The 57,671-nt window shown below is 45.4% G+C and carries 47 protein-coding genes, 3 tRNA genes and 1 riboswitch (1 of these 51 running past the window's edge); of the genes, 1 reads left to right on the top strand and 49 read right to left on the bottom strand.

Features of this window, described 5'->3' with window-relative positions; genetic code table 11:
- Positions 1-447: 447 nt before the first annotated feature.
- From I6E26_RS04515 to pth, 45 genes are all read right to left on the bottom strand, one after another.
- A complete protein-coding gene (locus I6E26_RS04515) occupies positions 448-1,863 on the bottom strand; it encodes a GntP family permease (protein WP_235320672.1) in 1,416 nt (471 codons plus the stop codon).
- 430 nt (positions 1,864-2,293) lie between these two features.
- Positions 2,294-2,481: riboswitch (cobalamin riboswitch) on the bottom strand.
- 117 nt (positions 2,482-2,598) lie between these two features.
- Positions 2,599-3,771 carry a cation diffusion facilitator family transporter gene (locus I6E26_RS04520; RefSeq protein WP_235320673.1) on the bottom strand — a complete coding sequence of 391 codons (1,173 nt, stop codon included), beginning with the start codon at positions 3,769-3,771 and terminating at the stop codon, positions 2,599-2,601.
- 2 nt (positions 3,772-3,773) lie between these two features.
- The gene (locus tag I6E26_RS04525) at positions 3,774-5,171 is read right to left on the bottom strand and encodes an aminopeptidase (RefSeq protein WP_235320674.1); all 1,398 of its coding nucleotides are present in this window, start codon (positions 5,169-5,171) and stop codon (positions 3,774-3,776) included.
- 74 nt (positions 5,172-5,245) lie between these two features.
- Positions 5,246-6,202 carry a tRNA dihydrouridine synthase DusB gene (gene dusB, locus I6E26_RS04530; protein WP_235320675.1) on the bottom strand — a complete coding sequence of 319 codons (957 nt, stop codon included), beginning with the start codon at positions 6,200-6,202 and terminating at the stop codon, positions 5,246-5,248.
- A complete protein-coding gene (locus I6E26_RS04535) occupies positions 6,199-6,966 on the bottom strand; it encodes a type III pantothenate kinase (RefSeq protein WP_235320676.1) in 768 nt (255 codons plus the stop codon). The genes dusB and I6E26_RS04535 overlap by 4 nt, the downstream gene beginning before the upstream one ends.
- Before the next feature lie 51 nt (positions 6,967-7,017).
- On the bottom strand, positions 7,018-7,983 hold the full coding sequence (locus I6E26_RS04540; protein WP_235320677.1) for a biotin--[acetyl-CoA-carboxylase] ligase: 966 nt from the start codon (positions 7,981-7,983) through the stop codon (positions 7,018-7,020).
- Positions 7,984-8,000: 17 nt separating this feature from the next.
- Positions 8,001-8,996, bottom strand: coding sequence for an asparaginase (locus I6E26_RS04545; protein WP_235320678.1), 996 nt, complete (start codon positions 8,994-8,996; stop codon positions 8,001-8,003).
- A gap of 81 nt (positions 8,997-9,077) precedes the next feature.
- Positions 9,078-11,069 carry an ATP-dependent zinc metalloprotease FtsH gene (ftsH, locus tag I6E26_RS04550; RefSeq protein WP_328227987.1) on the bottom strand — a complete coding sequence of 664 codons (1,992 nt, stop codon included), beginning with the start codon at positions 11,067-11,069 and terminating at the stop codon, positions 9,078-9,080.
- Positions 11,070-11,149: 80 nt separating this feature from the next.
- Positions 11,150-11,686 carry a hypoxanthine phosphoribosyltransferase gene (gene hpt / locus I6E26_RS04555; RefSeq protein WP_235320679.1) on the bottom strand — a complete coding sequence of 179 codons (537 nt, stop codon included), beginning with the start codon at positions 11,684-11,686 and terminating at the stop codon, positions 11,150-11,152.
- Between the two features lie 20 nt (positions 11,687-11,706).
- Positions 11,707-13,122 carry a tRNA lysidine(34) synthetase TilS gene (gene tilS, locus I6E26_RS04560; protein WP_235320680.1) on the bottom strand — a complete coding sequence of 472 codons (1,416 nt, stop codon included), beginning with the start codon at positions 13,120-13,122 and terminating at the stop codon, positions 11,707-11,709.
- A gap of 74 nt (positions 13,123-13,196) precedes the next feature.
- Positions 13,197-13,700 carry a S1 domain-containing RNA-binding protein gene (locus tag I6E26_RS04565; protein ID WP_235320681.1) on the bottom strand — a complete coding sequence of 168 codons (504 nt, stop codon included), beginning with the start codon at positions 13,698-13,700 and terminating at the stop codon, positions 13,197-13,199.
- A 66-nt stretch (positions 13,701-13,766) separates the two neighbouring features.
- Positions 13,767-14,081 (bottom strand): cell division protein FtsL, encoded by a 315-nt coding sequence (gene ftsL, locus I6E26_RS04570; protein ID WP_235320682.1) that lies wholly within the window; start codon positions 14,079-14,081, stop codon positions 13,767-13,769.
- A gap of 11 nt (positions 14,082-14,092) precedes the next feature.
- The gene (locus I6E26_RS04575) at positions 14,093-14,527 is read right to left on the bottom strand and encodes a hypothetical protein (protein ID WP_235320683.1); all 435 of its coding nucleotides are present in this window, start codon (positions 14,525-14,527) and stop codon (positions 14,093-14,095) included.
- Positions 14,528-14,598: 71 nt separating this feature from the next.
- Positions 14,599-15,750 (bottom strand): MGDG synthase family glycosyltransferase, encoded by a 1,152-nt coding sequence (locus I6E26_RS04580; protein ID WP_235320684.1) that lies wholly within the window; start codon positions 15,748-15,750, stop codon positions 14,599-14,601.
- Positions 15,751-15,827: 77 nt separating this feature from the next.
- Positions 15,828-16,580, bottom strand: coding sequence for an SDR family NAD(P)-dependent oxidoreductase (locus I6E26_RS04585; RefSeq protein WP_235320685.1), 753 nt, complete (start codon positions 16,578-16,580; stop codon positions 15,828-15,830).
- A 71-nt stretch (positions 16,581-16,651) separates the two neighbouring features.
- Positions 16,652-18,124 (bottom strand): excinuclease ABC subunit UvrC, encoded by a 1,473-nt coding sequence (gene uvrC / locus I6E26_RS04590; protein WP_235320686.1) that lies wholly within the window; start codon positions 18,122-18,124, stop codon positions 16,652-16,654.
- A 107-nt stretch (positions 18,125-18,231) separates the two neighbouring features.
- Positions 18,232-18,807, bottom strand: coding sequence for an orotate phosphoribosyltransferase (pyrE, locus tag I6E26_RS04595; protein WP_235320723.1), 576 nt, complete (start codon positions 18,805-18,807; stop codon positions 18,232-18,234).
- A gap of 8 nt (positions 18,808-18,815) precedes the next feature.
- Positions 18,816-19,532 (bottom strand): orotidine-5'-phosphate decarboxylase, encoded by a 717-nt coding sequence (gene pyrF, locus I6E26_RS04600; protein ID WP_235320687.1) that lies wholly within the window; start codon positions 19,530-19,532, stop codon positions 18,816-18,818.
- Positions 19,533-19,604: 72 nt separating this feature from the next.
- Positions 19,605-22,841, bottom strand: a complete 3,237-nt coding sequence (gene carB, locus I6E26_RS04605) for a carbamoyl-phosphate synthase large subunit (protein ID WP_235320688.1) — start codon at positions 22,839-22,841, stop codon at positions 19,605-19,607.
- Between the two features lie 3 nt (positions 22,842-22,844).
- Positions 22,845-23,918 (bottom strand): glutamine-hydrolyzing carbamoyl-phosphate synthase small subunit, encoded by a 1,074-nt coding sequence (gene carA, locus I6E26_RS04610; protein WP_235320689.1) that lies wholly within the window; start codon positions 23,916-23,918, stop codon positions 22,845-22,847.
- Positions 23,919-23,933: 15 nt separating this feature from the next.
- Entirely contained in the window at positions 23,934-25,223 is a 1,290-nt protein-coding gene (locus I6E26_RS04615; protein WP_235320690.1) for a dihydroorotase, read from the bottom strand.
- Positions 25,220-26,167: an aspartate carbamoyltransferase catalytic subunit gene (locus tag I6E26_RS04620; protein ID WP_235320691.1), complete on the bottom strand. Its 948-nt coding sequence runs from the start codon at positions 26,165-26,167 to the stop codon at positions 25,220-25,222. The genes I6E26_RS04615 and I6E26_RS04620 overlap by 4 nt, the downstream gene beginning before the upstream one ends.
- 346 nt (positions 26,168-26,513) lie before the next feature.
- Positions 26,514-26,741 (bottom strand): DUF3791 domain-containing protein, encoded by a 228-nt coding sequence (locus I6E26_RS04625; RefSeq protein ID WP_235320692.1) that lies wholly within the window; start codon positions 26,739-26,741, stop codon positions 26,514-26,516.
- Positions 26,738-27,208 (bottom strand): DUF3990 domain-containing protein, encoded by a 471-nt coding sequence (locus I6E26_RS04630; RefSeq protein ID WP_235320693.1) that lies wholly within the window; start codon positions 27,206-27,208, stop codon positions 26,738-26,740. The genes I6E26_RS04625 and I6E26_RS04630 overlap by 4 nt, the downstream gene beginning before the upstream one ends.
- Positions 27,205-27,438, bottom strand: coding sequence for a DUF3791 domain-containing protein (locus I6E26_RS04635; RefSeq protein WP_235320694.1), 234 nt, complete (start codon positions 27,436-27,438; stop codon positions 27,205-27,207). Before I6E26_RS04635 ends, I6E26_RS04630 begins: the two co-directional genes overlap by 4 nt.
- 117 nt (positions 27,439-27,555) lie before the next feature.
- Complete coding sequence (locus I6E26_RS04640; protein ID WP_235320695.1) at positions 27,556-27,732, bottom strand: hypothetical protein; 177 nt, start codon at positions 27,730-27,732, stop codon at positions 27,556-27,558.
- Positions 27,733-27,739: 7 nt separating this feature from the next.
- Positions 27,740-28,033 (bottom strand): GIY-YIG nuclease family protein, encoded by a 294-nt coding sequence (locus I6E26_RS04645; protein WP_235320696.1) that lies wholly within the window; start codon positions 28,031-28,033, stop codon positions 27,740-27,742.
- Positions 28,033-28,614, bottom strand: coding sequence for a peptidylprolyl isomerase (locus I6E26_RS04650; protein WP_235320697.1), 582 nt, complete (start codon positions 28,612-28,614; stop codon positions 28,033-28,035). Before I6E26_RS04650 ends, I6E26_RS04645 begins: the two co-directional genes overlap by 1 nt.
- A gap of 10 nt (positions 28,615-28,624) precedes the next feature.
- Positions 28,625-29,815 (bottom strand): ATP-grasp domain-containing protein, encoded by a 1,191-nt coding sequence (locus I6E26_RS04655; protein ID WP_235320698.1) that lies wholly within the window; start codon positions 29,813-29,815, stop codon positions 28,625-28,627.
- A gap of 42 nt (positions 29,816-29,857) precedes the next feature.
- Positions 29,858-30,601, bottom strand: a complete 744-nt coding sequence (locus I6E26_RS04660; protein WP_235320699.1) for an esterase family protein — start codon at positions 30,599-30,601, stop codon at positions 29,858-29,860.
- 132 nt (positions 30,602-30,733) lie between these two features.
- Entirely contained in the window at positions 30,734-31,642 is a 909-nt protein-coding gene (locus I6E26_RS04665) for a D-alanyl-D-alanine carboxypeptidase family protein (RefSeq protein ID WP_235320700.1), read from the bottom strand.
- Positions 31,642-33,354 carry an adenine deaminase gene (gene ade / locus I6E26_RS04670; protein ID WP_235320701.1) on the bottom strand — a complete coding sequence of 571 codons (1,713 nt, stop codon included), beginning with the start codon at positions 33,352-33,354 and terminating at the stop codon, positions 31,642-31,644. The genes I6E26_RS04665 and ade overlap by 1 nt, the downstream gene beginning before the upstream one ends.
- A 48-nt stretch (positions 33,355-33,402) precedes the next feature.
- Positions 33,403-34,047 (bottom strand): hypothetical protein, encoded by a 645-nt coding sequence (locus I6E26_RS04675; protein WP_235320702.1) that lies wholly within the window; start codon positions 34,045-34,047, stop codon positions 33,403-33,405.
- 13 nt (positions 34,048-34,060) lie between these two features.
- Complete coding sequence (locus tag I6E26_RS04680; protein WP_235320703.1) at positions 34,061-34,975, bottom strand: hypothetical protein; 915 nt, start codon at positions 34,973-34,975, stop codon at positions 34,061-34,063.
- Positions 34,976-35,077: 102 nt separating this feature from the next.
- Positions 35,078-35,152 (bottom strand) — tRNA-Cys (locus I6E26_RS04685).
- 31 nt (positions 35,153-35,183) lie between these two features.
- Positions 35,184-35,259 (bottom strand) — tRNA-Gly (locus tag I6E26_RS04690).
- Between the two features lie 23 nt (positions 35,260-35,282).
- Positions 35,283-35,359 (bottom strand) — tRNA-Asp (locus I6E26_RS04695).
- A gap of 191 nt (positions 35,360-35,550) precedes the next feature.
- On the bottom strand, positions 35,551-37,224 hold the full coding sequence (ilvB, locus tag I6E26_RS04700; protein WP_235320704.1) for a biosynthetic-type acetolactate synthase large subunit: 1,674 nt from the start codon (positions 37,222-37,224) through the stop codon (positions 35,551-35,553).
- A 17-nt stretch (positions 37,225-37,241) separates the two neighbouring features.
- A complete protein-coding gene (leuB, locus tag I6E26_RS04705; RefSeq protein WP_235320705.1) occupies positions 37,242-38,309 on the bottom strand; it encodes a 3-isopropylmalate dehydrogenase in 1,068 nt (355 codons plus the stop codon).
- Between the two features lie 172 nt (positions 38,310-38,481).
- Entirely contained in the window at positions 38,482-42,432 is a 3,951-nt protein-coding gene (gene addA, locus I6E26_RS04710) for a helicase-exonuclease AddAB subunit AddA (RefSeq protein ID WP_235320706.1), read from the bottom strand.
- Entirely contained in the window at positions 42,432-46,013 is a 3,582-nt protein-coding gene (locus tag I6E26_RS04715; protein ID WP_235320707.1) for a PD-(D/E)XK nuclease family protein, read from the bottom strand. The genes addA and I6E26_RS04715 overlap by 1 nt, the downstream gene beginning before the upstream one ends.
- 65 nt (positions 46,014-46,078) lie before the next feature.
- The gene (locus tag I6E26_RS04720) at positions 46,079-47,074 is read right to left on the bottom strand and encodes a phenylacetate--CoA ligase family protein (RefSeq protein ID WP_235320708.1); all 996 of its coding nucleotides are present in this window, start codon (positions 47,072-47,074) and stop codon (positions 46,079-46,081) included.
- A gap of 18 nt (positions 47,075-47,092) precedes the next feature.
- The gene (locus I6E26_RS04725; protein WP_235320724.1) at positions 47,093-47,875 is read right to left on the bottom strand and encodes a CheR family methyltransferase; all 783 of its coding nucleotides are present in this window, start codon (positions 47,873-47,875) and stop codon (positions 47,093-47,095) included.
- A 141-nt stretch (positions 47,876-48,016) separates the two neighbouring features.
- The gene (locus tag I6E26_RS04730) at positions 48,017-49,249 is read right to left on the bottom strand and encodes a radical SAM protein (RefSeq protein WP_235320725.1); all 1,233 of its coding nucleotides are present in this window, start codon (positions 49,247-49,249) and stop codon (positions 48,017-48,019) included.
- A gap of 52 nt (positions 49,250-49,301) precedes the next feature.
- Positions 49,302-49,910 carry an aminoacyl-tRNA hydrolase gene (gene pth / locus I6E26_RS04735; protein ID WP_235320709.1) on the bottom strand — a complete coding sequence of 203 codons (609 nt, stop codon included), beginning with the start codon at positions 49,908-49,910 and terminating at the stop codon, positions 49,302-49,304.
- A gap of 288 nt (positions 49,911-50,198) precedes the next feature.
- Between pth and lgt the strand changes: the two genes are divergently transcribed.
- Complete coding sequence (lgt, locus tag I6E26_RS04740) at positions 50,199-50,972, top strand: prolipoprotein diacylglyceryl transferase (protein ID WP_235320710.1); 774 nt, start codon at positions 50,199-50,201, stop codon at positions 50,970-50,972.
- Between the two features lie 91 nt (positions 50,973-51,063).
- On the opposite strand, the gene I6E26_RS04745 is transcribed toward lgt, so the two are convergent.
- The 4 genes in view from I6E26_RS04745 to I6E26_RS04760 are tightly spaced (at most 46 nt apart) and all read right to left on the bottom strand, a layout consistent with a single transcriptional unit that may run on beyond the window.
- Positions 51,064-51,870 carry an HNH endonuclease gene (locus tag I6E26_RS04745; protein ID WP_235320711.1) on the bottom strand — a complete coding sequence of 269 codons (807 nt, stop codon included), beginning with the start codon at positions 51,868-51,870 and terminating at the stop codon, positions 51,064-51,066.
- A 46-nt stretch (positions 51,871-51,916) separates the two neighbouring features.
- A complete protein-coding gene (locus tag I6E26_RS04750) occupies positions 51,917-54,028 on the bottom strand; it encodes an AIPR family protein (RefSeq protein ID WP_235320712.1) in 2,112 nt (703 codons plus the stop codon).
- Entirely contained in the window at positions 54,018-54,983 is a 966-nt protein-coding gene (locus I6E26_RS04755; RefSeq protein ID WP_235320713.1) for a PD-(D/E)XK motif protein, read from the bottom strand. Before I6E26_RS04755 ends, I6E26_RS04750 begins: the two co-directional genes overlap by 11 nt.
- 5 nt (positions 54,984-54,988) lie before the next feature.
- Positions 54,989-57,671: the 3' portion of a Z1 domain-containing protein gene (locus I6E26_RS04760; RefSeq protein ID WP_235320714.1), read on the bottom strand. 134 nt of this gene lie beyond the right edge of the window; the window shows 2,683 of its 2,817 coding nt (coding positions 135-2,817); the start codon falls outside the window, past its right edge; its stop codon occupies positions 54,989-54,991.

The raw sequence follows: 57,671 nt of genomic DNA on the forward strand, positions 1-57,671 counted from the left end.
TGCGTCAGGATAAACCATCAGATAGGGCCATTAAGTCGGACAGAGCAAAAGTCGTTATGACCGCAGGCTGTATCAGGAGAACAGAACATCGATAAATCACGATGATTCGACAACAGCCGGAGGGGCATGACACTTTTGCGTCGGGAGACTCCTGCTTTTGAGCAGCAAAAGTGGCCCCGGTGGCACTCTCTACCATTACGGTCTCTGTGAATTGGCTCAGCGACAAGCGGTATTACTGCGTTAGGATAAACCCTCAGTTAGGGCCATTAAGTCGGACAGAGCAAAAGTCGCCATGACCGCAGGCTGTATTTCAAGAACCCACTGACATAACGACTTATATTTATGATACTAGGGAGAGATAGGCATCTCGACAAATCAGAATTTTACAACCTAAAAAAGCTGTACACAAGTCGCAAAACTCGCGTACAGCTTTTATATTACTAATCTTTATGCAATTCCAGTAATCATATAGAAGATTACGCACAGGAATGGTACCAGGAATTTCATACCCATCAGTACGGCAATATCACCGTAGGAATCCTTGTGGCTCAGACCACAGATTGCCAACATGGTTACCAAAGCACCGCAATGTGGTACTGGATCAATACCTACAGAGGAGATAGCCACGATACGATGGAGTACCTCCAAAGGAATACCAGCCTGAGCAGCCATAGCTGCCCACTGATCACCCAGCATGGACAGAGCGATAGTCAAACCGCCGGAAGCGGAACCAGTAAAACCACACATAATATTGGTAGTCAATACAGCAGAGAACAATGGACCGCCGCCAAAATCCAAATTCAGCAGCATATCCTTGATAACAGTAAAACCACCCAAGCTTACAACAACGCAGCCAAAAGCATAACCAGAAGCAACGTTGAGGACAGCACTACAGGAAGAAATAGCAGAACCGTTAATGGTGGACATCATGCCCTCAGTAATCCGCAGGTGACGACGAGCAATAATAGCTGCCACAATACTACTGATAATCAAAGAAATAGTAATGGACCAACCAGCAGAAATCTTGGCTACAGAATGAGCCAGCAAGCTAATATGCATTGGCGCCAAGCTCTCCAAAGAGCTTTCATCCCAGTGGAAAGCCCAATCCCAATGGAATGGATTAGACAGGAAAACATTCAAAACAATAACCAAAATCAAAGGGATTACAGAAACCTTCCAATCTGGATTTGGAATCTTGTGGCGACGCTGGCTATACTCAATATGCTTACCATAGCCTTCACCCTGAGCCTTCAAGCGCTTTGCACGGAAGGAAATCCAAGCCCAACCCATAAACAGGAAAATCAAAGTAGCAAAAATACCAATTCCCATACCAGACCAGGTGGAAGTACCAAAGTAGGAGGATGGGATAATATTCTGAATCTGTGGTGTACCAGGCATAGCAACCATTGCGAAGGAGAAGATACCCATCCAGAGAGCTGCTGGCAGCAATCTCTTTGGAATATCAGCCTTCTTGAATACAACAGCACCAAAAGGGTACATAACGAAAGCAACAACGAACACGCTGAGGCCGCCATAGGTCAAAGCACCACAGCCCAGCAATACTGCCAAAACAGCACGCTTTTCGCCCAAAATCTCAATAATTTTACCTGCTACAGAGGCAGCCATGCCACCCTTTTCCATCAGTCTGGCGAATACAGCACCAAATAGGAAAATTGGATAGTAGTTCTTCAAATACTCAGCAGCCTTGGTCATATAAAGCTCACTGAAGATTGGCAATGAAGCATGCTCACTGCCCAATGCGGCAACTACGGCAAATACCGGTGCAATCAAAATGATGGATGCGCCTCTATAGGCCATAACCATCAAACCAATTAGTGCAACAAAAATTATTGCTGTGTCCATTAAAATTCTTTCCCCCTATAATCCTAAATAATATACATTTGACAGCCGGAAATTCAATCCCTAAAACAACCAGCCTCTATATTAATATCAGTCTGCCATACAATTGTCAAGGCCCTGATTTACACCTGTTAACAATAATAGCAAATGATATTATTTTATTATCACTAACCAAAAATTATAACTTTTAGTTATTATACTATGCGCAATTTATTGTATAATATGTATGATTTATTATACAATGAAAAATAAACGGGCTTTGGAAACGCGCCCCAAAGCCCCCGTGCACAAGTGCGGTGTCAAACTGCACCGGCAACCATGAATGAAATGTATGAGCAATGCAAAAAAAGTCCTGACCTTTCTCCTAGGTCAGGACTTTTTTTAACCATAATTAATAAAGCTAAAATCCCCATCCCCATCACTCGCAGGTCTAACGGTGATTGCTAAACAGGCAGTTCTCCTGACTCCAGATCTACGCTCTACCACGCCTTCCCAGATTACTCCAGTGACATAAATGTGGTTTCGCTCCCTGTTACAGTGGCGGGACCGTGCTGGCTTGTACCAGCTTCTCTTGTTAGGCCTATGCTCTCGCATATAGGCACCTGTTCCAATCAATATTCAGTTAGCAGGTTCATTTAACCTATGGCACTATGTTAACACTTCCAATTAAAGCTGTCAACCTTTTGGCCAAAATATATTGAACAAATTTTGTATACATGTATTCTAAATACCTGCCCCTTACTGGACTGGCTCCGGTGTAGCCCCTCTATCTATCTTGACTACGGCCTTATAGAGCGCCTCCTTGGCCTGCAGCCTTTTGTTTATCCAATTCTCCAGCTCCTCATCGGAAAGAGGAAAGCTATAGGGAACCACTACGTCAAACAAAAGCATATTGCCGTGGAGAATGTGCAAATCATGCATACTCAGCTCTGGCCCAATATCCTGTAAAATCTGATTCAAGGTTTCTGCAATGGCATCAAACCTGGCATCGCCTACCACCTTGGGATCTACATGAACTGTAGCCTGCAAATCCAGCTTCTGTTCCAGCACATATTCCAAATGATTGGCAATAAAATGAGCCTTAATCAAGGTAAGGGTAGATGGCACCTCAATATGCACAGAGGCAAAAACATTGCCTGGTCCATAGCTATGAGCCATAACATCATGGACGCCCAGAATACGTTTGTCCTCCAAGGCCAGCTGAATAATCTTCTGAATCAGCTGACTATCTGCCGGCTTCCCCAGAATAGGCTGCAGTGTTTCACTGGCAGCAGTCCAACCGCTGTACATAATAAACAGGCCCACAATAATACCAGCCACACCATCCAGATTATAGCCCGTCAGTCCATAGATGATAAGACAGATAATAACCGCTGAGGTGGCAATACAGTCACTCATGCTATCTGCTGCTACAGCAGCAAAAACCGGTGAATCCGTTTTCTTTCCTAGCTGACGATTAAAGGCCCCCAGCCACAGCTTGAAGCAGATGGATACCACCATAACAAGAATCGTGGCCAGAGAAAGCTCTACTGGCTCTGGAGCCATGATTTTTTGCACTGAGGTAGCTATCAGCTCAAAGCCTACCAGAAAAATTACCCCGGCAATAATCATAGCCGCAATATATTCTATGCGGCCATGACCATAGGGATGCTCCTCATCCGCAGGCTTGGCGGAAAGCTTCAAGCCAAACATGGTAACAACAGAGCTGCCTGCGTCGGATAGATTATTGATACCATCACCAATAATGCCTACAGAACCGCTGATATAGCCTGTAATCAGCTTCATGGTGCACAGCAGCAGATTGACACATATCCCTACAGCGCCGCTGAGAAGGCCATAGGCCTTCCGGACAGCTGGCTTGTTTACATTGTCACAATCTGCCACAAAGCGTTTGATTAATAGCTGTGTCATTGTTAAATCTCTTCCAGAAATGCCTTGTAGCCCTTGTAGGTTTCATAAACATCCACCTTGCTGACAGCCTCCCAAGGAGCATGCATGCTAAGAACACCTACACCGCTGTCAATAACATTCATACCATAAAGAGCCATAATATAGGCAATGGTACCGCCACCGCCCAGGTCTACCCTGCCCAGCTCTGCAGTCTGGAACTTTACATTATGCTTGTCCAGAATAGCTCTCAAACGGCCCAGATATTCAGCGCTGGCATCATTGGAGCCAGACTTTCCTCTAGCACCGGTATACTTCATCAGCACCATGCCCTTGCCCAGATATGCGCAATTCTTCTTGTCATAAGCACTGGCATATAGACTGTCAAAGGCAGAGCTTACATCAGAGGAAAGCATACAGGAATTAGCCAGACAACGACGGCTGGAAAGTGGATTGTATCCACCTAGAGCATGCAGCAGCTCTGCCACCATATTTTCAAAGAAACGGGACTGCATACCGCTGGCACCTACGCTGCCAATTTCCTCCTTGTCCACCAGCAGACAGCAGGAGGTACGCTCCACCTTATCCACTTCCAGCATAGCAGCCAAAGAGGTATAAGCGCATACTCTATCATCGTGGCCATAAGCCAGAACCATACTGCGGTCAAGGCCTAAATCCCTAGCCTTGCCAGCAGGCACCATAGTCAGCTCCGCAGACAGGAAATCATCCTCTTCAATGCCATATTCGGCCTCCAGCAGCTTCAAAATGGCCGCCTTAACAGCCTCCTTTTCCTCCCCCTCTAATGGGTGGCTGCCTATGAGAATGTCCAAATCCTCACCCTCAACAACTACTGTAGCCTTCTTTTCCATCTGCTTCTGGGAAAGGTGAATCAGCAAATCTGTAACGCAGAAAACAGGATCATCCTCATTTTCACCTACAACGATTTTAACAACAGTACCATCCTTTTTCACCACAACACCATGGAGAGCCAAAGGCAGCGTTACCCACTGATATTTCTTGATACCACCGTAATAATGAGTATCAAAATAAGCCATGCCATCAGCTTCGTAGAGAGGCTTCTGCTTCAAATCCAGACGACAGGTATCAATATGGGCACCAAGAATGGACATACCTTCCTCCAGATTGCGGCTGCCAATATTAAACATGGCTACAGCCTTTTTCATGCAGGTAGCATAAACCTTGTCCCCAGCCTTAAGGCTTTCCCCGTTTTTGATGATATCCTGCAGATTGCGATAGCCCTTCAGCTCAGCCTGACGAACAATTTCCTCAGTGCTTTCCCGCTCTGTCTTGCACTGGCTCAAAAATGCCTTATAGCTCTCATTCAGCTGAAACAGCTCCTGCTTCTCCTCAGCCGTATAATTATTCCATACGGACTTTTCCTTTTTTTCTTTCTTCTCTTCCATGTATCAACCCTCCGGTTTCATAAAACTATGGGCAGCAGCTCCACAGGCCGCTGCCCCTTCTCCATATTGCAGGCTTATTTCATTTTGTCCAGAATACGCAAAAAATCATCCCGACTGACAGCCTGATTAAAAAGACAACGCAGCTCTGCACTGCCCTTAATTCCTCTGGTGTACCAGGTAGCATGCTTCCGCATTTCCCTTGGCCCAATATAATCGCCTTTAAACTTCAACAGCATATCCAAATGGCGGATAATCACCTGCTTCCGCTCCTCAATGGTAGGCCCCGGCAAAATTTTACCTGTTTTCAAGTATTCCGTTAGCTGACGGAATATCCAAGGATTTCCCTGAGCCGCCCGTCCCACCATTACGGCTTCACAGCCTGTTACCTGACGGATTTTGTCCAAATCCTGTACGGTACGCACATCTCCGTTGGCAATAACTGGAATATTCAGCTTTTGTCTTACCTGACCAATAATTTCCCAATCTGCGTGATCCCGGTAAAACTGCTCCCTGGTCCTGCCATGAATGGCAATAGCCTTGACACCTGCCTCCTGAGCCAGTTGAGCCATCTCCATAATATTAATACTCTTGTCATCCCAGCCAAGGCGCATTTTCACCGTTACCGGCATATCCACAGCCCCTACCAAGGCCTTTAGTACCTGATAGGCATTCTCCGGATTCCGCATCATGGCAGAGCCCTCATGGTTTTTTACCACCTTGGGGGCTGGACAGCCCATATTAAAATCAAGAATGTCGGCACAATTCAGAGAAGCTACATATTCTGCTGCTTTGGCTACACTATCTGCCTCAGCACCAAATAGCTGCATGGCCATAGGCCGCTCCTCTGGCTCTGTTTTCAGCATATTCAGAGTATGCTCATTGCGATAGTTAATTCCCTTGTCGCTAACCATCTCTGAATACACCAGCGGACAGCCCATTTCCCTAGCCAAAATTCTATAGGGTGTATCAGTTACTCCGGCCATAGGAGCCAGAAAAACCGGATACGCAAATTCCAAATTGCCTATCCTCATCCATGATTCCTTTCATAAAGCACACGCAAACCAGTTAGAGTGAGAAAATAATCTATTTTATTAATAGTGGTAGATTCCTTGGCAATCATCTTGGCAAATCCCCCGGTGGCCACTACCTGCATCTCACCGCCATATTCCTTCTTGATGCGGTGTACAATGGCATCAATATGGCCTGCAAAACCAAAAATCAAGCCGGCCTGCATACCATTAACTGTATTGCGGCAGATAATAGTCTTTGGAGTTACCAATTCAATCCTTGGCAGCTTGGCCGCCCGTTGGAACAAGGCCTCTGCCTGAGTCCCTAGACCAGGGGAAATCACACCGCCTAAAAAATCTCCATTGGCATCCACCACATCAAAGGTAGTGGCTGTGCCAATATCAATAACAATCAGGGGACCGCCATATTGCTCATAGGCACCTACTACATTTACAATGCGGTCTGCACCAATTTCCCTAGGATTCTCATATTTCAGGCGGATACCGGTTTTGATGCCAGGCCCTACCACCAATGGCCGCAGATGGAAATACCGCTCACACATTTTTTCCATAGGAATAATCAAAGGCGGTACAACTGAGGAGATAATAACATCGTCAATATCCCCCAGTCCAAAATTATGATGCTTGAAAATGCTTTCCAGCAACAGTCCATATTCATCACTGGTTTTCTGTCGGTCTGTCGAAATACGCCAATGATGCTGCAGCTTCTTGCCAATATAAGTACCCATAACAATATTACTATTGCCAATATCTATTACTAAGAGCATAAAATCCCCCAAATCATCTTGCTTTCCATGATTTATTTTTGTAAAAAACTATTATCTCGGCCGAATGGACACATCTCCAGCCAGAACCCGCCGCAAACCTGTATCTGTCCGCACCAGCAGTGCTCCGTCCTCGTCAATATCCTCAGCCACTCCGGCAAACTTTTCCTGTACCCCCACAACATCAATAAGCTGTCCCAGGGTAATGGAGTATTCTCTCCACTGGTCCAGAGCCCAGTCAAAGCCGTTTTTCAATACATCTACATAGAGATTTTCCATGTAGGTCAATATCTTCTGCAGAAAAACTACCCGGTCAATATCATGGCCCAGAATACCTGACATGGAGCCAGCCTTGTCCTTTATATCCTCTGGAAAGGACTCCAGGGGAATATTGGCATTAATACCGATTCCCACTACCAGATAATTGATTCTGTCCATTTCCCCGCTCATCTCTGTCAAAATACCTGTCAGCTTGCGGCCCTGACAGTATATATCATTAGGCCATTTGATGCCAGCATCCAGCCCCATATCCCGCATGGCTCTGGCTACTGCCACTGCCGACATAAGAGTACATTTTGGTGCCTCCTGAGGCAAAAAATCCGGCCTAAGGATAACAGAAAACCACAAGCCTCCAGCTGGACAGAAAAAGCTTCGCTCCAAACGGCCCTTGCCAGTGCTCTGAGCTTCGCTGACAACTACCGTTCCCTCAACAGCTCCCTGAGCAGCCAATACCTTTGCCTCGTTATTAGTAGAGGGAATATCCTCATAGCTAATAACATTCTGCCCCATAAAACTGGTAGACAGATTGTGCTTTACCAGCTCTGGCAGCAGCTTATCAGGGCATTCCAGCAGGCAATAGCCGCTGCGGGCTTTGCTTTCTATATGATACCCTGCAGATTTTAATTCATTGATATGCTTCCATACAGCGGTCCTGGAAACCCCCAGCTGACTGGCTATTTCAGCCCCTGAAATACAGTTTCCATGCTTGGAACGCAGAAGCTCCAAAATTTTGGAACGCATATAATGCCTCCTTTGGCTTACAGCTTATACTCTATGGTACCGATAATGTCACCACGATGATTTTTCAATACTGGCGGATACTTGGCCTGCAGCTGCTCATATTCATCCTTGGTAAGGATATCCATATATTTCAACACAGCCATTACTGCTGGATTAACAGCTCCATAACTGCCATCCTCCACCTTGAAGGCAATACCCATATCCTCATCTCTAACGGCCATGCAGTACACAGCATCGGCACCAATCTTGGCAATTACTCTGCCCTTGGTAATCTGAGAGATAGCAGTATCTATACGGCCTGTACCAGCCAAGGCATCTGGATTTTCTGCCATAGCATTGCGAATGCGCAGGGCTGCTGCCTCATACTCTCCCCAGTCTCCCTTAGCAGGAGAACCAAGACGGGCATAGGCTCTGGCCATATGATCCAAAGGCAGATAGAATACTGGCACGCCACAGCCATCAATACCTATTTCCAGCTTGTCCTCTGGCATACAGGAAGCCATAGCTACATGCTGGAAAATAATCTTCTCTGCTGGGTGGTCTGGCTTAATATAGCCCTCAATAGGCAAGCCCATCATCTGACACAAAGCCAAAATCTGGGAATGCTTGCCGGAGCAGGCATTGTGCACAGCCTGTGGCCTTTCTCCCTGCTTAATCAGCTCCACATTGGCCTTGCCGCTCATAGGACGAGCTGCACCGCAGTTCAAGGCATCAGTGGTCAAGCCCAGCTTGTCTAAAATTCCCTTAACCAGCTCCACATGAAAGCCCTCGCCACTATGGGAGGAAACCAGCAGAGCCAGCTCTCTTTCCGTCAGGCCATATTTCTCCATGCCACCGTTTTTGACAAAGGCCAAGGCCTGAAATGGCTTGGCTGCACTGCGCCAAAACATAGGCAGTTTTCCATTGCCTACCTCTTTGAGAATTTCTCCCTTGGTATTCACAGCCACCACATCGGCACGATGAATGTTTTCCACATGGCCCCCACGGGTATATTCCAGAATAATCTCGCTCACAACAAAATCCCCCTCTTTGTATTTTTACCTTAAAAAAGCAGAAATAGGGGACTGTAATCACAGTCCCCTAAATGTTCCATCTTAATCCTTGATTGATGTATTCAGATTTGGCTCTGGATTAGCCACATCCACTGGTACAGCCTCCTTGGCTGTTTCCTTGGCTGCAGACTCATTCTTTGCTGGCTCCTCTACAGGTATCAGCAAGGGAGTAGTAGTGTCATCATCGTCGTGATGATCATCCTTTTCTGCAGGCTCCTTCTTGGTAACATTACCAAAGCCTACAATCTCCTCCAACTCCTCAGCATCCAAAGTTTCCTTATCCATCAGGGCAGCTGCAATATCATGCAGTTTGTCAATATTGTCAGAAAGTAAAATACGGCACTCCTCATAAGCAGTAGTAATCAGCTTCCGTACCTCCCGGTCAATATCAGAAGCAACCTCCTCGGAATAATTCCGCTGGTTGTTCAAATCCCGACCAAGGAATACCTGATGATCACTGCTATCACCAAAGGCTATAGGCCCCAGATGCTTGCTCATACCATATTCCATAATCATACTGCGAGCCATCTGAGTAGCCCGCTGAATATCATTCTGAGCACCGGTACTGATTTCCTTCAGTACAACCTCCTCAGCCACACGGCCTGCCAGCAAGGTCTTTAGCTTATCCAAAAGCTCCCCTCTGGTAGCATAGGAGCGATCCTCCTTTGGCAGCATCAAGGTATAGCCACCAGCACGACCACGAGGAATAATCGTAACCTTGTGCACAGGATCTGCATTTGGCAGCAGCATACCTACCAAGGTGTGACCACCCTCATGATATGCAGTCAGACGTTTCTCCTTGTCGCTCATAACCTTGGACTTGCGCTCAGGACCAGCCATAACCCGCTCAATGGAATCCTCCAGCTCAGACATAAAGATGGACTTCTTGTTGCGACGAGCTGCCAGCAAAGCAGCCTCGTTAACCAGGTTGCTCAGATCTGCACCAGTAAAGCCCGGTGTTCTCCGTGCCAACACCTCCAAATCCACATTCTTGTCCACTGGCTTACCCTTGATATGTACCTTCAGAATGGCCAATCTACCCTTTACATCAGGACGATCTACCACAATCTGGCGGTCAAAACGACCTGGACGCAGCAAAGCTGGATCAAGAATATCAGGACGGTTGGTAGCAGCAATAATGATAATACCCTCATTGGCTGCAAAGCCATCCATCTCAACCAGCATCTGGTTCAGAGTCTGCTCACGCTCATCATGTCCGCCGCCTAAGCCAGCGCCACGCTGACGGCCAACGGCATCAATCTCGTCGATAAAGACAATACAAGGAGCATGCTTCTTGGCCTGATCAAACAAATCACGAACACGGGAAGCACCTACACCTACAAACATCTCCACAAAGTCAGAACCACTGATGGAGAAGAATGGCACCCCTGCCTCACCGGCTACAGCCTTGGCCAACAGGGTTTTACCTGTACCTGGAGGGCCAAACAGCAATACGCCCTTTGGTATCTTGGCACCAAGCTCATTGTACTTCTTAGGATGCTTCAGGAACTCTACTACCTCTTCCAGTTCCTGCTTGGCCTCATCAGCACCAGCAACATCAGAGAAATGTACCTTTACCTTGTCGCCACCGCTAACCTTGGCACGACTGCGGCCAAAGGACATCATCTTGCCGCCGCCACCCTGAGTCTGATTCATAAAGAAGAACCACAGGGCTGCCAAAAGTACAATCGGCAGCAGAGAAGAAATCAAGCTGGACCACCAAGGTGGTTCTGGCGGATTCTCCGCTTTAATATCAATATTCTTTGCCTGCAGCTTGTCTACCAGATTATCCTCCTGATAAGGGAAACCTGGCATAACAGATTTGAACTCAGTGCCATCAGACAATGTACCCTTAATGACATTCTCTACCAGCACTACCTTGGACACCTGTCCATCCTCAACCTGTTTCATGAAATCCGTATAATGCATTTCCTGAACCTTAGGCTGCTGCTGTTGCGAAAAGAAATCAATGGCAGAAATTGCGACAAAAATTATCAGCAAATACAATGCCACATTTTTCATAAACTTATCCAATGGAAAACCTCCTCCCGCAAAGGTTATTTCGCTAAACCTTCACGAATACTAATTATAGCATTATTTCTATATTTCCACAATTAGGAATAAATTTCTCTTTTCAACACGCCAATAACAGGAAGATTGCGATAGTTCTCAGCATAATCCAATCCATAGCCTACCAGGAACTCATCTGGCACCTCGTAACCGCAATAGTCTATATCCACATCTACCTTACGACGGGAAGGCTTGCTCAGCAATGCACACAGCTTCAAGCTGGCTGGCTCTCTCTTGGCCAGCTCTACCTTTAGCTGGCTCATGGTAATGCCGGAATCAATAATATCCTCCACCAACAACACATGGCGTCCCTTGATATCTACGCTAAGATCCTTTTTGATGTTCACCTTGCCACTGGTTTCAGTACCATTGCCATAGCTGGAAGCCACCATGAAATCTATATGCAAAGGAATGCCTATATTTCTGGTCAAATCAGCAAAAAACATTACAGAGCCTTTGAGAATACCCACAACCAGCAAATCCTTGCCCTCATAGTCCTTGGCTATCTGCTGCCCCAGCCCTCTGCATTTTTCCTTCAATGCTTCCTCATCAAACATTACACTTGCCAAATCCTCTAACATGCCTACATTCTCCTTTAAATTTATTTTACTTCTAGAATAAAATATTTATTTGTTGACTCACTTGCCAGGGCATGAGCAAACCGTCGTTTACCCACCAGCCACAAAATCTCTCCCTGACTGACTGCCAGCCACAGCTCATCCCGCAGTTGACGGGGAACTCTGGCATCAATCAGAAAATCCTTTAGCTTCTTGCTTCCCTGAGACAATCTAACTCTATCCCCCGGCTGGCGATGCCGAAGCTCTATGGGAAATACACATTTATCTGCATCGCCATATATTGCCCCCTCTGGCAATATATCTGGCAACGCATCTGCCAAATAACCTCTAATCAGCCTGCCATCTGGCAGCTTCAGCTCTCCTGGTAAAGACAGATACATGGAGTGTTTATCCTCATAGCTATCCATGTTATCCATTGTAACATTATTTTCTGAAAATGGAATGGTTTTTTTATAAAAATATATAAATTTATAGGAAATTTTCACCTGCAAACCGTAGGGCAAATCCAATTTGCTGCCTGTACGCTCTATCTCCAGCAGATGCTTTATATCCTCCAACTGCCGATAGGAAAGCTGTCTATCCCCAGCCAGCTCACCTGCCATTTTCTGCATAAGACGGCCCAAAATGGCTTCCGGCAGTCTTTTTAGCTCCAGACAGCTGCACCTATAACCATTATCTTCCTGGTGTACCAGCTTTTCCCAGGCATTTTTTACATTAGCCTGTAAAAAATCCTCATCCTGGGCAGCCAGCTCTGCCAAATGACACAGTCCCTCTGTCAAAGCTGGATTGTATTCCCGCTCCAGCAAAGGCAGCAGCTCCAAACGAATCCTATTTCGCAGGAACTCCAATTCATCATTACTGCTGTCATGTCTTGGGGTTAACTCCCTTGTCTGACAATAGGCTGTCAGCTGACTCTTTCTGGCAAAAAGCAAGGGCCTGATAAGGCAGCCCTGACGGCTTCTAATTCCACCTAAACCACGAATACCGCTGCCCCTTAGCAAATGCATCAAAAGGGTTTCTGCCTGATCGTCGCCGTGATGGGCTGTAGCTATATATACTCCCCTAGCCTCCTCTGCCATCAGCTTGTCCCGAAGTCCATAAAGAAAACCATAGCGCATTCTTCTAGCTGCTGTTTCCAAGGATTCATTTTTTTGACTGGCTTCCAAAGGTACATTGCCAGAACCTAAATAAAAGGCAATTCCCTGCTGACGGCAAAATTCCTGAACAAAGGCCGCATCTCCCAGTGAGTCCTCTCCTCTGATACCATGCTCATAATGTGCTGCAGCTACCTCTATCTGGAGCCTTGCCTTCATCTGCCACAGCATATCCAGTAAAGCTAAAGAATCTATACCGCCAGAGCAGGCTACTATCACCATGCTATGAGGAGACAAAGCGATTTTCTTCTGCCAATTCTGACAAAATGTCTTTAAAAAATCCATAATTTCCTCCTCAAGTCTTTGAAAATTAAAAAGGAGCACCTAAGAGGCTGCTCCTTTGCATCATCTATCTGCCCTTATCTTCTGCGTCCGCCACCACGACCGCCGCGCTTGCTATCAGTCTTGCGGCTGAGATCGGTCAGGCGCTCATCACTATCCTTCAGGAAACGAGACAGCTTATCCTCGAAGGAAGCATTGCTGCCACCGCCAAAACGGCTGTTGCTGCGACGGAAATCACCGCCAGATGCACGGAATCCCTCATGACGCATAGGTGCGCCACTCTCACGCTGAGGACGGGCATTGAAGCTTCTCTGCTCCCGCTGCTGTGGCCGTTCCTCCGGCTTTTTCTCCTGAGCCTGCTTTACGGAAAGGGCAATCTTGCCTTTGTCATCCACAGACAAAATCTTAACCTTGACCTTGTCCTGCTCCTTCAGAAAATCATTAACATCCTTTACATAGACATCTGCTACCTCTGAAATGTGCACCAGGCCAACCTTGTTCTCCGGCAGATTAATAAAAGCTCCAAAATTTGTAATGCCGCTAACAACGCCATCAACAATACTCCCAACTTCAATGGACAAAATACTTCTTCCTCCTCAAAAATTAACTTAATCGTCATTATACCCTTATATTGTACCAAGTGTCAATTATTTATTCTCAGCATAGATATAAGGAATTTCACCTTTGCGAGTCATACCCAGCTCTTCCCGAGCCAATTTTTCTATATAAGCATCATCAGAAAGACTGGCATTCTCGTCCTTTAGCTGCTGATTCTCCCTCTGAGCCTCCTCTAGGCGCAGACGTGCCTGGTCCATATCACCATTCAGCTGGCTAATAGTCATAGCCTTATCACCTATTACATATACACCATAAATTAGGACACACAAAGTCACTAACAACCAGCCCAGGCTAAGGCCTCCAATTTTTTGTTTTTTAGTATTTTGTACTCTACCGTCTTTCACTTGCTTTTCTCCTATTTTTCACTCCACTGATAATAATCTGTAGAAGCAATCTGTCTATACAGAGAATCACATTCGTCACAGCGAAATCTTGCCACTGTATCCGAAAAATCTGCTCGTCCATTAACTATCTTAGCAGTCTCTGGTTCCAAATATTTCATTTTGGCACCACAGCGAGGACATTCTGCCTGATTGTTGGCATCCCGTTTTAGCCGTACTGGAGCAATATCTCCTGTTTTCTTTACCTGTTTTCTCTGATTCTTTTCATTATTATCACCATTCTGCTTTTTGGCTAAGGATATATCCTCCTCCGTAGCCTTAAATACATCAAAATAACCTGTATACATAAGCTCTCGATAAAATTCGCCACACTTCGTACAAACAAGCTTAGGCTTTATATTATCATAATCTACCTTGCCAGCAACAATCCTTATCTGACCTCCCGGCAAATAAACCAAGTCTCCATTACATTCTGGACAAATGAATATACCGTCTTTTCTTTTATTTAATTTACTTAGTGTCAATCCAAATCACTCCAATACCCATAATTGGACAAATCCATATTCTCTTTGATGACTTCCACTATTTCTTTTACAGCCTCCGGCTTTCTAGCTATTCTAGCAGCCTCTCCCATAGCTGCCAATTTTTCTCTATCTCCCAAAAGCTGTCTTAGTATATAGGCTACATTATCGCCTGCATGAAGCCAAATAGCAACACCACAGCCTGACATATATCTGGCATTGTCTGTCTCCGGTCCTGGAATAGGCTCATGCAAAAGCATAGGCAGGCCCAAGGACATAGCCTCTGTCAAGGTCAAGGCTCCCGGCTTCGTCAGCAGTACATCTGCCGCTCCCATAAGCTGGTTAATCTTGTCAGTGTAACCATAAACCGTAATTTTATGATGAGAATGCTGTCTAGCGGCTTCTGCCCTACGCAGAAGTTCCTTGTTCCGTCCAGCTACCACCACCAGCTGCAAAGACTCCCCTATGATCTCCAGCTGCTCCAAAGCCAAAGCAATACGGCCTAGGCCAAGGCCTCCTCCCATCATAAGCACCACAGGCTTCTCCAGGGCCAGATTCAATTTCTGGCGACACTGAACCTTGTTCAGCTCATGCTGAAAGCATTGGGCCACAGGAATGCCGGTAACATGTATGGTACTCTGGTTAATACCATCTGCTATTAGCTGTTTTTCCATAAAATCACAGCCTACAAAATACAAATCCATATGGGGACAAATCCACATCTGGTGCACTGAGTAATCTGTAATAACCGCTGCGGATAAAAACCTTCTACGCCATCTTTCACTTAGATGTGAAACCGCCTCTGCGGGAAAAGGATGGGTACAGATTATTACATCGGGTTCATATCTACGCAGCAAATTCTTGATGGAAATAGACATGGCATAGGCCATAAGCAGCTGAATAAAGCCCCCCTTTCTCTTACCCGCTGTAAACTGATACATAAACTCATAGAGATTGGGCACCATAGCCAGCATTTTCAGATAACAGCCTTTCATCAAAGCATTGACAGCAGATGTATGCCAGCTCATAAAATCAACTATATCCAAGCGAGCATGTGGAAAGGATTTTCTGACACCTTCAGCTATAGCTCCTGCTGCTTTTTCGTGGCCAGAGCCAACTGACGCTGTAATTATCAAAAATTTCTTTCCCATAACCTCACCTCGAATCCCTTACTGTTAATTTTAGCACATAAGGAACTTATATATCAACAACCATCTTGTATATTTTATTAAGTTAGACCTCCATCAACGCTCCAAAGAGCGCCATTAACAAAGGAAGCCTTGCTGCCAGCCAAAAAATAAACAATCTCTGCCACCTCATCCACGGTAGCAATCCTGCCTAGAGGATAAACGGAAGCCATTTCCTGCAAAGCCGCCTGCCTATCCGGATACTGCTTGAGCTGAGCCTCTGTCAATGGTGTCAGCACATCTCCCGGGCATACCGCATTGATGCGTATGCCATAAGGCCCCAGCTCCAAGGCCATAGCCTTGGTAAACATATTGACTCCTCCCTTGGAGGCACAATAGCTGCTGCAAAGCATATTGCCATGAATACCTGCATCAGAGGAGATATTGACAATATTGCCTGCACCTTGCTTTTTCATCTGCAGCACAGCATATTTTGTCATAAAGACAGTTCCTTTGAGGTTTATGCCTACCATGGCATCAAAATCCTCCTCAGTAACATCCTCCAAAGCCTTTTCAAAATATCTGCCTGCGGAATTAATCAGTACATCCAGAGAGCCACCCCATTGCACCGTCTGAGCAACGGCTTTGGCACAATCCTCCACCTTGGACACATCCCCCTGTATATAAAGTATTTTTGTTGGAGGATAGGACTGCTGCAAGGACTCTGCCACCTGCTGTCCCTTGATTGCATCCCGGCCCAAAATTGCTACCTGATAGCCTCCTGCGGCAAAAAGCTCCGCTGACCTTTTGCCAATTCCAGATGTACCTCCGCTAATTAACACTACCTGTCCCATATAGGCCTCCACAACTCCTTTAATTTATCCAATTTAGTCTACAGCTATTTCTGCAACCTAATCAATTCCTTTTAACGCAAATTCCTTTGCGCCAAAAAGAAATTATATACAGCCTCTGCTGCCGGACGATTCATACCATCCAAGCCTGCCATTTCCTCCACAGAGGCTTCCTTGATTTTTTCCAACTCTCCATAGTGTTCATAGAGCAGCTGCCGTCTTTTGGGGCCAATTCCCTCAATATGGTCTAGCACCGACACCATATTGCGCTTGCCTCGCAACCTGCGATGATAGGTAATGGCAAATCTATGAGCCTCATCTCGTATCCGCTGTATCAGGAAAAGAGCCTGGCTATCCCTAGGAAGAATCACCGGCTCTGATTCTCCCTCCCGAAAGACTTCCTCTTCCCTTTTGGCCAAGCCTACCACAGGCACCAAAAGATGCCCTGCTCCCCGAATAATCTCCAAAGCAGAGCTTAGCTGTCCCTTGCCGCCATCAATAACAATCAAATCAGGCATTTCTGCATCAGGGGCACCATAACGCCTGGTGGTAACCTCCCGCATGGATTTGAAATCATCAGGCTTACCCTCAGCACTGCGAATTTTGAAACGGCGGTAATCGGATTTTTTGGCTACGCCCCCTTCAAAAACCACCATAGAGGCTACAGTTTCTGAGCCTTGCATATGGGATATATCGAAGCATTCCATGCGGTAAGGAGCCTTTTTCAAGCCAAGATAGCGGCCCAGCTCCTCCACTGCCCCTGTGGTCTGGTCATAAACCCGCTGTAGGCGGTTCACACCTTCTTCTCTTTCACGGCGAATAATCCCCTGCTGCATCTTGGCCAGTTTTTGGACAGCCTGCAGTTGGTCCCGCAAACGGGCAGCCTGCTCAAATTTCAGTGCCTCCGCCGCCTCCTCCATTTGCTGCTTCAAGTCAATCTCAACCTGTCTGGTTTTTCCCTCCAGAAACAGGCAGACCTTGCCGATCATAGCTCTGTATTCCTCTGTGTCCACCTGACCAATGCAGGGCGCCAGACAGCCCTTGATATGGTACTCCAAGCAGGACTGCCCCTCCTTCAAATGCCGACAGATACGAAAATGAAACATCTTCTTCAAAAGCCGCAAACATCTATGCAAGGCCGTGGCATCTGTATAAGGTCCAAAATATCTGGCTCCATCCTCCAGCACCTTGCGGGTAATAAAAACCCGAGGATATTTTTCCTGTACTGTAACCTTTAAATAGGGGTACATCTTATCGTCTTTGAGACTGATATTGTATTTGGGACGATATTTCTTGATAAGGTTGCACTCCAAAATCAGAGCCTCTACCTCAGATCCAGTAATGATGATTTCAAAATCCTCAATCCGCTCCACCATTGCCCTAACCTTGGGAGCATGCTGGTGATTATTTTGAAAATACTGCCGTACCCGATTTTTGAGAATAACAGCCTTGCCAACATAAATAATAACGCCAGCCTTGTCCTTCATCAAATAAACCCCTGGCCGCTCCGGCAGAAGCTGTAATTTTTCCTCTATAACCTCATTCATAATATCTTCCTGTTCTAAGCCTTTAATATTTTTCGACTTCTAAAAAACCACCAAACAGAAGATTTCCGTCCGGTGGTTTTATGCATTTAAGTTTTAAGTAGAACTTCTTATTTTCCTGTTCTGCCTCTTTTGGTCATTGGAATGCCAGCTTTGCACAGTGGGCACTCTTCTGGTTTGTAGGTCTGTACATCCATATGAAGCAATGCAGTGCTTGGTACATCACCAAAGGTTGCCTTACCGCCGCTGCGGTCTACCAGCATGCTAACAGCTACAGGAATACCGCCATGCTCCTTGACAACATCAATTACCTCACGAATGGAGCCGCCAGTGGTAACAATATCCTCTACAATCAGGACACGCTCACCTTCATGAAGTGTGAAACCACGACGGAAGGTCATCTTGCCGTTTTCTCTCTCAGTGAATATAGCACGGGTACCCAGAGCCTTGCCAGTCTCATGAGCCAGCAGAATACCACCGGTTACAGGGCCAACTACAGTCTCAATATTAGCATCCTTGAACTTCTCTGCCATAGCACGGCACAGCTTCTCAGTATATACAGGCTTCTGCAATACATTGAACTTTTCTACATAACGTGGGCTGTGCAAACCAGAGGTCAGCAGGAAATGCCCCTCCATAATAGCGCTGGTTTCAATCAGCAGATCCTCAACCTCTTTTTCACTCATAGCGTCACTCATTTTACACACTCCATTTCCTTCAAAATCATCTCTGCTGCCGCCTTTGGATTCTCAGCTGCCCTAATAGGACGGCCAATAACCAAATGACTGGCACCATTCTCCAGAGCAGCAGCTGGCGTAGCAATACGACTCTGATCATCCACACTAGCCCCTGCTGGACGCACACCAGGAGTTACAATCATAAAGCCAGGACCACAGGCTTCACGAATAGCAGCAGCCTCCTGTGGAGATGCTACTACACCATCCATGCCGGCAGATTTGGCCAGCTTGGCCAAACGAACTACCTGTTCACGAATAGTGCACTGCATACCCAGACCAGCCCAATCCTCTTCGTTAATGCTGGTGAGAATAGTTACTGCAATCAGCTTAGGACAAGGCATACCCTTCTTCTCAGCCAAGGCATGAAGTCTATCCACAGCAGTTTTCATCATGGTATAACCACCTGAGGCATGAACATTCAGTATATCCGCCCCCTGGAACATCAAGGAACACAAGCCCTCAGCAGCGGTATTAGGAATATCATGGAGCTTCAAATCCAAAAAAACCTTCTTGTTGTGATTCTTCAAAAAAGGAACCACCTCGGCACCGGCACTATAGAACAGCTCCATGCCAACCTTGTAAAAGCTTACACTGTCTCCCAGCTCAGCTACCAAGGCAACCACATCATCTATATCGTGAAAGTCCAATGCAACAATCAAACGATCATCAGCCATTTTATCCTCCATATTAGGCAGAGGACTGCCCCTTGAGACAGCACCCCCTGCCATTTACATTCTATTTTTCTATTAAGCCAGTTCGTCGCCACCGCCTACATAATCCTGAATAGCCAGGCTGTAAACCAAACGGCGCTCCCGCATAAAGGACAAAACTCTCAAAACCTCCCAGGCAGTATCCAGAGAAGTCAGACAAGGAATGGCATGCTCAACAGTAGCACGACGAATCTTGAAACCATCGTTAGCAACATTCTTACCCTGGTTCTGAGTCATGGTGTTAATAACCATATGAATGGAGCCCTTCTTTATCATCTGGATAATATCTGCACTGCGCTCATGCATCTTGCCAACAACCTCAGCATCAATACCCATTTCCTGAATAGCCTTGGCACTACCGGAAGTAGCTACCAGCTTAAAGCCCAGCTCAGAGAAAGCCTTGGCCAGCTGCTTCATCTCTTCCTTGTCCTTGTTGGCCACAGTAAAGAGGATACAGCCATTGAGAGGAATGTTCATACCTGCACCAGTAATAGCCTTGTAAAGGGCACGAGCATAGTGATAATCAATACCCATTACCTCGCCAGTGGACTTCATCTCAGGCCCAAGGGAAATATCTACATCAGCCATCTTGTTAAAGGAGAATACTGGTGCCTTTACAGCCACATAAGGCTTTGGTGGTACCAAGCCGGAATGGAAGCCCAGCTCCTTCAGAGATGCACCAAGAGCAACCTGAGTTGCCACATCCACCATCTGTACATCAGTAACCTTGCTCAGGAATGGTACAGTTCTGGAGGAACGCGGATTTACCTCGATAACATAAACCTCATCATTTACCACAACGTACTGAATGTTCATCAGGCCCTTAACATGAAGGCCTACAGCCAGACGCTTGGTATAGTCGATAATGGTATAAATAACCTTGGAGGACAAGGTCTGTGGTGGATATACAGCAATAGAGTCACCAGAATGCACGCCGGCTCTCTCTACATGCTCCATAATACCAGGAATAACCACATCAATGCCATCGGAAATAGCATCTACCTCTACCTCAGTACCCTGCATATAGCGGTCTACCAAAACAGGATGATCCGGGGTTACCTGCACAGCTCTGCCCATGTAATCTCTCAGCTCGTCCTCATTGTAAACGATTTCCATAGCACGGCCGCCCAGTACATAGGAAGGACGCACCATAACAGGATAACCAATATCTGCTGCGCCGGAAATAGCCTCCTCCTGGCTGGTAACAGAAATTCCTTTTGGACGAGGAATATGAGCCTGAGTCAATACCTCATCAAAACGCTCTCTATCCTCTGCCCGGTCAATATCATCTACAGAAGTACCAAATACCTTGACACCAGCCTTGGAAAGAGCTCCAGCCAAATTAATGGCAGTCTGGCCACCAAACTGAACGATAACACCCTCTGGCTTTTCCTTGTCAATAATGTTCAGTACGTCCTCGGCAGTCAAAGGCTCAAAGTACAGTCTATCAGAAATATCAAAATCTGTGGATACGGTTTCTGGGTTATTGTTGACAATAATAGCCTCAATCCCCATATCCCGCAGTGCCCATACGGAATGAACAGAGCAATAGTCAAACTCTACACCCTGACCGATACGGATAGGACCAGAACCAAGAACCATTACCTTGCGGCGCTTGCTGGAGGTATCCACCTCATCTTCCTGAGCATGGAAGGTGGAGTAATAATATGGCGTAGCTGCCTCAAACTCAGCAGCACAGGTATCTACCATTTTGTAGCATGGCAGAATATTCATGGTCTTGCGCAGGGTACGGATTTCATCTGGAGTCTTGCCAGCCACCTCAGCGATGGAACGATCTGCCAAACCAGCATCCTTGGCCTTCAACATCAGTTTTGGAGTAATAACCCCTTCCTTCAGCTCATTCTCCACATCGGTAATATGCTTAATCTTCCGCAGGAACCACTTGTCAATCTTAGTAACATTGTGAATCTCATCCACAGTGCAGATACCCCGACGGAGAGCCTCAGCTACTACGAAGATACGTTCATCATTGCAACGGGACAGATGCTTGATAAGCTTATCATCATTCCAGCCATCCATCTTGTCCATATGGAGACGATGTACGCCGATTTCCAGAGAACGAACAGCCTTCAGAATAGCTCCCTCGAAGTTTCTGTCAATAGACATAACCTCACCGGTAGCCTTCATCTGAGTGCCCAAGGTCTTGTCGGCATAGACGAATTTATCAAATGGCCATCTTGGGAACTTAACTACGCAGTAGTCCAAAGCAGGCTCGAAGCAAGCCTTGGTTTTCTGAGTAACAGCATTGGTAATCTCGTCCAAGCTATAGCCAATAGCAATCTTGGCAGAAACCTTGGCAATAGGATAACCGGTAGCCTTGGAAGCCAAGGCAGAGGAACGGCTTACACGAGGATTTACCTCAATAACGTAATACTGGTTGCTATTAGGATCTAAGGCATACTGAGCATTACAGCCACCCTCTATACCCAGCTCGCGAATAATCCGGATGGAAGCACTACGCAGCATCTGATATTCGTGGTCAGTCAAGGTCTGGGATGGAGCTACTACAATGGAATCACCAGTATGAACGCCTACAGGGTCAAAATTCTCCATGTTGCAGACAGTAATACAGTTGTCATTACCATCACGCATTACCTCATACTCGATTTCCTTCCAGCCAGCTACACTGCGCTCAATGAGAACCTGGCCAATCATGGAATACTTCAAGCCCTTGATAACAATATCAATCAGCTCGTCCTCACTTTCGGCAATACCGCCGCCAGTACCACCCATAGTATAAGCAGGGCGTACAATCAATGGATAGCCGATTTCGTTGGCAAAAGCCACAGCAGAAGCCACATCCTCTACAATGGTAGACTCTGGAATAGGCTCACCCAGCTTGTTCATGGTTTCCTTGAACAGCTCTCTATCCTCTGCCCGCTCAATAGCCTCCAGAGAAGTACCCAAAAGCTCAACCTCGTACTTCTCCAGAATGCCCTGCTCAGACAGCTTAACAGCCAGATTCAAACCAGCCTGACCGCCCAAGGTAGCCAACAGGCCATCAGGACGCTCCTTGCTGATAATCTCCTCCAAAAACTCCACAGTCAGAGGCTCAATATATACACGATCCGCCATATGAGTATCAGTCATAATGGTAGCAGGATTGCTATTTACCAATACAACCTCCAGGCCTTCCTCCTTGAGGGCGCGGCAAGCCTGAGAACCTGCATAGTCAAACTCTGCTGCCTGACCGATAATAATAGGGCCGGAGCCAATAACTAAAACCTTTTTGATATTTTCCTTCTTTGGCACTGATTACTCCCCCTTCTTGCTGCCTGTAAGCATGGTCCAGAACTGATCAAACAAATACATATTGTCATCAGGTCCAGGAGATGCCTCAGGATGATACTGCACGCAGAACAAAGGCAGAGTCTTATGACGCAGGCCTTCTACAGTGCCATCATTAACATTGATATGAGTAACCTCCAATGGCAGATTCTTCAGGGATTCCTCATCTACAGCATAGCCATGATTCTGGGAAGAAATATGTACTCTGCCATTCAGCAGATTCTTAACAGGCTGATTGGAGCCGCGATGGCCGAATTTCAGCTTGTAGGTATTGGCACCCAAAGCCAAGGAAATCAGCTGGTGCCCCAAACAGATACCAAACATTGGCTTCTTGCCTATCAATTTCTTTACCTCAGCAATAACCTCTGGTACATCCTTTGGATCCCCAGGGCCATTGGACAGGAAGATTCCGTCTGGATTCATAGCCAGAACTTCCTCAGCAGAGGTATGAGCAGGTACTACAGTCAGATTACAGCCAAGATTGTGCAGAGAATTCAAGATATTCTGCTTGATGCCAAAATCCATAACCACTACATCCGGGCCGTCATTTTCCATCTTATAGACCTCAGGGGTAGTAACCTCCTGAACAACTTCCTTCTTGATAGGCACAGCAAAGAGTTCATCAATTTCAGTCTTGGTAGCATCCTCTGGTACAATAATACCCTTCATGCAGCCTACGGAACGAATCCGACGGGTTACAGCACGAGTATCCACATTGTACAGACAAGGTACGCCCTGACGAGTCAGGAAATCAGCCAGCTCGCTCTGCAGCTGCCAGTTGCTGCCCTCATCACACAGCTCTCCAATAACAAAGCCGTTAACAAAGGAGCGACGGGACTGCATGAACTTCTCAGCCACGCCATAGTTACCAATCAGCGGAAAGGTCAAAGTAACAATCTGACGGCAGTAGGAAGGATCTGTCAAAATCTCCTGATAGCCAGTCATACCTGTGTTAAAAACTACCTCGCCAGTAGCCTTGATATTATTTAACAAAGTGCCAGTAAAAACACTTCCATCTTCTAAAATAAGCTTGCCTTTCAAAATTACACCTCCGAATTATGCCAAAATCTCTCCATCCTTCATAACCATTTTGCCATCAACAAAGGTCATAACAGGACGGCCCTTCAGCTTGCGGCCCACAAATGGAGAATGGGAGCCCTTGGTATAGAATTTCTTGGCATCCACAGTCCATTCCAGCTCAGGATCTATAACGGTAATATCTGCTGGCATACCCTCTGCCAGGCTGCCTGCCTCAATGCCAAAGATTCTGGCAGGAGCAGCAGTCATGCGCTCTATCATGGTAGCCACATCCAGCTTGCCAGTGTGTACCAAATCAGTCATCATAACGCCAACTGCGGTTTCCAGTCCTGGGAAGCCGCTAGGAGCATATATATACTCTCTATCCTTTTCCTCCTGAGCATGAGGGGAATGATCCGTAACAATGCAATCAATAGTGCCATCCTTCAGGCCCTCCAGCACTGCATCTACATCCTTCTGCTCTCTCAAAGGAGGATTAATCTTGGTGGAGCTGTCAAAAAGCTCAACACAATCATCAGTCATGGTCATATGCTGTGGGGTAGCCTCAGCAGTAACCTTAACACCTCTTGCCTTGGCCTGACGCACAATATCCACAGCCCGGGCAGAGCTGATATGAGCTACATGAACCTTGGCATCCGCATATTCTGCCAGCATAATATCTCTTGCTACCGCAATATCCTCTGCTACAGTAGGACGGCCCTTCATGCCCAGCATGGCAGAACGATGGCTTTCGTTCATTACGCCTTCCTCAACCAGAGATGGCTCCTCATCGTGGTTAATAATAACCTTGTCAAAGGTACGAAGATAATCATAGCAGTTCAACAGAACCTTGGCAGATTTGGTAAAGTGACCATCATCGGAGAAAGCAATGGCTCCAGCCTCTGTCATATCTCCTACCTCAGCCATTTCCTCACCCTTCTGGCCCTTGGTTACTGCGCCAATAATCTCAATATGTACTACAGCATCCTCCTCAGCCCGCTTCTGCATAGCCTTAACCAGAGCTGCTGTATCAATAACAGGATTGGTATTTGGCATGGTAGCTACTCTGGTGTATCCACCAGCAGCTGCTGCCTTGGAACCGGAAGCAAAATCTTCCTTGGCCTCCTGACCTGGCTCTCTCAGATGAACATGCATATCAATCAAGCCTGGAGAAACAATTTTGCCTGCAGCCTCCACAACCTGAGCACCCTCAGCCTGTAGATTTTCACCTACAGCAGCGATTTTACCATCCTCTACCAGAACATCTGCAATCTTGTCTATAGCATTGGCTGGATCTATAACCCGGCCACCTTTAATCAATGTTTTCATACTTCCTTACCTCCAGTCAGTGCATGAGTCAGAATTGCCATACGAACAGCAACACCATTCTGTACCTGCTCCTGAATTGCGGAATTTGGCCCATAAGCTACAAAAGGAGAAATCTCCAAGCCCTTATTCATTGGACCAGGGTGGAGAATCAACACATCCTTCTTAGCCAGTTGCAGACGGGCATCGTTGATGCCGAAAATGCGGGCATACTCTCTAGGAGATGGGAACAAGCCAGACTTCTGACGCTCCAGCTGAATACGCAGAACATTGATTACATCTGCGTTCTTGATAGCATCCTCTACGCGGTCATGAACATAGATGCCATCCTCCTCAAAGAGATAACGAGGCATCAAGGTCTTTGGGCCAGCCAAATGCACTTCAATACCCATCTTACGCATGCCCTGAATATCAGAACGAGCCACACGGCTATGGCTAATATCACCTAGAATTGCTGCCTTCAGGCCCTGGAAGCGACCTTTCTTTTCCATAATGGTAAAAAGATTTAACAAGCCCTGAGATGGATGGGCATGAGCACCATCACCAGCATTAATAATTACAGGACTAACTACCTTGGAAGCATATTCTGCAGCACCCTCTGCCTTGTGACGCATAACGATAGCGTCTACACCCATGGCCTCCACAGTGTACAGGGTATCTCTCAGGCTTTCACCCTTGACAATACTGCTGGTGCCAGCGGTAATGTTCACCACATCAGCTCCAAGATATTTGCCTGCCAGCTCGAAGGAGGAACGGGTTCTGGTACTTGGCTCGTAGAACAAAGTCACAATAGACTTGCCCCGCAAGGCTGGTACCTTCTTGATATCACGATGAATGATATTCTTCATTTCCTTGGCTGTTTCCAGAATCATCTGGATTTCATCAGCAGAAAAGTCGGCCAAAGCCAGAACATCCCTGCCTCTGAGAGACATGCTGTTTTTTCCCAAAGCAATCACTCCTTTTTATTTCCTATCCTGCCATATAGCACAGATTTTCCAATGACCTAAAAAAGAAAAAGGCTTTCCTGTACCCATAAAGGCACAAGAAAGCCATAGCTTTTACATACACAAAAATACAAGCTTCCTTTATCAGCCTCACAGGACCAATTTCAAAGGCCATATTCACTTTCACAGAACATTGTAGCATAGGCATATGCAAAAGTCAAAAGAAGTTTCCAGTTATCGAGTAGCCATGCTGTTATTTCTATTTATAGCTATTTTCATAATGCTCATAAGTATATGTTAAATCCTTGAGCACAAGGTGACAACTTTATTTATGCAATATAACTTTTGGTTATTGACAATTTGTCAGAATCTTCCCTATATATTCCTGTCTTAATTCTTCTGCCAGATACTCATCGCTCATGCAATGCATATCAGAAACACCGTCACGGATCAGCTGATAAACCTTGGAATGATAAAAGAAATCCAATGCCGCATCCAGTGAAAGCCCCTGCATTTTGGCAAAGCACTCAATGACACGGCTATATTTTTTTTGAAGTAAAATTGGATTTGCTATCATAGTGTTTCACTTCCTTCAAAATGCAACAGAGCCAATGCTTTCTCTGTGCGGAAACAAATTTGCAGGTTCGGCTTTTCGTAACGCAGGCGGTTGATGGCTTCTGTCTTATCAATCAACCTGTCAAAGAACAACTCCACTGTATTGAACACCTTGTCATTGGCAACACCGCCTACAACAAGATCATAATCTGTAGAATCTTTTCCCCTACGGCAGTTCAGAATAAAATCCAGCCATTCTTCGGAATAAGAATCGAATTTCAATATTTTCAGTTCTGCTTCCCGGTCTTTATTGTATTCATACCGGGAGATAATACCATCTTTCCCACGGCGTATGAACTTGCCGCACCACTTTGCTGCCTGTTCATACAGAGGTGTAACATAGAAGCCACGCCCGAAATCTACATTAAAGCGAGAATGTAGCAAATCAGGCTTTGCAATCTCTAAGAAAGAACCATGATAGAGAATCATACTTCCACCCCATTTTCTTTCATCACATCAATAAGGTCATCAACGATATATTCCCGACTCTGAGTATGCAGCACTTCATATTCTGGTACAATGTAGCCATGCAAAATATCACTCTGTTCGGTAAATGCTTGATAAACACGTTCTGCCTCCACACCCAGCTTCGTCGCTACATTTTCAATGCAAAATACGACAAACTCCAACTCATTAGAATTTTTAATTTTTCCGCCCATCGTATGCAATCCTTTCTTACTTTATTTTAGCCAAAACATCCTGAAAAACTGCATAATTCTTCTTTACGCCATCGTCCAAATCAATTGAAATCATCTGATTGGCAAGGTGATGAATCTTTATATGGTCACAATAGCTTCACATCCTAAATCCTTGTACATCTCATCTGTTGAATCATATACCTTGCTAAGCCCCACACCGTTTTCTATATTTTCTATCGCCTGCTGCAAATTATTAGTTTTATCTATTATCTCAAATGGAATCTTATCTTGAATATCTATTTGATTCATTAACATAATCTTGTCAGTCTCCCTCGCTCTTGGCTAATATCAAAGCCAGCTTTGCATTTCGACTGAGCTTTTTTATAGCACATTCCCGTTTCATGGCTTCCTGCTTTGTAGCAAAAGCCTCGTAATAAACCAGCTTTACTGGCAGGCGGCCTCTGGTACATTTGCTGGCCTTGCCTGCATTGTGCATGGCCAGCCTATGGGCCAAATCCACTGTATAGCCTGTGTACAAGCTGCCATCATTACATTCCAAAATATAAGTATAGGCACCGGCCCCCTTAACAGGAACCGGTGCCACAGCTTTAGCCATTATTCAGCATCCTTGATAGTAATTTTGTTAATAACTACATCATGTACAGGACGATCCTGTGGACCAGTCTTAACATGACCAATCTCACGAACAACCTCCATGCCCTTAATAACCTTGCCAAATACAGTATGATGACCATCCAGCCAAGGAGTAGCTGCCAAGGTAATAAAGAACTGAGAACCGCCAGTGTGAGGACGGCCGGTATTGGCCATAGACAGAATACCCTCGCTTTCATGAGTCAGCTCTGGGGTAAATTCATCCTCAATGGTATAGCCTGGGCCACCCATGCCAGTACCAGTAGGATCTCCGCCCTGGATCATGAACCCATCAATAATGCGATGGAAAATTACTCCATCATAGAAGCCCTCCTGAGCCAAGTCTATAAAATTCTTGGTGGTAATAGGAGTCTTGTCCTCAAACAACTCAATCTCAAACTCACCCATGTTAGTATCAAAAACTGCGATACGATTTGCCACTTTACTCTCTCCTTCATCTTTCTTAAAGTCCCAAAATGAACCTGCCGCACAGGCAGTGGTCATAAAAACCAGCGCCAGTGTAAGGCACATAACAATTTTCTTCATTTATGCTCCCTCACTTTCGCTGAGTTACAAACTTGATAAACTCATGAACCTCAGCCTCAATTTTCAGCTTAACAGTATAACACTGATTGCCCATCTGAGGCACCATCATCTCTGGCATTCTTTCAGCCATAACAATAGCATTGCCATATTTATTGCTGATTTCCTCTGGGGAGTGAACGTAGCTGAACTGATCCCGCCGACCAGCATAAACGCAGAAATAATCCTCCTGGGCCTCTGCCTGAATCCTGCGATTATCAGTTACCATATCAGCCCAAATCTGATAAACATCCATGCTATGGGCATAATTCATCATATCCGGCGTATATCCACCAGCAGGACGCATATTTACCTCTAAGCCAACAAAATCCCCAGCCTTGCCTAGGCCTTCCTTGTCATGCTCCAACTGGAAAAATTCCAGATGAACAAAACGACTTTTAACATCAAAAGCCTTAACAGTAGCTCTACCAGCTTTCCGCAGGGCTTCCGGTACATCTGCTCGAACGAAGTAGGCCAAATCCAGCTTATCTGTTACAATATTCATAATAGACGGTGGCCACTCTGTACAGGACTCCATTAAGGGAACAGATTTGTTATCCAGAATAGCATCGTAGGAAAAAATCTTTCCCTGCACAAATTCCTCCATTACATAAGGCACCTGTGGATAATTATTAAAGAAGCCATTTAACTCGTCCTCGTTCTTCAATTTGTAGGTATCGTTGGCTCCTACCCCAATATCAGGCTTGACAATAACAGGATAACCTACCTGATTAATAAAATCCTTTGCTGCCTCCAGATTGGATACCATATGAAGCCTTGCTGTAGGAATACCAGCCTTTTTGTAATATTCCTTCATAGCAGACTTTTTCTTGATACGGCCAATATCAGCATACTGCTCGCCTGTAGTAATATGGAAGTCAGTTCTCAATCTGGCATCCTGCTCCAACCAAAACTCATTGTTGGACTCCAGCCAGTCAATCTTGCCGTATTTGAAGGAAAAGAAAGCTACTGCCTTGAACACCTGCTCATAATCCTTCATATCCTGCACATAATAATATTCCGTCAAAGAATCTCGAACATTATCCTCCAACCCATCATAAGGACAATCTCCAATTCCCAGAACATTTACCCCGTTCCGTTTCAGCCTGTTGGCAAATAACCAATAGGTGCGGGGAAAATGCGGTGAAATAAATACAAAATTCATATTTTTTCCTTCCTGTTTCACTCTGCCATTACGCTTCTACCCTTAATCTTCCAATAAATATGGCAAAAAATAACGCATCTGCTTTTTCCACCAAGGCCAGTCATGATCCACATCGTAGCCCCAAAAATCACACCAGGCACCAATGCCCTTGGCCTGGAAAATATCCCTGAGAATAGCCGTTGTACGCCGTCCTTCATCCTCCCAAGGTCCCTGTCCCACACAGAAAATAGGCTTCCGCTGATTATACAAGCCAACATACCAATGGTCTGTTGGCAGATTCTCCATAAAATGCACCGGAGAATTGCGATACAGCACATCATTCATCCAGCCATCAAAGAAATATTTGGCATCATAGGCCCCGGACAAAGCCAAACAGCCTCCAAATAAATCAGGCCGACGCAAAAATACAATAGCCGCATGAGTTGCACCTAGGCTGCAGCCAAAAGCCACAGGCATTTTACCGCTATGATTGCGGGAATAAATGCAGGGCAATACCTCCTCCACAATGTAGTGATAATACTGCTCCTGCCGCCAGGCTCTCCAGCCCTTATCCCCATAGACATCGGACCAGCTCTCCACATCCACTGTATCTACCACATACAGCTGAATAGCGCCGCCTTCAATAAAATCAACAATATTATCCAAAAAGCCGTAACCTTCGTAATTATAACAATCCCCATTCTGACATGGAAAAGCCACCAAGGGCAAACCATCATGGCCATATACCCTGATGTTCATTTCTCGATCCAAATGATGGCTGTAGTGATGAATATGTTCTACGTTCATTGTATCTCCTCACTAATTGTCATACTGACCACGACTAAAGCCGTAGTTTTACAACAAATTTAAAAAAATTAAGAAGTGATAAACCATAATGATTAATCACTTCTTTTAGAATAGCAAAACTATATAAATCTGTCAATTACGTGGCAACTCTGCTAAGCCATTCTCTGCACAAAGGAAACCATAGTCCAGCAAAGCAGCAGAATCAGAGAATCTGGTATCCATATCTGAGGACTTCAGCACTACACACAAAAGCTCCCTGCCATTACGGCTGGCTGCCGAAACCAAACAGCCTCCTGCTGCATTGGTATAACCCGTCTTAACACCGATACAGCCAGGATAGCTTTCCAGCAGCTTATTGGTATTCTCTGCCTCATATGTACTGCCTGGTTTCTCCCAATCCGGCATAATAATCCGTGGGCTGGCTACAATCCGTCTGAACATTTCGTTTTTCATAGCATAGGCAGCCACCTTGGCAATATCTCTAGCTGTGGAATAGTGATTTTCATCAGGCATACCATTACAATTCACGAAATGGGTGCCACTCATGCCAAGTTCCTGAGCTTTTTGATTCATCATAGCTGCAAAGCCAGCCTCGCTGCCTCCTATAGCCTCACCCAAGGCGGTAGCAGCACCATTATCAGACTCCAGCAGCATCAATTCCAGCATTTCAAATTCCCGCATGGATTGACCTGCCCACAAGCCAGTGCTTTCCACCCAGGCTGCATGAGAGCTGACGGTAACATTCTGATTGTAATCACCATTTTCCAGTGTCAGAATACCAGTCATAATCTTGGTAGTGCTGGCAGGATAACGACGATCATCTGCTCCCTTGGCATAGATGATGCCACCTGTAGCCATATCCACCACTATAGCGGAAGGCGCCGTAATCCAGGGTGCATCAGGTAATACCCTTTCTCCTGCCGCCACACCGCAATCCGGCATCATCAGTCGACAGGCAATAGCCACCATAAGCACCAAGCGTACAATGCCAAGAGGACTCAGTAATCTTCTATACTTAGCAACTGAGTTAAGAAAAACCATTATTTAACCTCCAAAGGAATAAACTTAAAAGAATCTACATCTACCAAACCTCTATCTGTCAGTTTCAAGGATGGTATAACTGGCAGACTAAGGAAAGCAAGGGTTAGGAATGGGGAATAAAATTCCGGTACTCCCATCTCTCTAGCCAAGGCAATCATCTCTGCCTGCTGCTTGGCTACCATTAACGCAGGCTCATTGGTCATCAAACCTCCTACTGGCAAAGGCAGAACGCCACGGATCTGACCATCCTCTGCAATACAGATACCGCCGCCAATACGCTGCAACTCTTGCACAGCTGCCAGCATATCCTCATCATTAGTGCCAATAACAATCAGATTGTGGGAATCGTGACCAACTGTAGAAGCCAAAGCTCCCCGTTTCAGGCCAAAGCCCTTAACCAGTCCCAAGCCTATATTGCCAGTAGCATGATGTCTTTCCAGCACAGCCAGCTTGAGAATATCATTTTCCACATCGCTAACAGCACAGCCATCCACCCGTTTTACTGACAAAACAGCCTTCTTGGTAACAATCTGATAAGGCACCAGGCCTATAACATTAGCCATCTCCGTCTTGAGAGGCAGGCGGAAGCTCTCCACTGTTACGGGAGCCAGATTAACTGTATGCTCCAAGGAACTGTTGTCACAGTTCCTGCCCTCCTGCAGCAGCTGGCCATTATCCACAGCCAGCCGGCCATCCTTATAAACCTGCCGTGGCTTCCACTCATCCAGATTGTCAAATACCAGCAAATCTGCCCTGCGCCCCGGCAAGATAGCTCCTGCATCCTTGATACCATAGTGGCGGGCTGCATTGATAGTAGCAATCTGCAAGGCATTAGCTACACTGACACCCTCTTCAATAGCAGCCTTTACCATGTAATTGATATAACCGCTATCCAAAAGTTCTGCTGGAATCTTGTCATCTGCACAGAACATAAAATAAGGAGCTGTATCAGGATTTACGGTTGGCAAAAGGCCTCTCATGTTCTTCGCTGCCGAACCCTCCCGCAGCATAACCTTGATACCTGCCCGCAGCCTGTCCAGGGCCTGTTCCTTGGTAATACACTCATGATCCGTAGTGATACCTGCCGCCGCATAACCCATAAGCTGGCTGCTGGTCAAACCAGGAGCATGACCATCGATACGGCCCTTGCCAGCCATCTCCAGCTTGGCCATAACGTTTTCATCCTGCTGCAATACTCCCGGAGCATTCATTACCTCTGCCAAGCCCAGCACTCTAGGATGCTCCATGAATGGCTCTAAATCCTCTGCCAACATCACTGCCCCGGAATCCTCAAAATCCGTAGCAGGTACACAGGATGGCAGCATAAAGTACACATTCAAAGGAAGCTGCTCCGTGGCATCCAGCATGTACTGAATGCCCTTAGCACCGCATACATTGGCAATCTCATGGGGATCTGTCACAATGGTGGTAACACCACATGGCAGCGCTGCCTTGGCAAACTGATAAGGTGTCAGCATGGAGCTTTCAATATGTACATGGGCATCTATGAATCCCGGCGTAATATATCTGCCCTGCATATCGATTTCTTCAATGCCAAAATAGGAGCCAGTACCGGCAATATAGCCATCGGCAATGGCTATATCACACAGAATAAATTCTCCCGTATATACATGGAACACTTCAGCATTTTTTAACACCAAATCTGCCGGCTCCAAGCCTTGAGCCACCCTTATCAAGTGCTTTTTATTCAAGAAACTACACCCGCCTTCCTTTTGTCAATCCCCAACATTCTATTTAAATTAAATGCCTACGGTTATGTGGTCATTAACCCGGTACTGGGCCCACCATTCTCCACGGCTGTTAAATCCCCCGGACAGTCTGTTATCATCCTGATTATCCTCCAGCTCTGTAGGAAACTCCCCCATATCATACTCAGCCTGCTCCTCCTCTGTAAGAGGCAGGCTTGTTATCAAGAAGCTTTCCACATAATAATTAGTGGTTTCCAGAGACAGCATCAGCTTTTGCTTTTCATCCTCGGGATTGCGGTAAACATAGTAAATCTCCCCATCCCGCTTCAATTTGTCTCCCTTGCCATATACCTGCAGCAGCTTGGCTCTGGTAGATCCATAGGTCACACCATCTCTAGCCTTGTAGTCCTTATCCTTGCATAGAATCGCCACAACCTTGTTATTACGAGGATCTACGGCTATCTTCAAGTCTGAGCCATAAATATAAGCCTTAACGGTCTGATCCAACACCACAATGTCTGTGTCAAAATCTGCCTCCCCCAGCTTTTCGGCCAAGGAAGCAGCATCATCTCCCAGAGCCACTCCCTTGTAGCCAAAGTCCTCTGGCTGCAAACTGCCGGTTTTTTTGGCTGCCAAGGCTGTAGCAGACAGCATACACATACAAAGCACCAGTACACACATAACAATTCGCTTCATTTTTAATCTCCAATTATCTTGTTAACTCGTTGGCCTTGTCCATCACCATGTCAATCCACTGCTCCTGGAAGCCAGCATCTGACAGCAAGTCCTGAATAGACTCCATACGAGGCTGCTGAACAAACATTTCTACTCTGGACTTCTCCACCATGCGAGGGAAATAAAAATCATGGCCTACCGTATCATCGGCTGGAAAAGCCAAGGTATACTCATGATATTCCCCGTCAGACATGGACTCTGGCAGACTGGAGCTTCTTGGGGCATAAGCCTTCCAAGCCGGTGTGGCCTTTTCCAGCAGCCGGTTCAGCTCATAGAGAATAGGCTGTACAGCATCCCTATACTCCTGCAATGCCTTTTCACAGGCCTCTGTATCACTAAGAACCATAATCCAGATAAGCTCCTGCACAATCTCCGGTCTGGTTAAATCAAATCTAGTCAGCTCCTCTGGCTCCTGAATACCCGCCAGCCATTTCTCCACAGCATCTGTAGTGAACTGTCTAGCCTTGTCATATACCAGCATATCCTGGAGATACAGCTCATGACATAGATTGTTGATTCGCTGGCCATTATCCTGAGATGCTGCCAGCTTCTCAGCAGCACAATCCGGACAGTAGCCTATTAGCTGATAAACATAAGGCTTCTCCATCAGCTCCCAATCAGCAGGAAAATCCTTATCCAGCTCCTCATAAACCTTTTTCTGCTGAGCAATCCTGCCCTTGGAAAAATACAGAATCCCATCATTATCATTGCGAATCTTAACTGTAAAAACCTTATGACAGCCAGGGCAGTTGTACTGCTTCTCAGTCATACGCACCCCAACATACATAGCTTCGTTAGGCTTGTAAAAGCCATAGGTTGTTTCCTCAGTAAAGGCGTAGTTATACACCTTTAATAAATTATCTGTAAACTTGAACTTATTCCCTGCCATTAGTCAACCTCTATTCTCGTTTTAGTTATACATTTATTATATGCTTTTTAGAACAAAATGGCAATAAAAAAACCCTGAGAAAACTCAGGGAATATATCATTTTGGAGGTGACACCCAGAATCGAACTGGGGAATAGAGGTTTTGCAGACCTCGGCCTTACCGCTTGGCTATGTCACCAATATATGATTAAAGATACAAGACAAAAAAATGGAGCGGAAAACGAGACTCGAACTCGCGACCCCCACCTTGGCAAGGTGATGCTCTACCAACTGAGCTATTTCCGCATCATGCTGACACAAGAGAAAAATGGCGACCCGAAGGGGACTTGAACCCCTGACCTCCGCCGTGACAGGGCGGCATTCTAACCAACTAAACTACCGGGCCGTTATTCTGTTTTCTCACTTGCGTGACAACAATTGAAATTATAGCGAATATAAAGCACATTGTCAACACTTTTTTAAAAAAATTTTAAAACCCAAAAAAAATGACAGTGAGCACAAATCTCTCACTGTCATTCCAGCTTTCACTACTCATTAGGACTAGCGCAAATTCCCCTGGCAATGCCACGACAATTTTTAATCTGTAAAGTCTACAAATTCATTAATGCGGGCGCCACCCTTAATCATAGGCTCCACAAAGCTTCTATGGATGTTCATAACGATAACATATGGCCGTCTTTCTGCCATAGCATGCTTCAAGGCTGTGGCAAATCCTTCTGTACTATCCACATTCTCCGCCTCAATGCCGAAGCTTCTGGCATAGCCAGCATAATCCATAGGATAATCCAGCTGACAGGCAATATATCTCTCCCGATAATTAACCTTCTGTAACTGACGAATCATGCCCAGACTGGTATTATTCACAATAATGGAAATAATCGGCAGATTCAATCTGGCAATGGTATAGTATTCATTACCAGTCATTTTGATGCCCCCATCCCCAGCTACATGAATAACCCGCCGCTGACTGCCGGCATCCATATAAGCAGCCTGGGCTCCCATAGCTGCTGGCAAACCGAAGCCCATAGTTCCCAAACCGCCAGAGGTAAACCAGGTTCTAGGCTCCTGCACTCTTAGATGCAGGGCACACCACATCTGATGCTGACCTACATCGGTGGCAAAGGCATATTCCTGTCCACTGGCAGCCTTAGCAATGCAATGCATAGCCCAAGGCACAGTTAATCTGGACACATGATAATCATAGGCATATTCACAGCGCCAGCCTCGAATCTGCTTCCACCATTCATCTAAATTGGAAGATGGCTCCCGCTGACTCAGCATTTTCAGGATATTCTGCATATTTCCTGCCAAACCTATGGAACTGGCAATATTTTTATCTATCTCCGCCGGATCTATATCCACATGAATAAATTTGGTACCAGCAGTATATTTATCCAGATTGCCTGTCTGCCTATCGGCAAAACGGCTGCCCAGGGAAATAACCAAATCTGCATTGGCCACAGCGTTATTGGCAGCCTTGTTGCCATGCATACCTGCAAAGCCCAATACATTAGGATGCTCTGCTGGAACACCGCCAATACCCATCAAGGTAAATACAATAGGCAAATGGTAGTGCTCGGCAAAAGCAATAACATCCTGGGTAGCTCCAGCGTTAATAACACCGCCGCCAGAAATAATTACCGGCTGCTTAGCCTGACAAATAACCTCTGCTGCCTCAGCTACGCAAATCTTGAAATCTGCATCTGGCTGTCCCGGCTTTCTAGGTACATAATCATCCTCATAGAAGGGCGCTGGATTCAATAAAATATCTTTGGGAATATCCACCAGCACCGGACCTGGTCTGCCATGTTTGGCCAAGCGAAAAGCCTCCCGCACCACCTTAGCCAGCACCTTAGGATCCTTTACCTTGTAGTTATGCTTAGTAACAGGCATGGTAACATCCATAATGTCTATTTCCTGAAAGGAATCCCGCCCCAGCAGGTCGGTATCTACCTGTCCTGTAAAAGCCACCACTGGAATAGAATCCATAAAGGCGGTAGCCAGGCCAGTTACCAGATTGGTAGCCCCTGGGCCGGAGGTGGCAATACACACCCCCACCTTGCCTGTAGCTCTGGCGTAGCCATCTGCCCCATGAGCCGCATTCTGCTCATGAGTGGTAAGAATCTGATTGATATCCTTCGCATCATAAAGGGCATCGTAAAGAGGAAGTATCATACCTCCCGGATAGCCAAAAAGAGTATCTACACCCTGCTCCCGCAGGATTTCCACAATTACCTGAGCTCCATTCATATATGGCTCCTCCTCTATTAGAGATTAGCAATAACGGCCTGAGTCATGGTCTTGGTGTCTGCCTTCTTAAAGCCCTCATGCCAGAGATCAGCTGTCCGCCAGCCCTCAGCCAAAGCCTTGTCCACAGCAGTCTCAATGGCCTGAGCTGCCTCCTCCTCATTGAGAGAATATCTCAACAGCATAGCAGCAGAAAGAATAGTACCTACTGGATTGGCAATGCCCTTGCCAGCAATATCTGGCGCAGAGCCATGAATTGGCTCATAAAGGCTGGTCAGCTCACCAATGGAAGCAGATGGCATCATGCCAATGGAGCCACCGATAACAGCAGCCTCATCACTGAGAATATCACCAAAGAGATTGCCAGTTACAATAACATCAAACTGAGTAGGACGAACTGCCAGCTGCATAGCGCAATTATCTACATAGAGATTATTCAGCTCCACATCCTGATAATCCTGAGCAACCTGAGCTACAGTGCGTCTCCACAGACGAGAGGTAGCCAATACATTAGCCTTATCTACAGAAGTTACCTTGCCACGACGAATACGGGCTGTTTCAAAGGCCAGCTTGGCAATCCGCTGTACCTCTGGAATGGAGTAATTCTCCAAATCCCAAGCCCGCTCAGTGCCATTGTAGGCCTCAGACTCGCATTTCTCACCGAAATAAATACCGCCTACCAGCTCACGGACAATAACCAGATCTACACCCTTTACCAGCTCCTGCTTCAAAGGAGAGTACTCAACCAAAGCATCTGCCACCTTCACTGGACGCAGATTTGCATATAAGCCCAAGCCCTTGCGCAGACCAAGAATAGCCTTTTCAGGCCGCAAAGATGGCTCCACATTATCCCATTTGTCACCGCCTACAGCACCAAAGAGCACACCGTCAGCAGCCTTGCAGGCCTCCAAGGTATCCTCTGGCAAAGGAGTACCAAATTTATCATAGGCAGTACCACCAGCATCCTTGTATTCATATTCCAGTGCCAAAGAAAACTTCTCTGCTGCTTTCTTCAGAACCTCTACGGCAGAATCTGTAATCTCGCTGCCAATACCATCACCTGGAATTACTACAATTTTCTTAGCCATATTGAATCCTCTCCTTGCTGGGGGCGCAGCAAAGCCTCTGCACCCCAGGATATTACTTATATCCTTTACTTGTTTAAAAAAATGATAACATAAATATTCTATATCATTGCCACTGGCTTTAGCAATAGCCTTGTGTAAATTTTTGGAAAACAATGAAAAAATAAACCTAGGTTCACACCTTAACAATACTGCCATCCCGCAGCATATAAAGATATTTTTCTGCCACCTTGCTGTTCAGAACAGATTCCACCGCCTGGCTATATAGCTCCAGCTGCAGGCTGTAGAGCTGTTTCACATGATGAGCATTGGTATTTCTATCTGTTTTATAGTCTATCAATACCAGTTTCCCCTTCTCCTGAAACAGTACATCAATAACACCCTGATTAAAAATCTCTGCCTCTGACCTGCGTACCTCTGAAAAATAACGCTCTGCTGGCAGCATACGGCAGAAAGGCATCTCCCGCCATATTTTATCAGCCTGCAGCATTCTCTGTCCCAGAGGAGAAGCAAAAAAGCCTGCTACCTGAGGCGTATTAACCATTGATAACTGATCCTCAGTGATAATCTCCCTATATACCATTTCCTCCAGCTGTTTCTCCACACCAGCCCTATCCAGTCCCTGAGTCAAATCCAGATGCTGCATAACACTGTGCATCAGCGTACCATATTCTGTACTGCGGGATACCTGCCTGCCCTCCTGCTGGCGCTGGAGAAATACAGGCCTTGGATAATTATATTCTCTTTGCTGCTCAGAAGACTGACCTCCCTCAGGGGCAATCTCTGAGCCAGCCTCCTTTGTCCACAACAATTCATAATCAGTACCCTCCTGCTCCAGCTCCCTGCCAAAACGCCTTTTTAGCTCGGAAACAGACAGCTTGGCTGGCACCTTCTCTGTACCCTGAAAATCATACTGCCAATCCAGCACCCTATTAATGCGCTGTGTCCATATCTCTTCTGCTGGCAATAACTCGCCAGCAATTACTTTTTCCAGAATCTCTTTGCTGGCCTCAGCCTCCATACCTGGCTGACAAATATCCCCGGCAGGAATCAGATGTACCTGCCATTGGCTTTCCCGGCCCATAGCCACCTGCATATAGCCTAAGCCTTGTCCATATTGTTCCGGTGTCAATCCTTCAAATTGAGCAAAGGCCTGACCTGCCTCTGGGTGTCTTGCCACAGCTGAAGCTACCCAATCCAAATAGGAATTGGCCTGACTAATACCATAGGCTGGCAAGGTCTGACGAGGCAATTCCTCCTGCCAAGCCTTATCTTGACAGCTATAATTACGATACTGGCACCACTTTTCCACAGACTTCTGACCATTAGCTACCCTGCCTGTCATAATCAGTTTTTCCCTGGCTCTCGTCATAGCCACATACAGAACCCGCAGTTCCTCTGCCTTTATTTCCTTCTGAATGCCAGCCTTTACCGCCAGTCTGGCAAAGGAAGGATAGGATACAGATTTTACAGTATCTATATTATGCAAGCCCAGCCCCAGCTTTTTGTGTATCAGAACTGGCTCCTTCAGATCATTCATATTAAATCTTTTAGCCATATCTGCCAGCACTACAATAGGAAATTCCAAGCCCTTGGATTTGTGAATTGTCATCACACGGACCACATCCTCATTTTCTCCCAGAGTTCTAGCCACAGAAAGATCCGTATCCATGCTTTTGATTTTTTCTACAAAGCTAAGGAATCTAAATAAGCCTCGATAATTGGTATTTTCATATTCCCTGGCTCTATCTATCAACATGCGCAAATTGGCCTGCCTCAGAATCCCCCCCGGCATACAGCCTACATACTCATAGTAGCCTGTATCCTGATAAATCTTACATAGCAGCTCCGGCACCCCCATAGAGCGAGCCTGCTGCCGCCAACGGCTTAGCTTCTCCAGAAATACACCTATTCTATCCTTGAGAGATATTTCCAGCTCAGACTCTGGACAACCAGCCTGTATCAAGGCTTGATAGAGATTCTTCTCCTCAGCGCCCAACCTTATCTGAGCCAATTCCTGGGCGGTTAAACCCACAATAGGCGAATAAAGCACCGCCGCTAAAGGAATGTCCTGCATGGCATTATCAACAATGGACAGAACACTGGTTATCACCTGTATCTCTGTGGTTTGAAAATATCCCCCATCTACAGCCGCAAAAACAGGAATATTATTTAGCTGAAATGCTTCCTGCAAAATCTCTGCCTTGGCAGAGGCAGCCCGGAGCAAAATAACCATATCCCGCCAACGCACTGGCCGATAGCCATTATTCTCCCCCTGAGCCAGAGATTTGTCAAAAACCAAATAACCAGAATTTTTTAACTCCAGCAAACGACTGGCAATATGCTGTGCCTCCAGCTGAAAGCTTTTTAGCTCTTCCTGGGCTTCCTCCTGGTCCCCTTGAGTCTCTTCCTGGCCCCCCTGAGCCTCCTCCAAGCCCTGTTCCATAATAATATCCAGCTCCACAGCCTTGTCCGCAGGGAATACCTCCCCCTGCTCCGGCCCCTTTTCATAGCCATAAGGCTCTCCTGGATTTAGCATGGCTCTTTGGTCATAATCAATTTCCGCCGGCTCTGCGGTCATTAATTGGGCAAAAACAAAATTTACAGCAGAAAGAATTTCCTGTCGACTGCGGAAATTTCGCCCTAGGGTAATCAACTGTTGAGCCTCGTTGCCACCATCATATTTTTCATATTTATCCATAAACAGGGCAGGCTCTGAGGAACGAAAACCGTATATACTTTGCTTTACATCTCCCACAATAAAGAGATTCCCCTGATTCTCTCCTGCAATCAAGGACACAATGGTATCCTGTACCTGATTGGTATCCTGATATTCATCCACCATGATTTCCCGATATTTCCGCCGCAGCTGCAGAGCCGCCGCAGAGGGCTGAATATGGTCTGGCGTGGAACCCTCTGCCATTAACAACTGCAGGGCATAATGCTCCATATCACCATAGTCAATAATATTCCGCTCCTTCTTGGCTGCCTTGTAGGCCTGATTAAATTCCAGCACCAATTCCACAATAGCCTCTGCATCCTGATGCAGCTTGGCCAAATCCTCCAGCATAATGTCCTCAGGGTCCAGCACAAAATCCTTCCGCATCTGCTCTACAGCAATTTTTACGCCGTCATTGGCGTTCTTAATAGCTTCCCGCAAATCTGGATCTATATCCAGCTTCCCCCCTGGCATATTAATAAATTTGGTTTCCTTGTAATCCAGCACCCGAAAGGCATCATAAATATCCTGCCAATCCTTGTCCAAGGCCTCATTAATACCATTGAGAATGCTGTCTATTCGGTCCAGTCGTTCATCATATTTGGCTCTAGTCTTAGGCTCATCCACCTGCTCCACCAGCAGGTAAAATTTCTCTCTGGCTGCCATTGCCTTGGCCATGTACTGGTGCAAACCACTATAAATCATCTGCCACCACAGGGTATAATCCTGTAAATATTTTTTAGGCGCCTTTTTTTCATCAACCGGACTGTAGGCCTCTACCAACTGGCGAAGCCAATGTTCAGGAAAAGGCTGATTTCTGGACTGGTCATGAAGCTTCAAGACAATATTATAAAGCTGATCATCCCCTCTATCAGTGCCATACTTTTCCCCAAACTCCTCTAAGAGAGCATCTCCCTGTGCATAGCGATTCTCAAAAATCTCATCCAGAATCTCCTGTTGCAGCAATATCAGCTCATTTTCATTGGCTACTCTGAATCTAGGGTCCAAATCTATGTCAGCAAAATTGTTTTTGATAATGCTTTGGCAAAAGGAATCTATGGTGGATATGGAGGCTCCTGCCAAAAGTATAATCTGCCGCTGCAGCCTGCTAATCAGAGCCTTATTAGGCGGGGTATTTTCCAGTTCCTGAGCAATAGCCTTTTGCAGCCGCTGGCCAATACGGTCACTCATTTCCGCCGCAGCCGCCTTGGTAAAGGTTACTACCAGCAGTTCATCCACACTCCAGGGCTTTTCTGCCTCTGGCCTATTCTCCCCTAGAGGCCGCAGCAAATGGCTTACTACTCGCTCTACCAGCACGGCAGTTTTGCCAGAGCCGGCGGCGGCAGACACCAATATATTTTTATTATCCAGGTCAATAGCCTGCTGTTGCTCCTTGGTCCAGCCCATTAGATTTCCTCCTTATCAGCTTGATTGCCTCTCTGCTGAGACAGCTCTGCTTCAATATTCTCCATAAACTCCTTATCCCCCTGCTGGACTACACGGCGATAACCAAAGCCCTCCAGCTGAGCATCAAAGCCACAGATAGCCCGATAATTGCAATATTCGCAGGTACTGTGTCCTTCCCGATTTCTGTAAGGCACTGGTGCAATTCTTCCCGCCAAAATATCTCGGCCTGTGTGCTGCAGTAGTTCCTCCACATATTCCAGCAAAAGCTCCAACTCTCGTGGCTGACGCAAATAGGTGGCATTGGCCATTAAATCCCCACCCTTTTTCATAGTAGCATGAATAAAACGGCTTTTGGCCCCAGGCTGGGACAAGGTACTGTCAATCAGCTGTACCAGCTCCTTATCAGCCACAATCCAGCCTGGCATTAACAGCTTTTTCTCCAAGGCAGCAATAACCTCCTGCTGGCTCTCTCCATGACTGGCCAAGCTGGCTCTAGGCTGTTTGAGAAAATAATATAACATACCTACAGGCAAAGCCTCCTCTCCCTGCTGAGCCGAGAGAAATTGCTTGGTTACCAGCAAATAGGTTAAAAGCTGCAGCTTAATACCGTAGTATACATCCATAATATTAATAGCCGCATTGCCTGTCTTGTAATCCATAACCATAAAATAACGACCATCCTCTGTCATATCTATACGGTCAATCTGACCATTGAGAGACAATTTGTTCCCGGAGGACAGCTTGTACACCAGAGACAAAGCTCTTTGATTGGCATCCTTGGCCATACTGCCAAAACCTTCCTCAAAATACTCTGGATGAAGCTGGCTGACTGCATCAAAGGCGCACAGTCTCTGGAGGGCAAAAGCTGCTGTATTTTCAATACGCCTCAACCTAGCCTCCAGCTGCTTACGCTGAAAGATAACATTATTTCCCAGTTTTGGCGCCAGGCGATGCAAGATTTCATGACACATCTGCCGCTGTTCTGACTCCGAAACATCACTCCAACGACGATTTTGGTTCTTTAGCTCCTGGCCAAATTCCCGCAATACACCATGCAGCAAGGTGCCTAGCTCTGGATTACTAAACTCACTAATGCGTCTCTCCTGCAATTTAAGACCATATTGCACATAATATTGGAAAGGACAGCTATTATACCGCTCCAATCTGGTTACACTGCCTCTCAGCCAGCCCTTAGGGGCAAAAAGTTTCCGGGACAAATCTGCTGGCAGGGCATCATCTCCCCGCTTGCTGGACAATCCCTGCTGTAACAAAGCCAAGGAGTGAGCCAAACCCTGATCACTATGCTGTACCAGCCAATTGTAGACACCATACCATTTGTCCTCCATAGCCCCCAAATCCCGGCAACGCCCCAAGGCTTTGCCTAGGCCTGATACAGCCTGATGCCCCTCTGCCACAAAGCCATCACTTTGCAAAATCTGCCACAGCTTTACCTCTGGCAGCAGGCGTCTCACCCAACGCAAAAGTGCTGCTGGCTCCCGGCCATTGCCCTCATCATCAGAAAGGGCATAGGATATCCACAGGTAGCTGCTAGCCTCATTAAATCCCTTGTACAACAGCCAAGCCTCATTAAAGCTGTTTTCCTGACCAATAATAGAGAGATGCTTATTATCTGTCTGTACCTGATTAATATGGATTCTATCCCCATCAGACAGAATCACATTCTCACTGGAACGCCGAGGCATGGTGCCTGCATTAGCTCCCGGTATAAAAATTGCCGTCAGATTTTCCATGCTATTCTGGTCAAAAGAACCAATGCTGACATAATCCAAGCCAGGAGGTATGAGGCTAATAACCATGTTATCCAGTCCTTCCTCCATAACATTGGCAAATTCCAACAATCTGTCCTGAGGGGAAAACTCACCTAGCTCCACAATCTGATCCAGCAGCTCCATAACAGCAGTCCAAAGCTGTTGATGTTCCCTAGCCCCAGCCAAATCCCCCTGCAGCTCTGCCTCCTTAGACATCCGCTCCAACTGTACCGGTACCTGCAGCTCCATAAGGAAATTGTAAACCGCCTCAGCTAGACCTGCCAAATCTCCTGCCTGAGATAACTGCTTTTGCAAGGACTCCAAAGGCTTCACAACCCGCAAACGACATCTATCAGCTCTTTCTGCCCGCGCCCTTTCCTTTTCATCTATATCCTCTGTCTCTAAGCTATAACGACGCATATACTGCCAAGGCTCTGGCTGAGTCCATCTTTTCCGGCCCCGAATACCAAATTCCAGCACATAATTCTCCAGCTCATCCAATTCATCAGACAGCAAATTACAGGATTCCTTAAAAAATCCTGTTTTTAAACAACGAAAAACATTTTCATAGCTCCAGCCTTGGCGACTGATACAGATAGCCAGAGCTGAACGAATCAACTCTGCCAGGGGATGCTTGATTCCCTGTCTTTTAGCCGCATTAAAGAAAGGTATGCCATATTCCTGCAAAACCAGCTCTGTCAGGAAGCCGTAACCATCCTCATCCCGTAGCAAAATTCCTATATCACTCCAGCTGCAGCCTTTTTCCCGCACCAGACGCACAATCTCTGCTGCCATAGCCTCCAGCTCCAACCTTGGTGCCGCTGCCTCCACAATTTTTATATTCTGAGCTGGCCCCTGATAATCTGGATACCCCGGCTGCCAAGGCCTAATATGATGGTTCATCCACTGAGCCTCCATAGCCTTGAGAGCAGGATTGCCATATCTGCTGCCCCCAGTTAAAAAATGTTCCTCTACAGACATTTCCTTGTTAGCCGCCAGCTCCAACAGATAATTTCTCGTCTGACAGCTGCGATAAAAAATATCCTCTCGAGGCAGGTAGTCAAAAAGAACACCAGCCTGCAGCCCAGTGGTATCCATAGTCAAATTCACATGAACATCACTGCACAAATCAAATAATTGATTAAGAATCTGCTTTTCCAGAGGATTAAAGAACAAAAAGCCATCCAGCCAAAGCTCTGCTCCCTTAACCAACTGGGACTGAGGCAGCTTTTCCACCAATTTGGCCATAATATCCTTGCCATCATTGTAACGACCTGCCATAGCCTCATTAAAATCTCCATAGATGCTGGCCATGTCCAGAAGCTTACCCTGTAACCGGCTGTTAGTCTCTCCAATGGTTTCAGAAAGCTGCAACAGGTTTTCCGGAGAAATACAGTAGCTTTTCATTTCATTGATAATATCTGACAATTCCCCCACAAAGCCCCGCTGTCTGGCAGCCTTGGCAAAGGCCTGCAGCCCCTGGCTATCCTTATCTGCCAATCTTTTATCCAATAGCTTCTTCAAAAGCAGATGCCGTCCCAGCTCTGTTAAGCCAGGCTCCAAGGCTCCTCCAGTTTCCTGCAAAACCTGATAGGCAAAACGACGAAAGCCGTAAATATAGCAGCTGCTAAAGCCCCGTCCCTTCTTGGCCAGCAAGGAAGCCAGCTGCCGCTCCACCCGGTAGGTCATATGCTCTGGCAGCAGTAAAATAATTTTTTGGCCTGCTGGAGCCCCCAACAGCTTTTCCTCAATCCTTTCCAAACATAGCGCGGTTTTGCCGCTGCCTGTCCGCCCTGTAACAATCTCCAGCATATTCTAACCTCCAGTGTAAAAAAAGAGGGCTGTTATAATTCAGCCCCCTAAATGTAAATTTTAAATTATGGCATAGCCTGCCATACTACCCCTGCATATTCTGTAGGATTAGCCAACCGGGTCAGAGTACGCCCGCAAGGGCATGGCTCATCCAGACGCATAACCACCTGACCAGTGCGATAGCGGAAAATAGGCATAGCCTCAGCTGCCAGCGGTGTCAAAACCAGCTCACCAGCCTTGTGTGGCTCTGTAATAACTCTATCTGTACCATATTCCACTACTTCAGGATAAAAATAGTCCTCTTGAATATGGAAACCCTCTCCCTCCTGACAAGGGAATATAATACCAGCACAACCCAAGGCTGGAGAATTATACACCATGGCAGCCTCTGCCTGCAGGCGTTGCTCAATATAAATATGATTAGGGTTCTGCAAGCCCTCCTCCATACAGATAATCTTAGGCAGGAACAAATCGTCAGCAGAAATATTGCTAGCCTGCAACATAACCACCAACTGCATAACCTGCTTAAAATCGCTAATCAACACATCCACATGACAGGTAGTCATCAGCTCTCTGATATTCTCAGGATTGTTGCCCAAAAGAACTACGGTAACCCCCATATTCTCCAAAGCATATTGTACATCCATCAATCTGCTGTCTGAAGCTTCCCCCAACAGTCCTGCCACAGCAGCACTGTTTAAGCCCTGAGCCACCAATACTCTGGTCATCATTTCAATTTGATAAGCCAAATCACCATTGGTGTACATTTTTATAAAGCTATTATTATAGCCTAGGCGGGAAATTCGCAAAACCGCACTGAGAGGCAAGGTCAACAGATTGTAAATTGAAACACTCTGCAGGTCATCCAGAGTTGTAAAAGGCAGCTTAGCAATATCCTCCAGAGATTTTATATCCTTGCTGCTAATTCCCGCATCGGTAAACTTTCTATAATAGAAAGCACTTTTTTCCATAGCCCATTCTATGCGTTTTTGCAGCTTCTTTAATTGCAGTTCAGACATATCCTCCCTGCTCATTTGCTCTATAGCTGGATTAGCTATCACTTAATCATCTCCTAAAACTTAGAATGGTTTCTGGTAAAAGAATGGCTGATAGCTGGTATAGCCAAGCTTGCGGAAATTAAGGATGGCCTCTGTTGCCCCAACAAAGAGAATACCGCCTGGCTTTAGAGCCTTAAAGAAATTAGCATAAAGCTGATCCTTTGCTTCCTCCGTAAAATAAATAACCACATTACGGCAAAGAATCAAATCAAAACCAGTTTCAAAAGGATCTTTTAACAGATTATGACGCTTAAATTCAATACGCTGTTTAATATCAGGGCTTACCGCATACTTAACCCCTTGTCTGGTAAAGTACTTGGACTTTCTAGCCTCACTCATAGCCTTTAGCTCATTTTCGTTATAAACACCAGCCTTGGCCTTGCCCAAAATCTCAATATCCAAATCCGTAGCCAAAATCCGATGACGGGTATTTGGTGTCATATCATTGAGAATCATAGCCAAAGAATATGGCTCTGCCCCAATAGAACAGCCTGCACTCCAAATATTCAGTCGAGAAGAACGCTTCATCAGCTCTGGAATAACATCTGTCTCCAGCTTGGCAAATTTGTCCGGTGTACGGAAAAATTCAGATACGTTAATGGTCAGATACTCAATAAAAGCAGCAAAATCATCCTTATCCTGTACAACCTTGTCAAAATAGGCGCTATATTTATCGTAGCCATTACGACGGGCCAGATTCATAATACGTCTTTGCATCTGAGGTGCCTTGTACAAATCCAAATCAATTTCAGTCTTACGCTTCAGCTTTGCTTTAAACTCTTCCCAATCTCTCTCGTCCATAATAACAATTCCTCCGATTTATTACATTTACTCCAACCATTGGTATCTTTATTCTACACAAATTGCCAAAATCCTTTTTTTATATGAAAATTTTTCATATTCTATTACAATTGTCTTATTTGCCTCTAAAAAATATAAATTTCCCTATTCCTCTACATAATGGCTGAAACTGCCAATTACCATATTTGGAAATTCCTGATGCAGCTTTGCCAAAAAGGCCCTAGTTCCCAAAATTTCTCCCTGAGCTTCTGGCATAATTTCTAAAAAAGCATCTGGATCTATATTCAGATTGCGTACCTGAATCATCTGCACTGGCAGTTCCCGGAAAAATTCCAACCAACCAGCCAGCTCCTGAGCTCTATCATTAAAGCCTGGGAAGTACAGCATATTCAGAGATACATAAATTCCCTTGTCCAAAGCATAGCGAATGGATTCCTTCACATTCTCCAGCTGATAACTGCTGCGATAATAGGCAGCATAGCTTTCTGGCAGGGCACTGATAATGCTTACCCGCATGGTATCCAGACCTGCATCCACAATCTGACGGATACCCTCTGTATAGCCTGCATTGGTGTTGATATTTATCTGTCCCTTGTCAGTCTGCTGGCGAATGAGGCGGATTCCCTGACTAATATTAACAGCTGCCAAAGATGGCTCTCCCTCACAGCCCTGACCAAAACTAATAATTCCCTCTGGTGCTGTTTGAAGATGATATAAACCTATCTGGGCAATTTGCTCTGGCGTAGGTCGGAATTTTATTCGCTCCTGTGGAGATGGGCAGCATTCCGCCGGCTGCAAGGAAATACAGCCAAAACAGTTGGCATTACATACAGGGGAGGTTGGAATACCACATTCCCAGCGGCGGTAGAAAAGATTCTCTGCTGTACAGCAATGCCATTCCAGAGAACAATTGGCCAAATGCTCTACCAAAGGATTGTTAGGCAAATCCTTTTTAACCCTTTTTACCAATTTCTTTAAATCCGGTGTATTGTAATTCTCTGGATCCCATTTGTGATTTTCATCTGTATAAATGGCAGCTGCGTACAGCTGATCCTGATAAACAGCTACCGCGGTATAGCCATATAAAGGCAGCTGAGAGGCTTCTTCCATAAGCTGAAAACCCGGCAACAGGGTTCTGGTATAGCCTGCCGGCAAAATAGCGGATACAGCCTGACCAGTTAAGGGCAGGATATTGCCCTCCTCATCCACGCCTAAAGCCTGACGATCCGGCAAATACATCAGGTCAGCACTATCTGGCAGAGGAATCAAATCCTCTGGTGTCAAAGCACGTATCTCATCGCCAAAACGGCCTACTGCTCCAATGCCAGGGGCATCGAAAATCTCACCGTTTTCATCTGCATAAAGAGCGTATATCATATCCTGCTGGTTTTTAGTATGTTTTTTGCCAGCTTTGCTGTTTTTCTGCTTCTTAGTCATGAGCCTTTTCCTCCCCAGTTTTTTTGGCCTTTTTAACCTTTTTCGGATTGAATTTGTTCATAGCCATATCTGGGCCTTCCAAAACCATACACTCTACCGCAGGAATAAGCTGCTTGATAGCATCTCCTATTTCCTCCTGCTCCTGGTCGTTAAACTTAGCCAGCACATGATTGATAACGCTCCAGCCCGGCTGAGGCCGGCCAATACCAATCCGCAAACGGCCAAAATTTTCGGAACCAATATGACTGAGCAAGGATTTGATGCCATTGTGGCCACCAGCGCTGCCCTTTTTGCGAATACGAATTGTACCGATGGGAATGTCCATATCATCATGGGCTGCCATAATGTCCTCTGGCTCCAGCTTGTACCAACGCATCAAAGGACCTACACATTCGCCACTGTTATTCATATAGGTAAGAGGCTTCACCAGCAAAATCTTTTCACTGCCAATACGACCTTCTGCCACCATACCCTTTTCCCGACTGCGCCACTCATTGATACCCAAATGCTCTGCCAGTGCATCCACCAGCATCCAGCCTACATTGTGACGGGTGCCAGCATATTCATTGCCTGGATTCCCCAGACCTACAATCATTTTCATTAATTTCTTCTCCTAAATATTAGACTTGTCCTTTTATTATAACCCCTAAATTATTCAAAGAAAATGATTTTTTCATTTTCTTTCAATGGGGTTTCGACGAGGGTGGAGATATTAGCTCCACCCTGTCAGTAGCACAGCTTCCCGCCACCTATAGAGGTATGGGACATCGGACACCTCGTCATACATGAGAAAAAATTTTTGTCATAAAATAACTGCTGTTTTTTTTCAACGCAATCTGCTAAAATAAAACACGGTTTGTATATTTTTCTTTATTGTGAGGTTTTGGCAATGCATCAATATTTATTTTATATCGGAGATTTTCCCGTGCGAGCTTATGGACTGGTACTTAGTCTAAGCATTATTCTAGCTTCCTCTGTAGCCTATTTTCTAGCCAAGCAGGATGGACGCTGGCATGACCATATACCGGATATGTGTATTTATTCCGGCATGGCAGGATTGCTGGGAGCCAGACTATGGGATGTTTTTTTCTTTGACTGGGGCTATTATCAGCACCATCTTACAGAAATCCTTAATGTGTGGCAGGGAGGCATGGCCATTCAAGGCGGCGTTGTGCTAGGCGTGGCCACTGGGGTTTTTTATTGCTGGCGACACAAAATCGATATTCCTGCTATGATGGATATTTGCGCCCCTGCCATTGTCTTTGGCCAAGGTCTAGGCCGCTGTGCCAATTTGCTAAATGGTGATGCCTTCGGTGCTCCAACAGGAAGTAATTTTGGCATTCTTTATCCCGAAACCACCTTGGCCTATCATACCTACGGTGCCCAACCCCTTTGGCCAGCAGAAATCTGGGAGGGCCAGCTGGATTTTGTTATTTTTGGCCTGCTGCTTCTCTACCGGGCTTTTCCCCATGCTAAAGGACAGGCTTTTGCACTGTATGTTATGCTATACAGCACAGCCCGCTTCTTTTTGGAATATCTCCGAGGAGACTATACCAACCTGGTTTTCGGTATCTTTAAATCCGCCCAGATGACCAGCATTACTGCCTTTACCATTGCCCTGGCAGTATATATTTACCTCTGGTTTGACAATCCCCGTGCCTGAAGGCAGGGGATTCTTGGTTCCCTGAGCACTGCATATAGGCCGTGGCCTGAAACATACAATCGAACAGTGAGAAAAATCCTTAATATTTTTATTATCCATGTTGAAATATTACATCATTGTGGTATTCCAAAAACTCCTTATCTGGCTGAAATCTATGAGGCAGTATTATTTTTATTCCCTCTAATTCAATCAGCAGTTTGCGCATAGAATCCTCCATGCGCTCATATTTTTTCAGTTTGTCAGAAACGCAGATACTAAAATCCTTTCTCACTGTAATCAGTCCCTTATCAAAGGCTGCATCATGCAAAGCATTCAGGCACAGGCCATTGGCAGGATTTGTCTTTTCCTCCGGTGTGCTGACAGCCCAGGGCTTTATATGGCTGGCTCTCAAAAGCTCAGGCACCTTTACACCTGTTATACAGCAGCTATTTTCATAACTGCTGAGCACAGCATTATGAAAAAATCTATGTCCAATCCGCTCTTTTCGCTGAGCTATGCTCTCTCCTCCAATAACATAAGGCAAGTCATCATAAATACTCTCATTAACCGCAAAGCCATTATTATAAGACTCTTCCTCAATATTTTTCTCTTTCAGCTCCGCCACAATTTCAGCACTGCGGATAGCAATTTCCTCTGTCCTGCCAGCAAATTCCTGCCAAATCTCCTTATCCAGCTTACTGCCATTAGACAAGCCGTTGACATTTCTATCCCGCAGGGTTTGGTCAAAGCTGGCAAGATTGCACATTTTCATAGCCAAGGCCGAAGGAGTCCTCCCCAGCACCTTTGCCAAGGAAATAATTTCCGGATTATTCCTGCCAATCTTACCAAAGGGAATCTGATGATACAAAGCCATCGCCACCAGAATTTCCTCTCTTGTCCAATTTCTTCGTTCAGCCATACAACCATCCCCTGCTGGATTTACAGAACAGCCCCACCAAAATCAGCTATTCATATATTTTCCCATTATCTTTCAACTGCTCCAAAATAGTCAACAAAATACTTGCCTGAAATTCCTGTGGCATTTTACTGGAAGTGCCCCTCGACCATTTTTCTGCTGTACTCAAAGCTTTCATCTGTTTGTCTGTACGCACAAGTTTAAGCGCCCTGGCATCCTTGGCTATAATATCCCACTTGCCATATAGCGCTACCACTTTTTCCAAAGATGAAATATTGTTATCAAACTTCTGAACAGAGGCCGCTTTGCGCTGTGCTTTTTTCTTGTCTGCCCGCAATTGAAGCATTTCCGCAATTTCCATAGGAATATGCATATCTATCTTTTCCTTCATGTTTTTCCAGCAGCCATCTTTTTTACACCACTGAGTAACATTTGAGGTCACACGGACTGTATCAGAACTGTCTGTAATGAAGTCACAAACCTTGTGTGCCAATTCATCAAAGAAATCATTCATCATATCGGGAAGCTTCTGCTCTTTCCATATGTACTCAAAATTAAATTCATCCTTTGGGTACTGTTCCTTCAAGAGATAATGAAACTCTGCCATAGTATATGTTACAATATTAGCTCTATATGCCTTGGGATACCATGCTGCTTTAGAAACTATTTTTTCTATGGTCTTAAACATAATAGCCATAGCTACAGATTCCTTAAACCAGTATTCATTAAATACCGCTTTATTGGATTCCCATTTTTCGCTGACTTCCTCAGCAAATTTCATAAAATTCGTCTGAGCACCACGGCTTACATACTGAGGATACCCCTCCCAGCTATAGCGATATTTTGCCAGATCTGTTTTAGTAATAACCTGCTCCTTAGGATGCTGCCTCAAATATTGATTTTTTTGCGCCTTAGTCATTTTCATCTGAGTCTGGGCAAACTGACCACGGGCACGCTCATAAAACCAATAGGTTTCATATTGAGCACCATCTACAGCTGGTGCCAGAATACGGCGGGATATTTTCTCCATCTCCACATGGAATGGTGATGTAGCAAAGAAATCTGCTTCACTAACTGCATTTTGGCTATTGGAGGAGCGGGAAATATCGTTAATCAAAGTATCTGCCGCATCCTGCTCCATTTCGCCAATCAAGGTCAGCTTCATCTGCACATAGATATTATCCAAATCAGCTTTGTCCTTAAATCTAGCTGTAGCAAGGGAAGCCGTAGTCTGACCACCATTTATAATCTGAAAATCCTTAGCCCAGACCAATTTCAAGCCGCCCGCATCATGTTCAAGCTTTAACTCCAAGGCTGTAGCCGCAATACCATTGTTATATGCAAAAAAGCGGTCTGGTTCATTCAGAATGGTGGCGCGTATTTTCTTATTAACTTTCCGTTTTACTGACAAAAAAGAGCGGACATTGCCTTCCAGTAATCGGCTTCCATATTTATCGTAAACATCTGCCAAAACCCGCCCAGGAATAACACAGAGATAACTTTTATATACTTGATTAGATACTGCACTAGCCTCCAAGCTGGGAATCCCCTCTGTCACATACTCCCGAAAGTCTATCTCAATAGGCTCCTTAACAGAACCTGAAACAGCAATATTATATATGCGCTCCATATCCCACAGAATACAATCGGCAGGAATTTTATTAACCAACAATTTTGGCAGGTTGGTTAAGTTACGGCTTTTTTCCGCATTGGTCAACACATACAATTTAAATTTAGTTATTTCACCATTCTGGTTAAGCTCCCTGATTCTGTCAATAGCATCTGCAACTGGCAGACTTGGCTCAACTTCCAAATATAAATTTGTATTGATAGCTTCTTCTGCAAAATGCTTCAAGCGACCGAAATCTGTTTCCGCCCTGCTCTTGGTCAAGGTTTTATTACCTTCCTCGTAATCAACCAGAAACAGCGAAAAACTGCCATCTGCTGCATCTTCATAGTAGCCATTTATCTGCATCTTGCGATTGCGGGCACCTTGGCGGCTGAAATAAGCTTGCTCTATAGATTCAGGCAAATAGTCCGAAGCCACCATATATTCATCTGTAACAATCTGCAAAAAAGCTGCATGAGTCCCTTCGCCCTGACTGACGGCAGCCGCATTTACTGCCTGCAGCAATTGGTTCTTAAATTCACTATATTCCATTATACAAATCCCCCAACTCCTGCTGCTTCTCCAGCCAATCAGCTATACCATTCAGGCTTAAAGTATATTCTGCCTTGATAACGGCCTGGGGAACAGTACCTAACCTTAAAGCTGGAAAAGTATCATCTACCCGATAAACACATTCATCTCTAACAATAAAGGAATTTTTATCATACTCCTCATTTTCCTCATATCCATATTGCAGCAGCTTACGGATAAAAATTTCCCTGCCGCTGCCGCAATCACTTATTATTTTACTTAGTGCAGAAACCAGTTTATTTAGGGTAACAGCCCCCGGTTTGTCAGCGGTTGTTTTTTCCAATTGATATACTACCAATTGTCCTGCTTCTGATGTATCAAGCTGAGCTAAGGAAGATATTTTTACCTCTGACACACCCTGCTTGACAGTCTTAATCTCATACCATAAATCTTTTAAAACAAAATCACGCCACTCTCGTTCCGGCCCCTGCCAGCCTGTAATAATATCATGGCTCTGATCCGGATTTTCCTTTATACGGCGATACAAAAAAGTAAGCTCTCCTATCAGACCTCTTTGCGCTGCCTCGCTTAATAGATTGCCCCGCACCCTGCCCAGCATTTCCTGCCATGACTCATAGCGGGAACATAATGCTGTCAGAGCTTGGTAATCACTATTTGTTTGGGCGGAATAATTAATAATATCCGCACATACATCAAGGAATATCTCTTTCTTGGCCGTATCATTCAGGGTAAAGACATAGTGATAACTGCCATCCTGTTGAAAAGTTCGACAGGCTATGGACTTAGTATTGGTAAATTTTTTCTGCTGATGGGTACTGACTGTAGCCAAAACCATATGACAGGAATCATCAAAGCCAGTATAAAACTCCAAGGGATGCTGGATATTCAGCCTTGTTCCCATATTTTTCTTTTGCACAGTCCGCTGCCACTGCTGTTCCAACTGCTGTCTATCCATAAATATCATTCCTCATCATCATACATACCAGCATATTCATTCTGCCAATCAACCAAATTAACCTCATATTCTATGGTTTTTTCCTTTTCTCCCGTACTAGGAAAACCTAGTCCCAAAGCACACAATATAGGAGGCAGTGTTTCCAAATCAACCGGATTTTTAGTATCTTTTGTTGGCTCTATAAAAAATAATACTAAAAGAGGCCGGCGATTCTTTATCATATAACCACTGCTGGAAGGATGTCTTTGTTTTTTTGTTTTCTCATCATAAAATTCTTTTTTAACCTCTCCAATCTGTTTTTTTGTTAACCCATTTTGAGTAACTCCTACAGAAGCAATTCTCAACTTGCTTCCACCTATTTGAATTACATCATTGCGTTTTGTAATCTTACGGCACACAGGATTTATCGAAATACTACCGTGCTTGGTAGGAATATTTACATTCTTTTCACTTTCACCACTTACAACTGCCACATCCCAAATATTATCCGATAAATTCTGTCTAATATACCTATATAATGCATTGCCCTGGAAAGCAAGATTCCAGTGGGATGATTTAAAGCTTGTAACCAAATCTGCAACAACTTCTCCACTAACACCGCGCCAGAATACATCTGAATGAATTACATCCTGAGCAGTATGCACCGGTGGCATCCTCTTTATAAAATTAATAAATTGGTTGCGATTCTGCTCTAAAGCCTCAGCATTATCCAATAAATTTGGAGATTCCAAATAACGATGGCTTAGTGTTACCGCTCTGCGAACAGTTTCTGCCGAACGCATTTTATTTCTGGCAGTAACTATGAGAGAAGCAGGATGCCTGCGCACCCTTAGGCCAAATTCACTTGGAGTTAAATCCTGACTTTGCATATAGCGGATCTGATCCTTCAACTCTTCAATTGCGTCTGTTATATAACGATACCAGCCAATAGCATCTGGAGCCAGCCAGATGCGGCACAAATCCGCACACCAAGGACGGTAGCCAAACCAACGCCCCATCTGCATCAAGGTATCATACATCAAGGAGCGGCGATAAAAGAAGGTAACACACAGCCCCTCCAAGGTCAATCCGCGGGAAAAGCTGTTACCGCCTACAGCTATAACCCGCAATCCCTCATTATATCCATTATAATCTAAAGCCTTGCTATTGTCGGTTCTTTTAGCGCTGTTCTGCAACCGCATTTCTATACCCGCCACAGCCTTATACAGATATTTCCTTCTTAGTTTTTCCCAATCTATTTTCACATTCTCTGCCAGCATTTTGGTATAAATGCGCTCCATTTCATTCAATACCTCATTATCCTTTACGTCTGTTTTGGGAAGCGCTGCATAATTCTGAATTTCGCTTTTTACCTTATACAGCCAGTCATTAACCAAATTATATATTCTGCTTTGCACAGCCGTAAACCTGCTGACATGAATCATCATTGAACGATGAGTTTCCTTATCCGGCTTATATTCCTTCTGCGTTGCTGCACGGCAATCTCGCACTGCATTTATCAATAGAAAGTAATATAAAGCACTTTCCAAATCTGAAGGCAGTTTGTGTATTTCCAGCTCTTTCTTATGCTTATAGGGAATAATCTGCTCCATTTCATCAGTATTTATTTCTTCCAGCATATATTCATTTGGCGCTTTGTCGTCACCATAACTGCTTTCATCTCCAAATATTTTAGTAGCTCCAATATAATTACTTGGCGTTTTCAACGCATAAATAAAATTGCTAGGGAATAAATCTGCCTTGGAAAGTCTCTCTGCTTCCATATTATCGTTTTGATTTTCATCCTCTAAATCTGGCTGTATAAATATATTAGCAAAAGGCGTAGCTGTAACACCTACATAGGCAGCCTTATGAAACATATTCAGGATTCTGCGAATCCCTTTATTTATAGCCGTTGGAGAATTGTCATCACCGCTGGTATTTATAGAAGCATTATCTGCTTCATCATCAATCAGAAGCATAGGCTGCATAATTTTATTAGTACGCTCATTAACGGATCTTTCCAACCATACAGCCAAATTGTTTAAAATATTTTTCTGCTTTTTTACTACAAACAAAACCGGCACTGTAATATCTTTGATATCCAGCTGCAGTCTATCAACAATAGCAGCGTCAAAATCACTGGTTGTAGATGTAAACTGAGCCACATAAATGCTGGGATCTTTTTCGCCAACCCCTACTGCCCTTTTCCTGCCTCTCTTGCTAGGATTATTCAGTGTGTCAAAACTGCTGCGCCCCGCAAACTCCGCATCTAATCTGCTTTGCGTCTGTCTACGCAGATCCTCTAACATACCTGTAAGAACAATACACACTTTATATCCAGCATCTACAGCCTTGTTTAAAATAGCTGTATAGGTAGCTGTTTTACCAGACTGTACATCACCTATAACTAATCCCTTTCGTAAAAACCCTTCTTCCTGTCTTGGATCTCCTGCCAAATCTACAATGGCATTACTAGCCTCATCCAGAGACTGGACAACCTGACTAGGCCACCCTTTTTTTCTTATCAAATAGCTTCTGTATCTCTCCCAGAACTTCCAATCAATATTTGCTCCATCTGCTGCAAGCCAATGATGATAGTCCTTTTCGCCAGTAATTACTCCCCCATCAAAATTCATTGTTACGCTGACCATTTCCTGCAGCTGAGCCAAAAGCTCTTCATAAGCTTCATCATCAATGGAACCCATC

The sequence above is a fragment of the Anaerovibrio lipolyticus genome (genome assembly GCF_021531495.1).
GTDB lineage: Bacteria > Bacillota > Negativicutes > Selenomonadales > Selenomonadaceae > Anaerovibrio.

Coding starts and splice junctions, on each gene's coding strand:
- I6E26_RS04665 (WP_235320700.1), bottom strand. CDS start 31,642: ATGGTTTTTCTTAACTCAGTTGCTAAGTATAGAAGATTACTGAGTCCT.
- I6E26_RS04580 (WP_235320684.1), bottom strand. CDS start 15,750: ATGGGAAAGAAATTTTTGATAATTACAGCGTCAGTTGGCTCTGGCCAC.
- I6E26_RS04745 (WP_235320711.1), bottom strand. CDS start 51,870: ATGGCTGAACGAAGAAATTGGACAAGAGAGGAAATTCTGGTGGCGATG.
- I6E26_RS04635 (WP_235320694.1), bottom strand. CDS start 27,438: ATGGGCGGAAAAATTAAAAATTCTAATGAGTTGGAGTTTGTCGTATTT.
- pyrF (WP_235320687.1), bottom strand. CDS start 19,532: ATGGCTGATGATCGTTTGATTGTTGCATTGGACTTTCACGATATAGAT.
- I6E26_RS04680 (WP_235320703.1), bottom strand. CDS start 34,975: ATGGCAGGGAATAAGTTCAAGTTTACAGATAATTTATTAAAGGTGTAT.
- I6E26_RS04540 (WP_235320677.1), bottom strand. CDS start 7,983: ATGCGTTCCAAAATTTTGGAGCTTCTGCGTTCCAAGCATGGAAACTGT.
- I6E26_RS04675 (WP_235320702.1), bottom strand. CDS start 34,047: ATGAAGCGAATTGTTATGTGTGTACTGGTGCTTTGTATGTGTATGCTG.
- ilvB (WP_235320704.1), bottom strand. CDS start 37,224: ATGAATGGAGCTCAGGTAATTGTGGAAATCCTGCGGGAGCAGGGTGTA.
- dusB (WP_235320675.1), bottom strand. CDS start 6,202: ATGAGGATAGGCAATTTGGAATTTGCGTATCCGGTTTTTCTGGCTCCT.
- I6E26_RS04625 (WP_235320692.1), bottom strand. CDS start 26,741: ATGATAGCAAATCCAATTTTACTTCAAAAAAAATATAGCCGTGTCATT.
- pth (WP_235320709.1), bottom strand. CDS start 49,910: ATGAAAATGATTGTAGGTCTGGGGAATCCAGGCAATGAATATGCTGGC.
- I6E26_RS04535 (WP_235320676.1), bottom strand. CDS start 6,966: ATGCTCTTAGTAATAGATATTGGCAATAGTAATATTGTTATGGGTACT.
- I6E26_RS04650 (WP_235320697.1), bottom strand. CDS start 28,614: ATGAAGAAAATTGTTATGTGCCTTACACTGGCGCTGGTTTTTATGACC.
- I6E26_RS04585 (WP_235320685.1), bottom strand. CDS start 16,580: ATGGGACAGGTAGTGTTAATTAGCGGAGGTACATCTGGAATTGGCAAA.
- I6E26_RS04630 (WP_235320693.1), bottom strand. CDS start 27,208: ATGATTCTCTATCATGGTTCTTTCTTAGAGATTGCAAAGCCTGATTTG.
- I6E26_RS04645 (WP_235320696.1), bottom strand. CDS start 28,033: ATGGCTAAAGCTGTGGCACCGGTTCCTGTTAAGGGGGCCGGTGCCTAT.
- addA (WP_235320706.1), bottom strand. CDS start 42,432: ATGGGCTGGACCAAGGAGCAACAGCAGGCTATTGACCTGGATAATAAA.
- tilS (WP_235320680.1), bottom strand. CDS start 13,122: ATGGATTTTTTAAAGACATTTTGTCAGAATTGGCAGAAGAAAATCGCT.
- I6E26_RS04515 (WP_235320672.1), bottom strand. CDS start 1,863: ATGGACACAGCAATAATTTTTGTTGCACTAATTGGTTTGATGGTTATG.
- uvrC (WP_235320686.1), bottom strand. CDS start 18,124: ATGAATGAGGTTATAGAGGAAAAATTACAGCTTCTGCCGGAGCGGCCA.
- I6E26_RS04640 (WP_235320695.1), bottom strand. CDS start 27,732: ATGTTAATGAATCAAATAGATATTCAAGATAAGATTCCATTTGAGATA.
- lgt (WP_235320710.1), top strand. CDS start 50,199: ATGCATCAATATTTATTTTATATCGGAGATTTTCCCGTGCGAGCTTAT.
- hpt (WP_235320679.1), bottom strand. CDS start 11,686: ATGTTAGAGGATTTGGCAAGTGTAATGTTTGATGAGGAAGCATTGAAG.
- I6E26_RS04730 (WP_235320725.1), bottom strand. CDS start 49,249: ATGATATACGCTCTTTATGCAGATGAAAACGGTGAGATTTTCGATGCC.
- I6E26_RS04520 (WP_235320673.1), bottom strand. CDS start 3,771: ATGACACAGCTATTAATCAAACGCTTTGTGGCAGATTGTGACAATGTA.
- I6E26_RS04755 (WP_235320713.1), bottom strand. CDS start 54,983: ATGGATAGACAGCAGTTGGAACAGCAGTGGCAGCGGACTGTGCAAAAG.
- I6E26_RS04750 (WP_235320712.1), bottom strand. CDS start 54,028: ATGGAATATAGTGAATTTAAGAACCAATTGCTGCAGGCAGTAAATGCG.
- pyrE (WP_235320723.1), bottom strand. CDS start 18,807: ATGAGTGAAAAAGAGGTTGAGGATCTGCTGATTGAAACCAGCGCTATT.
- I6E26_RS04715 (WP_235320707.1), bottom strand. CDS start 46,013: ATGCTGGAGATTGTTACAGGGCGGACAGGCAGCGGCAAAACCGCGCTA.
- I6E26_RS04655 (WP_235320698.1), bottom strand. CDS start 29,815: ATGAATTTTGTATTTATTTCACCGCATTTTCCCCGCACCTATTGGTTA.
- I6E26_RS04615 (WP_235320690.1), bottom strand. CDS start 25,223: ATGAAAACATTGATTAAAGGTGGCCGGGTTATAGATCCAGCCAATGCT.
- I6E26_RS04525 (WP_235320674.1), bottom strand. CDS start 5,171: ATGGAAGAGAAGAAAGAAAAAAAGGAAAAGTCCGTATGGAATAATTAT.
- leuB (WP_235320705.1), bottom strand. CDS start 38,309: ATGGCTAAGAAAATTGTAGTAATTCCAGGTGATGGTATTGGCAGCGAG.
- I6E26_RS04660 (WP_235320699.1), bottom strand. CDS start 30,601: ATGAACGTAGAACATATTCATCACTACAGCCATCATTTGGATCGAGAA.